This is a genomic window from Streptomyces sp. RLB3-17, assembly GCF_007113425.2.
Taxonomy (GTDB): Bacteria; Actinomycetota; Actinomycetes; order Streptomycetales; family Streptomycetaceae; genus Streptomyces; species Streptomyces mirabilis_D.
Genome location: NZ_CP041610.2, coordinates 10974717 through 11031874, shown reverse-complemented (window position 1 = coordinate 11031874; position 57158 = coordinate 10974717). Strand labels below are relative to the sequence as shown.

General features: G+C 69.4%; 49 protein-coding genes and 5 pseudogenes (2 of these 54 cut by a window edge). 37 read left to right on the top strand and 17 right to left on the bottom strand.

Features of this window, described 5'->3' with window-relative positions:
* The 11 genes and pseudogenes from FNV62_RS49665 to FNV62_RS49620 form a co-directional block, all read left to right on the top strand.
* Nucleotides 1–72, top strand: partial view of an alpha/beta hydrolase gene (locus FNV62_RS49665; protein ID WP_143629975.1) — the final stretch only. Its footprint begins 897 nt before the window's first position; the window shows 72 of its 969 coding nt (coding positions 898–969); its start codon lies beyond the left edge, outside the window; the stop codon is at nucleotides 70–72.
* A gap of 125 nt (nucleotides 73–197) precedes the next feature.
* Nucleotides 198–956, top strand: a complete 759-nt coding sequence (locus FNV62_RS49660; protein ID WP_143629973.1) for an SDR family NAD(P)-dependent oxidoreductase — start codon at nucleotides 198–200, stop codon at nucleotides 954–956.
* Nucleotides 957–1384: 428 nt separating this feature from the next.
* Nucleotides 1385–1884 (top strand): annotated as a pseudogene (locus FNV62_RS58235) (SMI1/KNR4 family protein); the annotation flags it as partial.
* A 316-nt stretch (nucleotides 1885–2200) separates the two neighbouring features.
* On the top strand, nucleotides 2201–3184 hold the full coding sequence (locus FNV62_RS49655) for a Dyp-type peroxidase (protein WP_143604560.1): 984 nt from the start codon (nucleotides 2201–2203) through the stop codon (nucleotides 3182–3184).
* 22 nt (nucleotides 3185–3206) lie between these two features.
* Entirely contained in the window at nucleotides 3207–4004 is a 798-nt protein-coding gene (locus FNV62_RS49650; RefSeq protein WP_143652438.1) for a family 1 encapsulin nanocompartment shell protein, read from the top strand.
* A 228-nt stretch (nucleotides 4005–4232) separates the two neighbouring features.
* Nucleotides 4233–4613, top strand: a complete 381-nt coding sequence (locus FNV62_RS49645) for an NUDIX hydrolase (RefSeq protein WP_060898592.1) — start codon at nucleotides 4233–4235, stop codon at nucleotides 4611–4613.
* Between the two features lie 123 nt (nucleotides 4614–4736).
* Nucleotides 4737–5042, top strand: coding sequence for a hypothetical protein (locus tag FNV62_RS49640; RefSeq protein ID WP_143629971.1), 306 nt, complete (start codon nucleotides 4737–4739; stop codon nucleotides 5040–5042).
* A gap of 30 nt (nucleotides 5043–5072) precedes the next feature.
* Entirely contained in the window at nucleotides 5073–5546 is a 474-nt protein-coding gene (locus FNV62_RS49635) for a DUF3887 domain-containing protein (protein WP_143629969.1), read from the top strand.
* A gap of 128 nt (nucleotides 5547–5674) precedes the next feature.
* Nucleotides 5675–6301 (top strand): DUF1345 domain-containing protein, encoded by a 627-nt coding sequence (locus tag FNV62_RS49630; protein WP_143629967.1) that lies wholly within the window; start codon nucleotides 5675–5677, stop codon nucleotides 6299–6301.
* A 100-nt stretch (nucleotides 6302–6401) separates the two neighbouring features.
* Nucleotides 6402–8126 carry an FUSC family protein gene (locus FNV62_RS49625; RefSeq protein ID WP_143629965.1) on the top strand — a complete coding sequence of 575 codons (1725 nt, stop codon included), beginning with the start codon at nucleotides 6402–6404 and terminating at the stop codon, nucleotides 8124–8126.
* A 135-nt stretch (nucleotides 8127–8261) separates the two neighbouring features.
* A complete protein-coding gene (locus FNV62_RS49620; protein WP_143629962.1) occupies nucleotides 8262–10607 on the top strand; it encodes an FdhF/YdeP family oxidoreductase in 2346 nt (781 codons plus the stop codon).
* A gap of 19 nt (nucleotides 10608–10626) precedes the next feature.
* On the opposite strand, the gene FNV62_RS49615 is transcribed toward FNV62_RS49620, so the two are convergent.
* Complete coding sequence (locus tag FNV62_RS49615) at nucleotides 10627–11559, bottom strand: LysR family transcriptional regulator (protein ID WP_144316253.1); 933 nt, start codon at nucleotides 11557–11559, stop codon at nucleotides 10627–10629.
* 123 nt (nucleotides 11560–11682) lie between these two features.
* Between FNV62_RS49615 and FNV62_RS49610 the strand changes: the two genes are divergently transcribed.
* Together FNV62_RS49610 and FNV62_RS49605 are read left to right on the top strand one after the other, a co-directional pair.
* Nucleotides 11683–12570, top strand: a complete 888-nt coding sequence (locus tag FNV62_RS49610) for an SDR family NAD(P)-dependent oxidoreductase (RefSeq protein ID WP_143629961.1) — start codon at nucleotides 11683–11685, stop codon at nucleotides 12568–12570.
* A 103-nt stretch (nucleotides 12571–12673) separates the two neighbouring features.
* Entirely contained in the window at nucleotides 12674–13606 is a 933-nt protein-coding gene (locus FNV62_RS49605) for an SDR family NAD(P)-dependent oxidoreductase (RefSeq protein WP_143629959.1), read from the top strand.
* Here FNV62_RS49605 and FNV62_RS49600 read toward each other — a convergent pair.
* Nucleotides 13589–14506 (bottom strand): helix-turn-helix transcriptional regulator, encoded by a 918-nt coding sequence (locus FNV62_RS49600; protein WP_143629957.1) that lies wholly within the window; start codon nucleotides 14504–14506, stop codon nucleotides 13589–13591. The two genes, FNV62_RS49605 and FNV62_RS49600, sit on opposite strands and share 18 nt — an antisense overlap.
* 167 nt (nucleotides 14507–14673) lie before the next feature.
* On the opposite strand from FNV62_RS49600, the gene FNV62_RS49595 reads away from it, so the two are divergent.
* From FNV62_RS49595 to FNV62_RS49580, 4 genes are all read left to right on the top strand, one after another.
* The gene (locus tag FNV62_RS49595) at nucleotides 14674–16074 is read left to right on the top strand and encodes an MFS transporter (RefSeq protein WP_225900677.1); all 1401 of its coding nucleotides are present in this window, start codon (nucleotides 14674–14676) and stop codon (nucleotides 16072–16074) included.
* A gap of 93 nt (nucleotides 16075–16167) precedes the next feature.
* Nucleotides 16168–17202 carry an alcohol dehydrogenase catalytic domain-containing protein gene (locus FNV62_RS49590; protein WP_186003182.1) on the top strand — a complete coding sequence of 345 codons (1035 nt, stop codon included), beginning with the start codon at nucleotides 16168–16170 and terminating at the stop codon, nucleotides 17200–17202.
* Nucleotides 17203–17321: 119 nt separating this feature from the next.
* Nucleotides 17322–18170 (top strand): aldo/keto reductase, encoded by an 849-nt coding sequence (locus tag FNV62_RS49585; RefSeq protein ID WP_143629953.1) that lies wholly within the window; start codon nucleotides 17322–17324, stop codon nucleotides 18168–18170.
* A 140-nt stretch (nucleotides 18171–18310) separates the two neighbouring features.
* A complete protein-coding gene (locus tag FNV62_RS49580; RefSeq protein WP_143629951.1) occupies nucleotides 18311–19423 on the top strand; it encodes a serine hydrolase domain-containing protein in 1113 nt (370 codons plus the stop codon).
* A gap of 130 nt (nucleotides 19424–19553) precedes the next feature.
* On the opposite strand, the gene FNV62_RS49575 is transcribed toward FNV62_RS49580, so the two are convergent.
* A complete protein-coding gene (locus FNV62_RS49575; RefSeq protein WP_143629950.1) occupies nucleotides 19554–20474 on the bottom strand; it encodes an NADP-dependent oxidoreductase in 921 nt (306 codons plus the stop codon).
* Nucleotides 20475–20554: 80 nt separating this feature from the next.
* Here FNV62_RS49575 and FNV62_RS49570 point away from each other — a divergent pair, with 80 nt between their 5' ends.
* The 3 genes from FNV62_RS49570 (at nucleotide 20555) to FNV62_RS49560 (ending at nucleotide 24091) form a co-directional block, all read left to right on the top strand.
* Complete coding sequence (locus tag FNV62_RS49570; RefSeq protein ID WP_143656723.1) at nucleotides 20555–21325, top strand: transposase family protein; 771 nt, start codon at nucleotides 20555–20557, stop codon at nucleotides 21323–21325.
* 189 nt (nucleotides 21326–21514) lie between these two features.
* A complete protein-coding gene (locus tag FNV62_RS49565; RefSeq protein ID WP_225900676.1) occupies nucleotides 21515–22804 on the top strand; it encodes a PP2C family protein-serine/threonine phosphatase in 1290 nt (429 codons plus the stop codon).
* 456 nt (nucleotides 22805–23260) lie between these two features.
* The gene (locus FNV62_RS49560) at nucleotides 23261–24091 is read left to right on the top strand and encodes a helix-turn-helix domain-containing protein (RefSeq protein WP_143629945.1); all 831 of its coding nucleotides are present in this window, start codon (nucleotides 23261–23263) and stop codon (nucleotides 24089–24091) included.
* 310 nt (nucleotides 24092–24401) lie between these two features.
* On the opposite strand, the gene FNV62_RS49555 is transcribed toward FNV62_RS49560, so the two are convergent.
* Nucleotides 24402–24971: a TetR/AcrR family transcriptional regulator C-terminal domain-containing protein gene (locus FNV62_RS49555; protein WP_143652434.1), complete on the bottom strand. Its 570-nt coding sequence runs from the start codon at nucleotides 24969–24971 to the stop codon at nucleotides 24402–24404.
* Here FNV62_RS49555 and FNV62_RS49550 point away from each other — a divergent pair.
* The gene (locus FNV62_RS49550; protein WP_225900674.1) at nucleotides 24970–26085 is read left to right on the top strand and encodes an FAD-dependent oxidoreductase; all 1116 of its coding nucleotides are present in this window, start codon (nucleotides 24970–24972) and stop codon (nucleotides 26083–26085) included. The genes FNV62_RS49555 and FNV62_RS49550 overlap by 2 nt on opposite strands.
* A gap of 75 nt (nucleotides 26086–26160) precedes the next feature.
* Nucleotides 26161–26778, top strand: coding sequence for a site-specific integrase (locus tag FNV62_RS49545; RefSeq protein ID WP_143629943.1), 618 nt, complete (start codon nucleotides 26161–26163; stop codon nucleotides 26776–26778).
* A gap of 16 nt (nucleotides 26779–26794) precedes the next feature.
* Here FNV62_RS49545 and FNV62_RS49540 read toward each other — a convergent pair whose 3' ends face one another.
* On the bottom strand, nucleotides 26795–26932 hold the full coding sequence (locus FNV62_RS49540; RefSeq protein ID WP_164331885.1) for a hypothetical protein: 138 nt from the start codon (nucleotides 26930–26932) through the stop codon (nucleotides 26795–26797).
* A 13-nt stretch (nucleotides 26933–26945) separates the two neighbouring features.
* Nucleotides 26946–28085 (bottom strand): PucR family transcriptional regulator, encoded by a 1140-nt coding sequence (locus FNV62_RS49535; RefSeq protein ID WP_143629941.1) that lies wholly within the window; start codon nucleotides 28083–28085, stop codon nucleotides 26946–26948.
* A gap of 87 nt (nucleotides 28086–28172) precedes the next feature.
* Between FNV62_RS49535 and FNV62_RS49530 the strand changes: the two genes are divergently transcribed.
* The 3 genes and pseudogenes from FNV62_RS49530 to FNV62_RS49520 all read left to right on the top strand — a co-directional run.
* Nucleotides 28173–29228 carry a ferredoxin reductase gene (locus tag FNV62_RS49530; RefSeq protein ID WP_143604542.1) on the top strand — a complete coding sequence of 352 codons (1056 nt, stop codon included), beginning with the start codon at nucleotides 28173–28175 and terminating at the stop codon, nucleotides 29226–29228.
* A gap of 7 nt (nucleotides 29229–29235) precedes the next feature.
* The gene (locus tag FNV62_RS49525; protein ID WP_143610612.1) at nucleotides 29236–30354 is read left to right on the top strand and encodes a fatty acid desaturase family protein; all 1119 of its coding nucleotides are present in this window, start codon (nucleotides 29236–29238) and stop codon (nucleotides 30352–30354) included.
* A gap of 432 nt (nucleotides 30355–30786) precedes the next feature.
* Nucleotides 30787–31080: pseudogene (locus tag FNV62_RS49520) on the top strand (ATP-dependent DNA ligase); the annotation flags it as partial.
* A 151-nt stretch (nucleotides 31081–31231) separates the two neighbouring features.
* Here FNV62_RS49520 and FNV62_RS49515 read toward each other — a convergent pair.
* The 3 genes and pseudogenes from FNV62_RS49515 to FNV62_RS49505 form a co-directional block, all read right to left on the bottom strand.
* The gene (locus FNV62_RS49515; protein WP_143604540.1) at nucleotides 31232–31417 is read right to left on the bottom strand and encodes a hypothetical protein; all 186 of its coding nucleotides are present in this window, start codon (nucleotides 31415–31417) and stop codon (nucleotides 31232–31234) included.
* 104 nt (nucleotides 31418–31521) lie between these two features.
* On the bottom strand, nucleotides 31522–32448 hold the full coding sequence (locus FNV62_RS49510) for an immunity 49 family protein (RefSeq protein WP_225900673.1): 927 nt from the start codon (nucleotides 32446–32448) through the stop codon (nucleotides 31522–31524).
* Between the two features lie 415 nt (nucleotides 32449–32863).
* Nucleotides 32864–33274: pseudogene (locus FNV62_RS49505) on the bottom strand (integrase catalytic domain-containing protein); the annotation flags it as partial.
* A 407-nt stretch (nucleotides 33275–33681) separates the two neighbouring features.
* Between FNV62_RS49505 and FNV62_RS49500 the strand changes: the two are divergent.
* Nucleotides 33682–34635, top strand: a complete 954-nt coding sequence (locus FNV62_RS49500; protein ID WP_143629939.1) for a terpene synthase family protein — start codon at nucleotides 33682–33684, stop codon at nucleotides 34633–34635.
* A gap of 1007 nt (nucleotides 34636–35642) precedes the next feature.
* On the opposite strand, the gene FNV62_RS49490 is transcribed toward FNV62_RS49500, so the two are convergent.
* On the bottom strand, nucleotides 35643–36077 hold the full coding sequence (locus FNV62_RS49490; RefSeq protein ID WP_143629937.1) for a GNAT family N-acetyltransferase: 435 nt from the start codon (nucleotides 36075–36077) through the stop codon (nucleotides 35643–35645).
* A gap of 104 nt (nucleotides 36078–36181) precedes the next feature.
* On the opposite strand from FNV62_RS49490, the gene FNV62_RS49485 reads away from it, so the two are divergent.
* Nucleotides 36182–36550 carry a hypothetical protein gene (locus tag FNV62_RS49485; protein ID WP_143610609.1) on the top strand — a complete coding sequence of 123 codons (369 nt, stop codon included), beginning with the start codon at nucleotides 36182–36184 and terminating at the stop codon, nucleotides 36548–36550.
* Nucleotides 36551–36583: 33 nt separating this feature from the next.
* Here FNV62_RS49485 and FNV62_RS49480 read toward each other — a convergent pair.
* A pseudogene (locus tag FNV62_RS49480) lies at nucleotides 36584–37451 on the bottom strand (IS5 family transposase).
* Nucleotides 37452–37549: 98 nt separating this feature from the next.
* On the opposite strand from FNV62_RS49480, the gene FNV62_RS49475 reads away from it, so the two are divergent.
* Entirely contained in the window at nucleotides 37550–38632 is a 1083-nt protein-coding gene (locus FNV62_RS49475) for an IS630 family transposase (RefSeq protein WP_205523262.1), read from the top strand.
* Nucleotides 38633–38770: 138 nt separating this feature from the next.
* On the opposite strand, the pseudogene FNV62_RS49470 reads toward FNV62_RS49475, so the two are convergent.
* A pseudogene (locus FNV62_RS49470) lies at nucleotides 38771–39412 on the bottom strand (hydrolase); the annotation flags it as partial.
* Between the two features lie 290 nt (nucleotides 39413–39702).
* On the opposite strand from FNV62_RS49470, the gene FNV62_RS49465 reads away from it, so the two are divergent.
* From FNV62_RS49465 to FNV62_RS49455, 3 genes are all read left to right on the top strand, one after another.
* A complete protein-coding gene (locus FNV62_RS49465; protein WP_060897788.1) occupies nucleotides 39703–40806 on the top strand; it encodes an LLM class flavin-dependent oxidoreductase in 1104 nt (367 codons plus the stop codon).
* A 137-nt stretch (nucleotides 40807–40943) separates the two neighbouring features.
* Entirely contained in the window at nucleotides 40944–41378 is a 435-nt protein-coding gene (locus tag FNV62_RS49460; protein ID WP_143629934.1) for a tetratricopeptide repeat protein, read from the top strand.
* Nucleotides 41379–41594: 216 nt separating this feature from the next.
* Nucleotides 41595–43583, top strand: a complete 1989-nt coding sequence (locus FNV62_RS49455; protein WP_225900672.1) for a protein kinase domain-containing protein — start codon at nucleotides 41595–41597, stop codon at nucleotides 43581–43583.
* A 27-nt stretch (nucleotides 43584–43610) separates the two neighbouring features.
* Here FNV62_RS49455 and FNV62_RS49450 read toward each other — a convergent pair whose 3' ends face one another.
* Nucleotides 43611–44051 carry a WD40 repeat domain-containing protein gene (locus FNV62_RS49450; protein WP_164331884.1) on the bottom strand — a complete coding sequence of 147 codons (441 nt, stop codon included), beginning with the start codon at nucleotides 44049–44051 and terminating at the stop codon, nucleotides 43611–43613.
* A 177-nt stretch (nucleotides 44052–44228) separates the two neighbouring features.
* On the opposite strand from FNV62_RS49450, the gene FNV62_RS49445 reads away from it, so the two are divergent.
* On the top strand, nucleotides 44229–45158 hold the full coding sequence (locus tag FNV62_RS49445; RefSeq protein WP_164331883.1) for an S-4TM family putative pore-forming effector: 930 nt from the start codon (nucleotides 44229–44231) through the stop codon (nucleotides 45156–45158).
* 42 nt (nucleotides 45159–45200) lie between these two features.
* On the opposite strand, the gene FNV62_RS49440 is transcribed toward FNV62_RS49445, so the two are convergent.
* Nucleotides 45201–46628, bottom strand: coding sequence for an alkaline phosphatase family protein (locus FNV62_RS49440; RefSeq protein ID WP_143629927.1), 1428 nt, complete (start codon nucleotides 46626–46628; stop codon nucleotides 45201–45203).
* Between the two features lie 215 nt (nucleotides 46629–46843).
* Entirely contained in the window at nucleotides 46844–47581 is a 738-nt protein-coding gene (locus tag FNV62_RS49435; RefSeq protein WP_143629925.1) for an SAM-dependent methyltransferase, read from the bottom strand.
* A gap of 234 nt (nucleotides 47582–47815) precedes the next feature.
* Between FNV62_RS49435 and FNV62_RS49430 the strand changes: the two genes are divergently transcribed.
* Together FNV62_RS49430 and FNV62_RS49425 are read left to right on the top strand one after the other, a co-directional pair.
* A complete protein-coding gene (locus FNV62_RS49430) occupies nucleotides 47816–49741 on the top strand; it encodes a glycoside hydrolase family 5 protein (RefSeq protein ID WP_143629923.1) in 1926 nt (641 codons plus the stop codon).
* 107 nt (nucleotides 49742–49848) lie between these two features.
* On the top strand, nucleotides 49849–51063 hold the full coding sequence (locus tag FNV62_RS49425) for an MFS transporter (RefSeq protein ID WP_143629921.1): 1215 nt from the start codon (nucleotides 49849–49851) through the stop codon (nucleotides 51061–51063).
* Between the two features lie 21 nt (nucleotides 51064–51084).
* On the opposite strand, the gene FNV62_RS49420 is transcribed toward FNV62_RS49425, so the two are convergent.
* Nucleotides 51085–52815, bottom strand: a complete 1731-nt coding sequence (locus FNV62_RS49420) for an IclR family transcriptional regulator C-terminal domain-containing protein (protein ID WP_143629919.1) — start codon at nucleotides 52813–52815, stop codon at nucleotides 51085–51087.
* Nucleotides 52816–53097: 282 nt separating this feature from the next.
* Here FNV62_RS49420 and FNV62_RS49415 point away from each other — a divergent pair, with 282 nt between their 5' ends.
* The gene (locus FNV62_RS49415; protein ID WP_164331882.1) at nucleotides 53098–53844 is read left to right on the top strand and encodes an aquaporin; all 747 of its coding nucleotides are present in this window, start codon (nucleotides 53098–53100) and stop codon (nucleotides 53842–53844) included.
* 85 nt (nucleotides 53845–53929) lie between these two features.
* Nucleotides 53930–55399 (top strand): aldehyde dehydrogenase family protein, encoded by a 1470-nt coding sequence (locus tag FNV62_RS49410; RefSeq protein ID WP_143629915.1) that lies wholly within the window; start codon nucleotides 53930–53932, stop codon nucleotides 55397–55399.
* 125 nt (nucleotides 55400–55524) lie between these two features.
* On the opposite strand, the gene FNV62_RS49405 is transcribed toward FNV62_RS49410, so the two are convergent.
* Nucleotides 55525–56697, bottom strand: a complete 1173-nt coding sequence (locus FNV62_RS49405; RefSeq protein ID WP_060898400.1) for an acyltransferase family protein — start codon at nucleotides 56695–56697, stop codon at nucleotides 55525–55527.
* 170 nt (nucleotides 56698–56867) lie between these two features.
* Here FNV62_RS49405 and FNV62_RS49400 point away from each other — a divergent pair, with 170 nt between their 5' ends.
* Nucleotides 56868–57158 carry the 5' portion of a phosphotransferase gene (locus FNV62_RS49400; protein ID WP_144316251.1) on the top strand. The gene runs 708 nt beyond the window's last position, so 291 of the gene's 999 nt are visible here — the first part of the coding sequence; its start codon is at nucleotides 56868–56870; its stop codon lies beyond the right edge, outside the window.

Genomic DNA, 57158 nt, shown 5'->3' with positions numbered 1-57158 from the left:
GTCTCGGCCGAGGCCCGCCGCACACGCAACGACTGGCTCGCCCGAGTCCTGTCCCCAACCTCTGCCGCATAGCGGAGCAGACGACGCCACACCGGCCGACTCCCTGGCCGGTCATGGCATTTCCCGCGTGACACCCGTGTTGCCGAGGCCCGCGCCGGGCCTCGGCGGAACCTCAACCACACCCCAGGAGAACCATCATGAAGGTAGCCATCATCACTGGCGCCAGCTCCGGTATCGGGCGGAGCGCGGCGATCCAGATCGCCAGGCGAGGAACCGGAGTCATTCTGACCTACGGCAACAACTCCCAGGGAGGGTTGGAGACGGCGGCCGCGATCGAGAAGGACGGGGGCACTGCCGTCGCGCTGCCGCTGGACGTCGGTGAGACCGGCGCCTTCCCGGCCTTCCGCAACTCCGTGGCCGACGTGTTGCGCGACACCTGGCAGCGCGACACGTTCGACTACCTGGTCAACAACGCCGGCTTCGCACACACGTCGCTGATCGAGGATACGACCGAGGAGATGTTCGACAGGCTGATGCGGGTTCTCCTCAAGGGCCCGTACTTCCTGACGCAACGCCTGCTGCCGCTGATGGAAGACGGTGGAGCCATCGTCAACACGAGCAGCAACTCGGCGATGGGGTCGGGCCTGGAGCCCGGATACTCGGCCTACGCGTCGATGAAGGGCGGCCTCGACGTGCTGAGCCGCTACATGGCCAAGGAGTTCAGCACGCGAGGCATCCGCGTCAATTCCATTTCGCCGGGCTCGACGCGCACCCGGATCGCCGACGACGCCTTCGAGCGGTTTCCCGAAGTCGTCCCGGCCCTCGCGGCGAAGACCGCTCTCGGCCGGGTCGGCGAACCCGATGACATCGGCATGATGATCGCCGCCCTGCTCTCCGAGGAGAGCCGCTGGGTCACCGCTCAGAACATCGAGGTGTCGGGAGGCTACAACTTGTAGCCATGGGCAGCTCGGCAACGGCCTGCGCCACCGCGCGGTGGCTGTCGCTCTCAGCACACCCCCGCGAGGAGGTCCCGATTCGCTGACTCACCTGAGGAGTGCGGCTCTCCCGGCGACGAGCGGGACCCTTGACAGGTCCCTTCGTCCCAGGTCGGCGGCGCTCCTCGGCTCTTTGAGCAACCATCAGCACCCGCCAGCCGTACTCGCGAAAGCGCGAGGCCGGTTCACCAGAGCGACCGGAGACCGCCGTTGCCCTCATTACATGACTTCGCGACCTGGGAGCCCGTACTGCGGCTTCTGCGAACCGCCGACGCGGAGAGCATCGCCGCACCGGGCGGCTACGTGGCGGAAGATCGGCCGACACGGGTCGAGCCTGCCCCTGCCGCGGCGGCGCCCGCAGCCCGGACGAGCCCTCCAGATCGAGGACACCCGACGAGCTGAAGGTGCTCTACCGCGTGACCCGGGCGCGGTGGGAGGACTGGGGCGACGACTACGAGCGGGCGGAGCGCGTCTCCGATGCGGTCGGCTGCGAGCTCTAGGCGGTCGGCACCCCGTCCGACGCCGCGGTGCAGGGGCTGGTCGGCTCCCCCGGCTGGATCGTCTTCGGCCACAGCGGCGGCGGCGACCGCGTCGCGGTGGACCTGACACCGGGCCCGCACGGACACGCGGACAGATCATCATGCGCGACCATGAGCAGGACGTCGGTGGCGACCTGCTCGCCGACTCCCTCACCGACCTGGTGTCGAACGGACTCGGCGAAGGACGCCGGGGCTCTCGCGGGGACCAGCCACCGGCCGTGGCCCGGGTGAACATCGGAGGCCTGAGCAGTGTCGAGGCCGCCGCCCATCCCGAGCTGGAGGTCCTGTCCATCGGCGTGTGGGAGGGGGAGCCGCTCAGCCTCGCCCCCGTCACCGCCCTCCGATCACTCGGACGACCCTCGAAGGCAACCTCGGCCCCGTGGCGTAGACCGGTTCGCCCCGGCGGGTCTTCGCCTCGAAGTCCTGTCCGCCACAACCCTTTTACGACCCCTATTGCGGATCGCCAGGATTCCCTCGTGAAGAAGGCGCAATGGGTGGGGGCGCCAATCCTCGACCACCAGGGGTCGGGGGCGATTCGCACAGGCAGGCGCCGGTGTACCCGCACCGGTCGACATCACCATGACCCAATCCTAGTATTTATTGTGTTTCCTCACGTTATCCTGCCGTGCGTAGCGCCATAGCCACGACAAGTAGGAGGCAGGCTCCGTGGTTGAGTCGCAGTCCGTGATCGCCCCGCCCGCCAAAGCCGCCCTGTTCCTCGTGTGCACCATGGCACCTGGCGGCGAGCCCGCTGTTCGCGATCTGCTCCAGGATGTGGCCGGGTTGCGACGATCGGTCGGTTTCCGCGCTCCGGACGCGGAGCTGAGTTGCGTCGTCGGCATCGGATCCGCCGCCTGGGACCGGCTCTTCGCAGGACCACGCCCACGCGATCTGCATCCGTTCGTCGCTTTGACGGGCTCCCGGCACCGAGCCCCGTCCACCCCAGGTGACCTGCTCTTCCATCTGCGAGCCCACCACATGGACCTTTGTTTCGAACTGGCCCAGTTGATCGGCGAACGCCTCTACGGAGCGGTCGCCGTGGTGGACGAGGTACACGGTTTCAAGTACTTCGACGAGCGCGACCTCCTCGGCTTCGTCGACGGCAGCGAGAACCCCGAGGGCCGGGTCGCGGCCGACGCGGTGTTCATCGGCGACGAGGACCCCGATTTCGCGGGCGGCAGCTACGTGATCGTGCAGAAGTACGTGCACGACCTTGCCGCCTGGAACGCGTTGCCCACGCAGGAACAGGAAAAGGTCATCGGCCGCACAAAGCTGGCGAACGTCGAAATGCCGGACGACATCAAGCCCGCGGACTCGCATGTCGCACTGAACACCATCACCGACGCGGACGGAAACGAACGGAAGATCGTCCGTGACAACATGCCGTTCGGCAGCATCGGGCAAAGGGAGTTCGGTACCTACTTCATCGGCTATGCGCGCACTCCCGAGGTGACCGAACAGATGCTGAGGAACATGTTCCTCGGTGACCACCCCCATACCCACGACCGAATCCTCGACTTTTCCACGGCGGTCACCGGCTGTCTGTTCCACGTACCGAGCGCCGATTTCCTCGACGACCCACCCGCCGCGCCCACCGGGGCGTCGGCGACCGAGGGCTCCCTGGGGATCGGCAGTCTCAAAGGAGCCTGATCACGTGTCCACGCCCAACGGTATGAACAACCTGCACCGCGAACTGGCGCCGATCACGCCCGAGGCATGGGCACAGATCGAGGAGGAAGCCCGCCGTACCTTCCAGCGCAACGTGGGGGGCCGTCGTGTCGTGGACGTCACCGGACCCGACGGTCCCGCGCTTGCCTCGGTCGGTACCGGCCATCTCACCCGCATCGAAGGGCCCGGACCGGACGTCACTGCTCTCCTGCGCCAAGTACAGCCCCTGGTCGAACTGCGCGTCCCCTTCAAAGTCGGTCGCGATGCGGTGGACGACGTGGAGCGCGGCTCGAACGACTCCGACTGGCAACCGGTCAAGGACGCGGCGCGCGCCATGGCGTTCACCGAGGACCGGGCCGTCTTCGAGGGGTACGAGGCTGCGGGCATCGACGGGCTGCGCAGGCGTGCCTCCCATCCTGTGCACGCTCTGCCCGTGGAGACACGTGCGTACCCGGATGCCGTCAGCCGCGCGCTGACGACCCTGCGCCTGGCCGGAGTCGCCGGCCCGTATTCGCTGCTGCTGGGCGCCGACGCGTACACCCTGGTGAGCGAGACGTCCGACCACGGCTATCCGATCACGGAGCATCTCAGCCGGATGCTGGACGCCCCGCCCATCTGGGCGCCCGCGGTCGACGGCGCCTTTCTGCTGTCCACCCGCGGTGGGGACTTCGAACTGCGGCTCGGTGAGGACCTCGCGATCGGCTACACCGCGCATGACGCGAACGAGATCGAGTTGTACTTCCGCCAGAGCCTGACCTTCCTGGTGTACACCGACGAGGCCGTGGTGGCACTCGGCTCGTGACCGCACGGCGCCCGAGCGGACGGGGATCGCCCTGGGAAACGGCTTCACTGGTCATTCCCGCTCCCGTTGTGCAGGTGGAACAGCTGGGTGACGATGGGCGATTCCGCTGTTTGCGAGCGTGGTCACGAGCTCGCCGTGCCGCGTGAACCGATGTGCCCCGGGTAGGAATTGGGGGCTCGGACGGGGCCGGTCGGCCGGTCGCGCGAGGAGGAAAGGGACGGTTGGGCCATGACGCTGGAGCAGGCTGCCCGGGGCGGGGTGGACGCGGTCGTCGTGTACGACGGGCGTCTGCTGATGGTGGCCGCGCAGGACAGCTGGGGGCTGCCGTCGGGCGCCCCGCAGCCCGCCGAGTCGGCACAGGCCGGCGCGGCGCGCCTGGTGTACGAGCTCACCGGGTACCTGGTCGACGGCACATCGGTCCTCAGGTCGCAGGGGACGGCTGGAGAGGACGCACGGCCCGCCGTGGTGTGCCAGCTGTTGAGCCAGGCCCCCTCGGCGGAGGCGCGACTCGGCCCAGAACAGATCCGCTGGGCTCCGTTCGCCGAAGCCCTCGACGCGGGGCTGCCCGAAGCCGTGCGGGACTACCTGGTGGGCCATTCACCCGTGTAGGGATGCGGGCGCGGCATTTATCAAGATCGGTTCCTGATTTCAAGTCACGCTGTTCCGTGACATGACGCGAAGCCCCTCGGTGAACTTTTCTGGATGCAGAATTTCTCAGGTTAGGAGATTCTCATGCAGATCATCACCGTCACGGCCGCCGTCATCGTCGGGGCATTGTCCAGCACCACCTATGTGCAGTACGCCGCGTCGCGCAGCCCAGGACGACCGATCCCTCTGTTCTCCACCCGGCTCGCGCTTTTTCCCCTATGGGCCGACGTGACGTTCACGACGGGCTGGATCGTCAGCTCATTCACGCTCGTTTTCATGCTGCCGATCTGGGTGGGAGTGGCCGCTTGCTGCGGGGCCACGGTGCTCCCCTTCGAGGTGATGCGCCGCCGTCACAACCGCCAGGTCAGAGGCCGTGTGCTCACTCCGTGAGCCCGCCACGGACACCCAGTCGGAGGATCCATGTTCAACAGGCTCGGCAATTTCGGCGTCGCCGTCACCGTCGCTTCCAGCGCGCTGATGCTGGTCACCGGAACCGTGTCGCACGCGCTGCCGGATACCACCGGCACCGCGGTCGTGGCCCGGCCACCGGTGACGGTCCCCAGCCCGCCCCCGTACAAACAGCTCGCTCTCAAAACCCTCGACCAGGTCGTGAAGGGAAACTTCGTCGCCGTCTCAGCGCGTTTCGACGAGTCGATTCGGCAAGAAGGAAATCCCGTGGTTCTCTCGAACGCCTGGAAGGAATACCAGGACCAGCTCGGTTTCGGTCGCTACCAGTCGCACGGAGCGCCCCGGCAGGTCGTGTCCGGCGATCGGACGGTGGTCGACATACCACTGCGCATGGCCAAGCAGCCCGGAGATTTCCGCGTCGTCTTCGACGGAAAAGGACATATCGAAGGTCTGTGGTTTCTCAAGAAAGGAGTTCCGGTCCCGTAGGAGCTCGTGACACGACCACGACGCGGGGACGTCCCGTACGCCCGGCCGTGGGCGGGATACCGTCACCCCCTGGCCCCGCTCTCGCCGTGCCGAGCAGCCACGAAGCACTACCGTTGTGGCTTGTGAGCGTGAGCATCCGTTTGTCGCTTTCCGCAGTCCCACGGCTCGCCATCTCGGTCGCCGTCGGCGCGGCGGTCGGCGTGGCCGTCGCATTGTCCAGCGACACCCCGCTGGCCATTCTCGCGGGTATCGCCGCGACCCAGACATTCTTCGTGGTGGTCGGCTGGATCGTGCTGTGGCCGATGGACGCCGCCGCGACCCGACGCAACACTCGACGCGAGGACCTGCGCCCCGTCCTCGAGGAAATCGTCGTCGTCACCGTCGCTCTGTGCGGTCTGGTCGGCATCGTGGTATTCCTGCTCGGCAACTCCGACAGTGGCCATGCCGCGACGGCGCTGCTCGGCGTGTTCATGGCCTGGGCGGCACTGCATCTGATGTACGCCACCCGCTACGCGTACCTCTACTACGCGGATTCCGCGGGCGGGATCGATTTCAACTCCGACCAGCCGCCGGCGTACCGGGACTTCTTCTACTTCAGCTACAACCTCGGCATGACCTACCAGGTCTCCGACACCGACGTCTCCAGTGCGGTGATCCGCTCGATGGTGCTCCGGCACACATTGCTGTCGTACGTCTTCGGCACCAGCATTCTGGCTACCGCCATCAACCTCTTCGCAGGAATCCTCGTTCACTGATCAGGAATCCTCGTTCACTGATCTCGAAGAAGTGGGCAGATGTGGCAATTCCACGAGCGGATCGCGCAATTGGCATGGTGTCCCGGACGGTCTCGGTAGTATGTCCCGCCATCACCGCACCACATTGACGCGCGTCCTCTCGCCGCGCGGCGCGCTCACCCTGCACGCGGTGGACGGAGCGCTCCTCTTCGCTCTGCGCGCGGCGCTGGCCATGGCACTGCCCGCGGCGCCGTTGGTGCTCTCCGGACGAACCGCGCTCGCCGTCTTTCCCATGCTGGGCGCTTTCACCACCACGTTCGGGCGCAACCTGCCCTACCGCCGTCGTGCGCGTGTCCTCGCCGTGGCCGCGGTGGCCATGACGATGTGCGTCGGCCTCGGCGCGACGCTCGCGGCACTGATCGATCCGCGGGCGGGAGGCCTCGGCGCCGCCGTGGTGATCGCCGCGATGGCGGTCACGGCGGGCCTGGCGAAGTTCCTCTGCGACGCGACACGACTGAGTGGCCTCGGTGCCGTGCTGATGCTCTTCTCGTTCGCCGTGGCGGCCAACGGCCCGGCCGACGGGCTCACCGACGTGCTCGCCCAGACAGGGCTCGCCGCGACGGGCGCGGCCACGGCCTGGGCACTGGCACTGGTGGGCTGGTTCGTGCACCCGGACCGCCCGCAGCGGCTCGCGGTGGCCGTGGCCCTCCGCGAGCTCGCCGACCTGCTGGAACCAGGCGGAGGAGCCGACGGCACAGGGCACACACGGCACCGGGCAACCGCCGCCGTCCTACGGGCGTACCAGTCGCTCGGTCTGAGCCCCCTGACGACCGATCAGCGGCACGGCGAGCGGACCGGGACATGTGTCTTCCTGACCGACCTCGCCTGGTCGCTCCTGATCACCTCCGCACGCCGACAGACTCCCGACGCCCCGACAGCGCGGTACCTGCGTGTGCAGGCTCGGTACCTGACCGTCAGGCACCGCCGTCCCCCAGCTCCGCTGCCGCACCCGCCGTTCCGGTGCGCCCCGTCCGCCCCGTCCGCAGATACGGCACCCGGCCGTCCGGACGATGCCGGTCCCGCGGCCCGGCGCGCCGCCGAACTGACCGTGGGGACCGGTGCCGGCAGTCCGGGCCATGTCGCGGTCCTCGTCGTCCCCGCGTTCCGGATGGCTCTCGGCACCGGCCTGGCAGGTGGTCTGGCCGCGTTCCTGAGCTTTGGACACGGTTACTGGGCCGCACTCTCCGCTGCCGCCGTCCTGCATTCCGTCAACGTCCGCTCCACCTTGGAGCGTGCCCTCCAACGCACCTTGGGCACGGCGGCCGGACTCTTGATCGCGTTCGGGGTGCTGGCCACCCACCCGGCGCCGACGGCTCTCGTGGCCCTGATCGTGGTCTTCGAATTCCTGCTGGAATACACCGTGGCCCGGAACTACGGCCTCGGCGTCGTCTTCCTCACGCCGCTCGCCCTGCTGATGAGCGACCTGGCGTCCCCGGCACCTGTGGGAACGCTCGTCCACGACCGGACGCTGGGCAGTGTCCTCGGCATCCTCATCGGTCTGGCCTGTGCCCTGCTGGTGGTCCACGGGCGTCCGGCAGCCCGTGTGGAACGGGCGCTGGCCGCGTGCGGCGAAGCATCCGAACGCGCCGAACAAGCACTGGCCGACTCCGCCGCCGTACCGCATCCCGCCGTTCAGACACAGCTGGCCGTGGCAGTGGTGGAACTGCGCGAGGCGGACGACGCCGCCGCCGGCGAGCTGTACGCGGCGGATGTCGACCCCGCCCAACTGGCAGCCGCGGAGCAGCGCGCCTATGTGCTGCTCGAGCGCCTTCATCGGACCACATGAATCCCCCACATACGACCGACGCGGACGAGGGGCGGGCGCCGCATGACGACCGTGGGGTCCGATTGAGAGAGCCACACGATGGTTGTAGCGTTTCCACATAACTCCTTCGGCGGCAGATACGAAGGGTTGACGAGCATGACTACCTACGATGCCGACAAGGCTGTCGCGGAAAACGAGCCGCACGGCGCGGAGACACCGGCCGGGGGCGAGGGCCCCACCACCGAGAAGCAGCCGTCCCAGCGGGCCTACCATCATCCGGCCGCCGGCTGGGGTGCGGCCAAGAGCGTCACGCACGTCCTGCTGCGGGAACACGCGCTGATCGACGGGCCACGCGCCATCTTCAAGATGAACCACGAGAGCGGGGGGTTCGACTGCCCGGGCTGCGCGTGGCCCGACGACACCAAGGGTCTCAAGCTCGACATCTGTGAGAACGGCATCAAGCACGTCACCTGGGAGATGACGCCCAAGCGTGCCGGACGTGAGCTCTTCGCCGCGCACTCCGTCTCGGAGCTGGCGACATGGACCGACTTCGCTCTGGAGGACACGGGCAGGCTGACGGAGCCGCTGGTCTACAACGAGGAGACGGACCACTACGAGCCCATCACCTGGAAGGCCGCGTTCGAGCTCGTCGGAAGCGAGCTGCGGGCCCTCGACGACCCGAACGAAGCCGCCTTCTACACCTCGGGACGCCTCGGCAACGAGGCGACGTTCCTGTACCAGTTGATGGCCCGTGAGTACGGCACCAACAATCTGCCCGACTGCTCCAACATGTGTCACGAGGCGTCCGGACGCGCCCTGCAGGCGTCGCTCGGCACCGGAAAGGGCACCGCCGACCTCGCCGACTGGGAGAGTGCCGACGCCCTGTTCATCATGGGCGTCAACGCGGCCTCCAACGCTCCGCGCATGCTGACCGCGCTCGCCGAGGCATATCGGCGGGGTGCGCAGATCGTGCATGTCAATCCACTCATCGAGGCGGCCGCCACCCGGACCATCGTCCCGCACGAGTTCGTCGACATGGCCCTGTTCAAGTCGACGCGCACGAGCACGCTCAACCTGCAGGTCCGTGCGGGCGGCGACATGGCGCTCCTGCGCGGCATGGCCAAGGCGGTGATCGAGGAGTCGGCCTCGAACCCGAAGTCACTCGACCGCGAGTTCATCGACCGCCACACCCAGGGATTCGAGGAGTACCGAGCCCTGTGCGAGGCGACACCGTGGCAGGAGCTGGAGCGCCAGTCCGGGCTGACGCGCGCGGACATCCTGAAGGCCGCCGACGTGTATTCGCGGTCCGACCGGACCCTGATCAGCTGGTGTCTGGGGGTGTCCCAGCACGAACACGGTGTGGACACCGTTCGGGAGATCGTCAATCTCCTGCTGCTGCGCGGGAACCTGGGGCGCGAGGGCGCCGGGCCGTCACCTGTGCGCGGGCACAGCAACGTGCAGGGGAACCGTACCTGCGGCATCGACCACCGGCCCACACCCGAGTTCCTCGACCGGCTCGCCGACGTCTGCGGCATCGACCCTCCCCGTGCGCACGGGCTGGACACGGTCGGCGTGGTCGAGGGGATGCACCGGGGCACGGTCAAGGTGTTCGTCGGCATGGGCGGCAACTTCGCGATGGCCGCACCCGACACCACGTACACCGCCGAAGGACTTCGGCGCTGCGAACTGACGGTCCAGGTCAGCACGAAGCTCAACCGCAGCCACGTGATCCACGGCAGGAAGGCACTCATCCTGCCGTGTCTCGGCCGGACGGAGAGGGACCACCAGCGCCGTGGGCCGCAGGCCACGTCCGTCGAGGACTCCATGAGCATGGTGCACCTGTCGCTCGGCATGAAGCGCCCGGCGTCGCCACATCTGCTGTCCGAACCCGCCATCATCGCCGGGATGGCGCGGGCGACTCTTCCCGACAGCGCCGTCCCGTGGGAGCAGTACATCGAGGACTACGACCGTATCCGGGACACCATGGCCCAAGTCCTGGACGGCTTCGAGGACTTCAACCGCCGCGTCCGGCTGCCGCTGGGGTTCCGGATCAAGCAACCGGCCCGCGAACTCGTCTTCCTCACCCCGTCCGGCCGGGCCGAGTTCTCCGCCGCCGTACTGCCGGATGTCGTGCCCAAGGACGACATGCTGGTGCTGCAGACGATGCGCTCCCACGACCAGTGGAACACGACCATCTACTCCGACGACGACCGCTACCGGGGTATCGAGAACCTGCGCACGCTCGTCCTCATGAACCGCGCCGACATGCGTTCCCGTGGCATCACCCCCGGCAGCCTGGTCGACATCACTGCCACCTCCAAGGACGGCAGCAAGCGCTCCCTCACCGGGTACCGGGCGTTGAGCTACGACATGCCCCGTGGCTGCGCGGCGGGGTACATGCCCGAGATGAACGCCCTCATCGGCGCGGCCGACTACAGCACGCAGAGCGATCAGCCACTGATGAAGAACGTCAACGTCCGTGTCGTCCCGAGCCGGCGGTGACATGTGGGAAGCGAGATCGTCACGCGTCTGAGCCCGGTGGGTCGCCGTCGAGGGCCGCGGCACGGAGGGCGGCTGCCACACGTGTGACCGGTTCGCTCGGCGGGTGGGGAAGACGGGCCAGGAACAGACGCCGCTGCTCCTGGGGCCCACCGCGCACGGGAAGGATGCGTACTCCCGGTGGTGCCGCCTCGGCGAGTGCGGGCGGCACGGTGGTCAGTCCGCACCCGGCGGCGACGAGGTGAAGCTTGGCCAGCCAGTCGCGGGCGGTGTGGGCGATCTCGGGGCGTTCGTCCAGACCGGGCCACACCCCCATCAGCCGGTCCTCACCGGAGGAGGAGCCGGCGATCCAGCGCTGCCGGCGCAGATCGGCCACGTCGACGAAGTCGCCGCGGGCGAGCGGGTGGGTGGCGGGCAGCGCCAGACACAGCGCGCGTTCGGTGAGCGTGTGCAGAGCCAGTGGAGGCGACTCGGCGTCCGGCGGCCGGAAGGGCGGCGCCGACGCCAGGAGGGCGAGGTCCAGGCTGCCGGCCCGCAGGGCGCGCACGAGCGCCGGAGTGCTGCCTTCGCGGCTGACGACGTGCAGGCCGGGGTCCGTGCGGCGCAGCGCGACCAGGGCTCGGGGCAGCAGGACGGCTCCGGCACTGGGGAACCATCCCAGCCGGACCGTCCCGGTCTGCCCCGGCAGGCCGGACAGTTCGCGTGCGGTCGCGTCGATCTCGTCGAGCACGGTCGTCGCACGGCGCATGACGACGAGACCCGCCGCGGTCAGCCGTACTCCGTCGCGACGCCGCTCCAGCAGCTCCGCTCCCGCCACGCGTTCGATCGCGGCGATCTGCCGGGACACGGCCGACTGGGTGTAGCCCAGCGATGCCGCGGCCGCGGTGAAGGTCCCCTGTTCGGCCACGGCGCGGAAGACGCGCAGCGCGGTCAACGACACATCCGTGAAGTCCATGACGCTTCCAAATCCATGGTCATCGATCACTTGCGCATGCCGCATGCTCCATGCCGATTACGCATACTAGCTGTGCGTGAATCTCGTTGGACTCATGGCCGCCGCGTTTCTAGCGTGGCATGCATGAACGCTTCTCGAATCGCCCTCGTCACGGGCGCCAACCAGGGACTCGGACGTGCGCTCGCCGAAGGGCTGGCGGCCCGTATGGACCCCGAGGACCTCGTGCTGCTCACCGGCCGCAGCCACCAGCGCGTTTCGGACGCCGCCCGCGAAGTGGCGCAACTGCCGGGCACACGCAGCCATGTCCGGGGCCAGGTCCTGGACGTCACCGACACCGACGACATCGCCCGACTCGCCGACGAACTCCGGGCACGGCACGGCGGCGTCGATGTCGTGCTCTCCAACGCCGTCACCCGACTGCTGCCCGAGGAGTCCCAGGCCGAGCGCGCCGACGAGTTAATCGACGTCTCCAACACCGCCACCCATGCGATCCTGCGCTCGTTCGGCCCCGTCCTGCGTCCGGGCGGCCGACTGATCGTCGTGGCCAGCAGCCTGGGCACGCTCGGCCACCTCGATCCGCGGCTGCACCACTTGTTCGAGGGGGCGAGCCTCGACCAGGTCGAGTACGCCGTCGAGTCCTGGCGCAGCGCCATCCACAACAGGACCGCCGAGGAGGCGGGCTGGCCACGCTGGCTGAACGTGCCCTCGAAGGTGGCCCAGGTCGCCGCCGTCCGCGCGGTCGCGGCCGAACGCCGCGAGCGCGACCTAGCCGACGGCACCCTGATCGCCTCCGTGTGCCCCGGCATGGTCGACACCGCCACCTCCCGGCCCTGGTTCAGCGACTTCAGCCAGGCCCAGTCGCCTTCCGAGGCCGCCCGTGCGGTGCTCGACCTGGTCTTCACCGAGCACGTCGATCCCGCCCTCTACGGCGAGTTGATCCGTTTCGGCAAGGCCCTGCCCTGGCACGACGGGACTCCGCCGGTGGAACAGGACCGACTGCTCAGGCCCTGACCGCGGAAGATCGCGCGCGGACCGGCACACAGCGACTTCAGAAGCCGTTCAGCCCGCGGCGAGTTCAGCACAGCAACCCCAGCTCACAGCAAGGAGTTCATCCGTGAGTGCCATCACGACCCCGTTCGGTTTCTCCAGCACGGCCACCGAGGTCGCGCAGGGAATCGACCTCACCGGTCGCCGCGCCGTGGTCACCGGCGCCTCCTCCGGCCTCGGGGCGGCGACGGCCCACGCGCTCGCCGGCACCGGTGCGGAAGTGACCCTCGCCGTCCGGGACATGACGGAGGGCGAACGTGTCGCCAAGGACATCACCGGGTCGACCGGCAACCAGGAGGTGCGTGTCGCGCACCTGGACCTGGCCGACCCCGCGTCCGTCACCGCCTTCACCACCGCCTGGGAGGGCCCACTGCATGTGCTGGTGAACAACGCGGGCGTCATGGCCTGCCCCGAGCAGTACACCGAACAGGGCTGGGAGTGGCAGTTCGCCACCAACCATCTCGGCCACTTCGCTCTCACCACTGGCCTGCACGGCGCGTTGGCCGCCGACGGCGCCGCTCGCGTCGTCGTGGTCAGCTCCACCGGTCATCAGCAGTCCCCGGTGGTGTTCGACGACGTCAACTTCGCTTTCCGCCCCTACGATCCATGGCTCGCCTACGGTCAGTCCAAGACCGCGGGTGTCCTCTTCGCGGTGGAGGCGACCCGTCGCTGGGCCGGCGACAACATCACCGCCAACGCGCTGATGCCGGGCGCGATCTACACCAACCTGCAGCGCCACACCGGAGGCCGCGGGAGCGGAAGGGTTCCCGCCCACCTCATCAAGACCGTCGAGCAGGGCGCGGCCACCTCGGTGCTCCTCGCCACCTCCCCCCTCCTCGAAGGCGTCGGCGGCCGCTACTTCGTCGACTGCAACGAGACCGAGGTCATCGACCGTCGCTCCGGCACGCTGCACGGAGTCGCCCGCTACGCCGTCGATCCGGACAACGCGCGACGGCTGTGGACCCTGTCGGAACAGTTGAGGTCAAGGTCGGGGCTGTGAGTGCGGTTGCTGTTCCCGCTTCATGTCCCGGTGCCTGGCGGGCTCGGGGGCGATCGCGTCCAGCAGGAGCATGGCGTCGTGGTCGGGGGTGCCGGGTTCGGCGGTGTAGACGCCGAGGCGTTGGCCCGGGGTGCCTTCGAGGTTCATGCTCTGACCGCTGAGGGTGAGGACGCCGACCTGGGGGTGGTGGAAGGTCTTCTGGATCCTCTTGCGTCCGACGACGTCGTAACGCTCCCACAGTTTGGCGAAGTCGGGGCTCTTGAGGAGGAGTTCACCCACGAGGTGGGTGAGGTCGGGGGCGTCAGGGGCGGTGCCGGCCAGGCTGCGCAAACGGGCGACGCAGCCGCGGACCAGCTCGTCCCAGTCGGGGAAGAGGGTGCGCGCGGTGGGGTGGAGGAAGATGTAGCGGGCCAGGTTGCGCTGTGTGGCGGGCCAGTCCGCGAGGCCCGCGTACAGGGCGAGGCCGCCGGGGTTCCAGGCGAGCAGATCCATGCTGCGGCTGATGATGTAGGCGGGGTTCGGCCGCAGCGTCTCCAGGACCAGCTTCAGGTGCGGGCGCACGGTCCTGCTGGGCGGCGGCGGGGGTTCGGGGGCGTAGCGGGCGGCCCGGGCGGCGAGCTCGCGCAGGTGCTGGTGCTCGGCGTCGTCGAGGTGCAGGGCGCGGGCGAGGGCGTCGAGCACGGCGGGGCTGGGGCGGGTCTCCTTGCCGCGCTCCATGCGGACGTAGTAGTCGATGCTCATGCCGGCGAGCGTGGCCAGTTCCTCGCGGCGCAGGCCGGGGGTGCGGCGCAGACCGGGGCCCACGGTGAGGCCGACCTGGTCGGGGCGGGTCTGGGTGCGGCGCGCGCGCAGGAACTGGCCCAGCTCCGTACCGCCGCCGCTGCTCTGCGCGGATGCCATACGGTCAGTGTCACACCGCGCTGACCTGTGTGGCAGGCGTGTGGGGGGCCCTGTCATTACCCCCGAACGCCGATCCCCTGCACAGCCCGGCCTGCCACTGTCGCCGCGAAGGCGCGAGGCTCGATTTCCGTCAGCACCTCGCCCGTCCCAGTGCAGGAGATCGTCCGGTGTCCACGCCCGCCTCGCCCGCCCCTTTCCAGGCCACCGCTGTCGGCCTGCCGCCGCACAGCAGGTCCGGTGGGCGCCCGGCGCTGGCCGCCGTGCTGCTCGGCTTCTTCACGATCATGGTCGACGCGATGATCGTGAACGTCGCGCTGCCCTCGATCGGGCGTGGCTTCGACAGCGGGATGACAGGGCTGCAGTGGGTGGTCGACGGCTACACCCTCGCCTTCGCCGCGTTCCTGCTGTCCGCGGGCGCGATCAGTGACCGTGTCGGGGCCCGCCAGGCGTTCGCCGGGGGCCTGGGCCTGTTCGTCGTGGCGTCCGCGGTGTGCGGGATGGCGCCGAACCTGGGCGTTCTGGTGGCGGCGCGGCTGGTGCAGGGAGTCGGGGCCGCGATGGTCGTACCGTCCTCCCTCGCCCTGCTGCGGGAGGTCTTCCCCGACCCGGCGGCGCGGGCGCGGGCCATCGCCCTGTGGGGGGTGAGCGGCTCCGTCGGCTCGGCGGCCGGGCCCGTGGCAGGCGGTCTGCTCACCGTGATCGACTGGCGGATGATCTTCTTCGTCAATCTGCCCGTCGGCGCGGTGGCCCTCGCGCTCCTCAAGCGCGCCCAGCCCTCCCCGCGCCGGTCGGTGCCCTTCGACTGGACCGGTCAGGTCGCCGCCGTCGCCGCCCTGGGCGGCCTGACGTACGCGGCCATCGAGGCCGGTGCCGACGGGTTCGGCACCGCGCGGGTCCTGGTCGCCTGCGCCGTGGCGGTCGTGGCAGGCGTCGGCTACGTCATCGCGCAGGCCCGCGGCCGGCATCCGATGACGCCGCTGCCGCTGCTGCGCTCGCGCACGATGTCACTCTCCGTCGCCATCGGGTTCGCCCTGAACATCGGCTTCTACGGGATGATCTTCCTGTTGGGGCTGTACCTCCAGCAGGTGCACGGGCTGAGCGCGCTCGCCACCGGCGTGGCCTTCCTGCCGATGACCGTGCTCACCTCGTTCATCAGCCCGGTGGCCGCCCGCCTGTCGACGCGGTTCGGTGCGCGGATGCCGGTGATCAGCGGTCAGTTGCTGATGGTCGCGGGCCTGCTGGCCATGGTGGCCGTGCCCGCCAGTGCGCCGGTGTGGCTGTCGGTGGTCCTGATGATGCCGGTCGGCGCCGGCGGCGCGATGGCCGTGACCGCGCTGGTGGCGCTGCTGCTGGACAGCGTGCCCGCCGAGCGGGCCGGCGTCGCCGGCGGTGTGCTGAACGCCGCCCGGCAGCTCGGCGGCGCCCTGGCAGTCGCCGCCTTCGGAGCGTTGGTCGCCGACCGGGCCGGGTTCGTCGACGGGCTGCACGCCAGTCTGCTGATCGCCGCGGCGACGGTGGGGGTGACTGTCCTGGCCACTCTGAGCCTGCGACCCGCTCCTCGTACGTGACCGGCCTCCGTGCGGCGCGGGCCCGACCGACCGACGACACACCCAGCCACAACACACCCCAGCTACGACACACCCAGTAAGGACAGATCCCTCATGCGAGCAACCTTCATGTACGGCGCGGGCGATGTGCGCGTGGAGAACGCGCCCGACCCGGTCATTCAGCAGCCCACCGACGCCGTCGTACGAGTCGTCCTGTCCTGCGTCTGTGGCAGTGACCTGTGGCCGTACAAGTCCATGCCCGCCGGCGAACAGGGGCGGCCCATGGGCCATGAGTTCCTCGGCGTCGTCGAGGAGACCGGCGCCGACGTGACCGGGGTCAAGCGCGGTGACATGGTGGTCGCCCCGTTCACGTACTGTGACAACACCTGCGACTACTGCCGCAAGGGCCTGCACTCCTCGTGCCGCAACGGCGGCCGCTACGGCTGGGACGGCGTCGACGGCGGGCAGGGCGAAGCCGTCCGCGTGCCCCAGGCCACCGGGACGCTGGTCAAGCTGCCCGTCGGCGAGGACTCCGAGTTGCTGCCCTCCCTGCTGTCCCTTTCCGATGTGCTGGGCACCGGCCATCACGGCGCGGTCACCGCAGGTGTCACCCGCGGTGACTCCGTTCTGGTGATCGGCGACGGAGCCGTCGGACTGTCGGCGGTGCTGGCCGCGAAGCGGCTGGGCGCCGAGCAGATCGTCCTGATGGGCCGGCACACCGCCCGCACCGACCTGGGACGGGACTTCGGTGCCACGGACGTCGTGGCCGAACGCGGTGAGGAAGGCATCGCGCGCGTTCGTGACCTGACCGACAGCCGCGGAGCCGATCGCGTCATCGAAGCCGTCGGCACCGAGCAGGCCCTGCAGGCGGCCTTCGGCTCCGTCACCGACGGCGGGGCCATCAGCCGCCTCGGCGTACCCCAGTACGAACTGGGCCCCATCGGCCCGGCCGTGATCATGCGGAACATCACCCTGACCGGCGGTGTCTCCCCGGCCCGCGCGTACATCGAGGAACTCCTGCCTGACGTCCTCGACGGCACACTCGCCCCCGGGCGCCTCTTCGACCGCGCCGTCGGCCTCGACGAAGTCCCCGACGGCTACCGCGCCATGGCCGATCGAGAGGCCCTGAAGGTCCTCATCCGCCCCTGAACCGCACCGTGCCCGCTTCGGCGCGGGGCTGGAGACGGCCACCACGCCGGAGCGGCCGGTCCACGGACGGCCGCAGCCGTTCCCGACGACGGCCTAAGCCGTTCCCGAAAGGAAATCCCATGCAGACCGTGATCCTCAACAACGGCGTCGACATGCCGATCCTCGGTTTCGGCGTCTTCCAGATCCCGCCGGAGCAGACCGAGCAGGCGGTCACCGACGCCCTCGCCGCCGGCTACCGACTGCTCGACACCGCCGCCGCCTACCTCAACGAGGAGGCCGTGGGCCGAGCCATCAAGAACAGCGGCATCCCGCGCGAGGAACTGTTCGTCACCACCAAGGTGTGGATCCAGGACGCCGGTGAGGAGAACACCAAGCGCGCCTTCGAGACATCGCTGGGCAAGCTCGGCCTCGACCACCTCGACCTGTACCTGATCCACCAGCCCTTCGGCGACGTCCACGGCTCCTGGCGTGCCATGGAGAACCTGCACCGCGAAGGCCGCATCAGGGCGATCGGCGTCGCCAACTTCCACCCCGACCGGCTCGTCGACCTCATCGTCAACAACGACGTCACGCCCGCGGTCAACCAGATCGAGACCCACCCGTTCTTCCAGCGCGCCACCGACCAAGAGGTCATGCGCGAGCACGGGGTCCAGATCCAGTCGTGGGGCGGGTTCGCCGAAGGCCGCAACAACCTGTTCACTCACCCGGTCCTGAGCGAGATCGCCGACAAGCACGGCAAGTCCGTGGCACAGGTCGTGCTCCGCTGGCTCTCCCAGCGAGACATCGTCGCGATCCCCAAGTCGGTGCGCGCCGACCGCATGGCGGAGAACATCGACGTCTTCGACTTCGAGCTCACGGACGATCAGATGGCGTCCATCGCCGGCCTGGACACCGGCAGGTCTCTCTTCTTCGACCACCGTGACCCGGCCATGGTCAGCCGGCTCGCCGGCCTCCGCATCCACGACTGATCCGGAGAAGCGGGTCCTGGCGAATCGGCGTTCTCCGGGGGAACTGAGCGACGTCGTCCGGGAGAAGCCCACATCAAGGCGCGGCGTCCTAGCGGATATTCGGTTGACCGCGGTGGTGCGGTGCGGGCTAAGTTCCGCGCATGGCCGAGATTCAGGGTTCGTACGACGATCTCTTCTCCGCGGTACCCGGCGCACTCGCCGAGTTGCTCGACGCCGGAGACGTGGGCGCCTCGGTGGCGGTCTTCGTGGACGGTGAGCCGGTGGTGGACGTCTGGGCCGGATTCACCGACACGGACCGCACGGTCCCGTGGCAGCGCGACACGATCGCGGGCGTCTGGTCGGTCACCAAGACGATGACGGCGCTGTGTGCCCTCGTCCTGGCCGACCGCGGCGAGCTCGACCTGACCGCGCCGGTCGCCCGGTACTGGCCGGAGTTCGCCGCGGCGGGCAAGGACGGGGTGCTGGTGCGGCACCTGCTCGCGCACACCGCGGGCCTGCCCGACTGGGACGGGCCGACGACGGCCGAGGATCTCTACGACTGGCCGTCCGCCACGGCGCGGCTCGCCGCGCAGGCGCCGCGGTGGGAGCCGGGCACCGCGGCCGGATACCACTCGCTCACCCAGGGGTTCCTCGTCGGCGAGGTCGTGCGCCGGATCACCGGCCGCACCCTGGGCGAGTTCTTCGCCGACGAGGTGGCCGGGCCGCTGGACGCGGACTTCCACATCGGGTTGTCCGCCGAGCACGACCACCGGGTCGCGCTCGCGATCCCGCCGCTGTCGCGCGACGAGGACTACGTCTCGAGCGCGCCCGGCAAGACCGCATCCCCTACCGCCGGAGGTGGGATACGGGTCCGTGACGGGAACAGCGTCGCCTGGCGGCGCGCGGAGATCCCCGCGGCGAGCGGATTCGGCAACGCCCGCTCGGTCGCGCTCGTGCAGTCGGTGATGGCGTGCGGCGGAACGGTGCGTGGGGTGCGGCTGCTGTCGCCGGCGGGCTGTGCCCGTGCGTGGGAGGAACAGTTCCGTGGCGAGGACCGCCTCCTGGGCATGCCGATGCGCTACGGCATGGGGTACGGCCTGTTCGGCAACACGTACGGCTGGAGCGGCTGGGGCGGCGCGACGGTCATGATCGAACCCGACGCCCGTATGGCGGTGTCGTACGTGCCGAACCAGATGCGCGAGCCCGGGGACGACTACCGAGGCCTCGAGGTCGTGATGGCGGCCTACGACGGGCTCAAGGGCCTGCGCGCCTGAGTGCCGTCGGGCGCGCATCAGAATCCGGCGGGGCCGATCTGTTCGCAGGAGGGGCTCGGGTACGTGGCCGGGGTGAGCGTCGGGTTCTGGGTGCCTGCGCCGGGGAGCGTTCCCCCTGAGCCGGAAGCAGCTATGCGGGAAGCAGCACGATCTTGCCGCCCAGATGCCCCGCCTGGCTGACCTGCAGCGCGTCCGCCGCCTCCGCCAAGGGGAAGGTACGCCAGATCGGAACCCGTAGCCGTCCCTTCTCCATGAGGCTCAGAATGTCCCGAAGGGCTTGGGCGCCGCTCTCTCCCGGCACGCTCATGTGGACCTGGATGCCGGTGTCCGCGGCGTCGAACGCCACGAGGGTGAGGACGCGCGCCGGGCCGCCCGCGAGTTCGATCGAGTCCGGGATCTCACCGCGGCCCGAGGCGTCGAGGACCGCGTCGACGCCCTGGGGAGCGATGGCCCGTACGCGGTCGACCAGCCCCTCGCCATACGTGACGGGTTCCGCGCCGAGCGAGCGCAACTGTTCGTGGTTGGACTCGCTCGCGGTGCCGATCACCCGCGCGCCACGGGCCACTGCAAGCTGCACGGCGAACGTGCCCACCCCGCCGGCGGCGGCATGCACCAGCAGCGTCTCCCCCTTGGCGATCTTGAGCTTGTTGAGCACCTCCCAGGCGGTGATGCCCGGGCCTGCCAGGCTCCCCGCCACCTCCCAGGGGACGGACGCCGGCTTGGCGACCAGCACGGCGGGGTCGGCGAGCGCGGACTGGGCGTAGGAAGGGGTGATGGACGCCCCCAGCACCTCGTCACCCACCTCGAAAGCGGTCACCCCTTCTCCGACCTGGTCGACCACGCCGGCCACGTCGGACCCGAGACCCGCCGGAAGATCGAGCGGCATCACCTGGCTCATATAGCCACGCAGGATCTTCCAGTCGATCGGATTGACACCCGCGGCCCGCACCGCGAGCCGCACCTGCCCGGGGCCCGGGGTGGGCGGCGGTACATCCACGACACTCAGCACATCGGTGCTGCCGTATACGGAGAACTGCACTGTGAGAGACATCTGCCTGGGCTCCAAGCTGTCAGGGACGACTAAAGCGTGTTGCAGAAGGCCGAAGGCCGTGATCAGGGCATTTTCCTTGTGTGGCTGGGGTGTTGAGGGCTGGTCCGTTGTGGGTGGAGACGTTCATCGGGCTGCGGATGAAGCAGTTTGGGCGGTTGCTGAAGGTGGTGCGGGAGCGGGGTGGCGACGGGCCGCGCATCGGGCGGCCGTGGTGTCTGCCGCTTGCGGACCGGGTGCTGGTGGTGGCTGTCTATTATCGGACGCACCTCACGATGCGGCAGCTCGCGCCGCTGTTCGGGGTGTCGCCGGCCACGGTGTGCAGGGTCATTCACCGGTTGCGGCCCCTCCTCGCGCTCGAGCCGGCCTCACGTCCCGTCGATGCCGCGGACCGGCTGTGGATCGTGGACGGCACACTTGCCCCGGTCCGCGACCGCAAGGTCGGTGCCTCGAGCCGCAACTACCGGTTCTCCGCAAACGTGCAGGTCATCATCGACGCCGACACCCGCCTGGTCGTGGCAACCGCCCGTCCCGCCCCGGGCACCAGGGCCGACGCCCACGTGTGGCGCGACTCCGGCCTGCCGCAACACTGCCAGGGCGTCACCGTGCTCAGTGACGGCGCCTCCATCAACACCGGCCTGGTCGTCCCGCACCGCAAACGACCCGACCCGCCCCTGCCGGCCGGCGAGGAAGCCGACAACGCGGAGCACCGCCGGGTCCGTGCGCGAGTCGAGCATGCGATCGGCCGGCTGAAGAACTACAAGATCCTGCACGACTGCCGGCAGCACGGCGACGGCCTCCACCATGCGGTCCGAGCCGTCACGCACATGCACAACCTCGCCCTCGCCGCCTGATCAGGGAGCCGTAGTCGGGCCCTGACCTGCAAAATCACGGCCTTCTGCAACACGCTTTAGAACCACAGGGGAGATATTCTCCGCATATCGGGGCAACATTCTTCGATCGGTGATGGATGTGCCGTCTCAAGCGGTCCTGGCCGGGGACCGGTCGACTGGTCGACTGAGGTCGCCGAGGAGGTGCGCCGCGTGGCAGATGACCGGGCGTGGTTGGGCGAGTTGTTGACATCAGTGGAGTCGGCACCCCCGGAGATGGCCGTCTCCGTGCTGGCCCGGCTGCTGGCGATCAAACTTGCCGCGACCGAGGTGTCCTTTCTGATCACGGACCACGGCGGCAAGGCCGTCGTACGGCTGACCGGGGCCGCTGCGGAGGGCGGGCCGGAGCATCCGCGACCGATCCAGCTGCGGGGCTCCGATTACGAGCAAGTGGTCCGCTCCCAGCAAGTCCACGTGACGAGCGGCGAGCGGGAGGGAAAAGGCGGACTGGGCCTGGTCCAGGTCATCGCGCCGGTGTCCGACCGCGGGGATGCGATTGGTCTGCTGGAGCTGACGGTGCCCGTCCGCCCCGACCGCCAGACGATGCAACTCATTGTCGAAGCCACCCATGTGCTCGCCTACGTCGTGATCACCAACCGGCGCTTCACCGATCTGTACGAATGGGGCCGGCGCACCACACGTCTGTCGCTGGCCGCCGAGATCCAGCACCGCCTGCTTCCCGACTCCTTCACCTGCGAGACCGGCCGGTTCATCGTCGCGGGAGCACTGGAACCAGCTGCCGACATCGGCGGGGACACGTTCGACTACACACTCGACCGTCATGCCCTGCACCTGTCTCTCACCGACGCCATGGGGCACGACGTACAGGCGGCGCTGGTGGCGACCATGGTGGTGGGAGCCCTGCGCAATGCTCGCCGGGCGGGCGGCAGCCTCCTCGACCAGGCCCAGGATGCCCACCAGGCCGTCGCGGACTACTCAGACCGAGCGCACCAGGCGTTCGCTGACCAATCGGAACGGGTACGCCGGGCCATCATCCGGCACGGTGCCCAGGTCATGGCGACCGGCCAACTGCTGCGCGTCAGTCTCGACACCGGCCAGACAACCTTCGTCAACGCCGGCCACGTCTGCCCGTTGCGTCTGCGCGACGGGCAGGTCAAGGAGATCACTCCCCTGGCCGACCTGCCTTTCGGCGTCACCCCGAACCCGGGCTACCGCCTACAGAGCCTCGACCTGCGCCAAGGCGACCGGCTGATCCTGCTCACCGACGGCATGCTGGAGCCCCACGGAAGCGAAGCCGGCCTGAGCGACCTGATCCAGCAGACCAGCGACTGGCACCCACGCGACGCCGTACGCCTCTTCACCGAAACCGTCCTGGAACTCTCGAACAACGACCCACGCGACGACGCCACCGTTCTGTGCCTGGACTGGCCTGCCCCCAACTCCCCCTACACAGGCCACTGCCAAATTTACTCAGGCAGATAAACGCAGCGATAAGTCAGGGTGAAGCCAGTCAAGGCGCCCGGGTGAGCGAGCTGCCTTCGCTTCACGCTGACGCGGAACGATTCGTCGGTGGACCCGTCATGCGACCCGTCGGACAGGCCCTAGTCGCTGCTGCATTCTCCATCCCTATCTTCCCGGGCCCGGTTCCGCCGTCTCCGTCTGGCTGTGGTGAAACCGGTCGTGGTCAGGGCCACAAGAAGCGCGGACGGTAGCTGGGTAAGCAAGCCACGACCGATCTCGGCAGCGATCTCGTACAGCGACATGTCGGCCTCCGTGTTCATCGGCGGGTGATGACACGTTTGTAGGCTGGTGCTGCCCGCAGGTGGAGCGAAGTGATCGACGTCGGACGAGGTTGCGGCCACGTGTGGCAAAAGCCCTGATGGGAAGGCACCGCAACTTCTACGATCTGCGGAAAATGCGGAGTATCGAGGGGGAGTTATGGCCGACCCGGATGGGGCGCGCACGCCGGAAGAGTTCACCCAGGCGCTGCGGCAATTGGTCTCCGAGACCGGCAAGAGCCACGAGGACATCGCCAACAAGGCTGGCCTCACGGGGAATACGGTGCGCGGCATCACGGCGGGGAAGAACTGGCCGCAGCAGCGCACCCTGGAACAGCTGGGCCGCGCCTGCGACCAAGACCCCCGGCCCTGGGTAAATGCGTGGTCACCGCTCAGCGACGCCCGTCCCCGGGCGGAACGGGGCAACGCCAAGAACCTGCAGGAGCAGATCGATGCGCTCGGGGCCGAAATGGACAGAGTCCACAGCCAGGTGCGTTCGCTCCAGGACTCGCTGGAGCAGGGAGAGACAGGAGACCGGCGCCGTGAACGCCGCATGACGGACGCCTACTTCGACTTCCTGGCCCAGATGCCGACCCCCGACTTCCGGCGGGCCGAGTTAGAGTCGGCCGGAGCGGAGATGATGGCCCCCTCGCCCCTGCTCACCTACTCGGAGCCCGCCTACGAGGCCACCGACGTGAACTCCTTCCTCGCCAGAGTGAACGTGCTTGCCACCGCGGAGGGGCTTCCCCAGATGGCCCTCTATCTGGCCACCAGCCCGTCATTCCGAGCGATCAGCACCGTCCCTGCCTATGAGCTTCCGGACAGCAACGCGATCTACGGCTACGTCAAGAGCGACGTGGACGCATACCTCGCCAAGCTCCGGGCTGGTGTTCACCAGTACCTGCGCGACTGCACGGATGGCCAGACGCCTACGCAGCCTGGCGGCGGCGCAGTTCCTCGGACCAGTCCCGCAGCGGTTCGGCGTGGGTGAGGTTGTCCCCGCGGGCCACCGTCTGGAGCAGCTGGGCGCACACGGTCGCTTCGGCGGCGAGGCCGGCCGGGCTTCCCAGCACAGGGAAGGCGGCGCGGACGCGGGTGGCGGTGTCCGGCTGGAGCAGCGAGTAGGCGTAGCGAGTGGCGGCGTCGAAGCCCTCCGGACCGCCGCTTATCTAGATCTCGTGCTGATACACGCAGGTCAGACGGTTGCGGCTGGCTGAGGGACGTGAGGTCAGTATCGTCAGTGCAAGCGGTCATCCGTGAGCGGTCTGCCTTCAGGCGGGCCATCGCCGATGCAATTGGGGTCAGCGGACGCGCCGGTCGATGAGTGCGGCCAAGCCGTCCAGGATGCGCTGTAGGCCGAACTCCCATGCCTGGTCCTGCCCGTGAGATTGGGCTGCCGAAGTGAGGGCCGCGGTGAGGGCGGGAAATCGCTCGCCATGTGCTTGCATCAGGTTGCCGAGAAGGGCGCCCAGTTGGGCCTCGGGGTTGCCCGCGGGGCCTGTAGCGCGGGCCTGCTGGGTGATACCGCGTACGTAACCGACCAGTAGGGCAGCCGCGTCCATCCGTTCGGCGCCGCTCAGCCCTGTGCCATCCAGGGCGGAGACGGCACGCTCCAGCCAGGACAGTTCCGCGGGTCCCATGATCCTCGGCCCGACGGTGGCGTCCAGCGCCCAAGGGTGCTGGCGAAAGACGTCGAACAGCTGGCCGGCCCATTCCTCCAGTTGCTCCCGCCAGCCACCGTGTCTCACCTTCACCGGCGGGTAGGGGCCGATCGCGGCTTCCACCATCAGAGCGACCAGCTCGGCCTTACCCGGCACGTACCGGTACAGCGCCATCTTGGTCACGCCCAGTTGCGCGGCGACTCGGTGCATGGACACCGCCGCCAATCCGGCCCCAGCTCTGCGCGGTGGTGGTCAGGCCGTCGACTTCCGTGGCGAAACGCACCGGACCGTGCTGCATCGCATGGGCCTGACTCCCGAACTGCGTCGCGTCGAGACAGGCGGCAGCCCGATGCGCTTCGTCGACGAACGCGGCCGGACACTGCTGCACCTGCCGGCCGAGTTCGCCGGCGGCGAGATAGAGGTGCTCCGCGGGGATCTGGCCCAGGTGCTGTACGAGCACAGCCGCCCCCACACCAAGTACATCTTCGGCGACTCGATCACCCGCCTCACTGAGACGCCCTCCGGCGTGCGGGTCGACTTCCAGCAGGGAGTCTCACGGGACTTCGACCTGGTCATCGGCGCGGACGGATTGCACTCCAACGTCCGTCGCCTCGCCTTCGGCCCAGAGGAGGACTATGTGAGCCACCTCGGCTACTACGCCGCCACCTGGCAGCTGCGCAATGACCTGGGCGTGCGAAAGGGGTCGGTGGGATACAACGTGCCGGGGCGTTTCGCTTCCGTGGGAGCCGACCACCGGGACCCTGCACAGGCGGGGGCGTTCGTCGTCTTCGCCGCGCCTGAACTGTCGTACGACCGCCATGATCCCGAACAGCAGAAACGCCTGATCGACAACGCGTTCGCCGGTCTCGGCTGGGAGGTGCCCAGCCTGCTCGCCTCACTGCGGCAGGCCCCCGACCTGTACTTCGACTCGATCAGCCGCGCAGACGTAGATACCTGGTCCACAGGGCGCGTATGCCTCGTCGGTGCTGCCGCCTGCGGGGCCACCATCGGCGGCATGGGGACGGGAACCGCGGTGGTCGCCGCCTACGTGCTGGCCGGCGAACTCGCGCGAGCCCAGGGCGATTACCGGGCGGCCTTCACCCGGTACGAAGGCAGGGTTCGGAAGTACGCCCAGACCTGCCAGGCAGGCGGCGACCGCACCGGTAGGTTCCTCGCCCCCGGCACCGCCACCCGCATACGTCTCCGCAACACCCTGCTGTCCCGCCCCTTGTTCCTGAACGGAATGCTCAAGCTGGGGGAGAAGATCAGCAGCACTGTGGACCTGCCCGACTATCCGGTTGCCACCAGCCGCGTCGTGCGATGACTTGATCACGGCGGACGCCCGAAAGCCGTCGGTTCTCCGGACGCGAGCCGAGCATCGAGGTTTGCGCTTGGTGGAATGGCCCAGCCGAACCGGCACCTCGCCCTACTGCGTGCCGCTTGCCGGGAGTGCCAACTCGGGCGACTGCTGCGAAGCGCACGCTGGAAGGCCGACGAGGTGCGCGACGAAGTGCATTCCTACGTGCTGGACCGCCTCGACGACCCCCGCGACCGCCTCATGGTCGCCCTCGTCGCCATCTACGCCCTCCTCCCCGGACAAATCGCCCACCTCAGGCGAACCGACCTCGACCGCAGCAAGGGCCGCCTGCGCCCGCGCAGGGTGGGACGCCTGGACCACGTCATCTACCTCGACGCCTTCACCCTGCGGCTGGCCACAGCGTGGGAACTCCAGCGCCACCGTCGCTGGCCCGATGGCTCCAACCCCCACTTCTTCGTCACCCGCAACACCGCCGTCGACGACTCCGGCCCGCCCATCAGCGCCGGCGTGGTCCAGCACCTCTTCCAACGAGTCGGCCTGCCAGCCGGCCGCCTACGCGTGGACCGAATCGTCGACGAGGCGCGCAACAGCGCCGACCCCGTCCGGCTGATGCAGCTCTTTGGCCTGTCCAACCTCTCCGCCACCCGCCACGTCCTGTCGGCACACCCAGACAAGAAGAACGGCCCCATCGCCCCGTGAGGCCCGCCCGGTCCGATCAGCTGCGCAGGGGACCGTCGCTGAACAAGCACTCGGAGAGGACCAGCTTGAAGTCGTCGACGCGGTAGAGGAGTTCGGCCGGGCGGCCTTGTCGGCCCGGCGACGCGCGCGGCCCTGCCGTCGCGCGCGAGGACACCCGAGGCACCGCGTCAGCTGACCCGAAGACCGACCGCCAGCGTCAGTTCAAGGACCCGGTGTGGCGATGCGAGATCCGGAAACAGCTCCCGCAGCTGCGACATCCGGTACCGGACCGTCTGGGGATGGACGAACAACGCCGCCGCCACCTCGTCCCGCCTGCCCTGGTGCAGCAGCCACGCCCGCAACGTCTCCTCCAGCCGCTGTGCGGTCGCGACAGGCAAGGTCCGCAACGGTGCGAGGGCTCGGGCACGCAGGTCTGCGAACGCGTCCACGTCGGCGCTCAGCACCAGCTCGGGCAGGTGGTCCTCGGTGTCGCGAATATCAGAGGAGAGGGAGCGCGCGCGTACGGCTCGTGCGTACGAGGCGGACACACGAGTCCATGGCCGAGCCGGGCCGACCACGGCAGTGCGGTCGGTCAGCTGCCGCAAGAGATGTGATCGGTCGGCATCGGGGACGAGCAGCACACCGGTGGCGTCCGGCAGATCGTCGAGGACGAGGGTGCTCGGGTCGAGCGCGCGGTAGGCAGGCCGGGCCTGGGCGGCGGGCAGCAGAACCGCGGTCAGCGAAACCGGAGGCTGCCACCCGGCCCGTTGACCAGAGGCCAGCAGCACGTCCAGGCTCGCGCCGGCGAGGAGGTCGCGGGCCAGGTGTTCCAGGTGGCGCTCGTGGGCCCTGCCCCGGGCGACCAGTTCGTCGGCGTGGCCCGCGGCGCTCGCGGCGGAGAGCTCGTCGATGTAGGCGAAGGTCAGCTCGGCGAACTTGGCGACTTCGGCGGCGGGCAGACCTGCGGGTACGGCACCCGCTGCCAGGCATCGCCAGGCCACGCGGGCGCCGACGCGGTAGGCGCTGAGTAGGGCGTCCATCGAACGGCCGTCGCGCACCTCGCCGCGGCCCAGCTCGTAGGCTGCGTCACCGGCGTCGCCGCCTGTGGCGTTCCCGCTCGCGAGGTCCAGGTAGTGCCCCAGGGCGGTGCGGACGGCTCGGCGGATGGTGCCGCCCATGCGGCCCGAAAGGGCGTTGGCGTAGGGAGGGACCTCGTCGATGATCGCCTGGACGACCTCGTCGGCGGTGGTCTTCAGCGCGGCCCGAAGTGCGGTGACCGTCGTCTCATCGAGGGCCAGTTCGCTGGCCCTCCGGATTGCATGGCTCACGTTTTTGTTCCCTGCGAACAATTCAGCCGACCAGATTTACGTCCTGCGGTCAGGACTTTACGCCTTGAGGCGCAGCAAGCTGGTGTCATGACGAGTGCAGCCCTCCGCAGCAGGGCGTGGAAACTGCTGGAGATGGTCACGACGCCGCTGTTGCCGTCGGACTACCTCGACCTGGTCAGCCCGCTGCGTGCGGGCGCTGACCTGCGTGGGCGCATCGAGGCCGTGCACCCCGAGACGGGTGACGCCGCGACCATCGTGATCAGGCCGGGACGGGGCTGGCGCGGCCACACAGCCGGTCAGTACGTGCGGATCGGGGTCGACGTCGACGGGGTGCGCCTGTGGCGTGCCTACTCCATCACCTCGCCGACAAAACGCCAGGACGGCCGCGTCACGATCACCGTGAAGGCGATCCCGGACGGCAAGGTCAGCAACCACCTGGTCCGCAGGGCGAAACCGGGCACGCTGATCCAGCTCGACCAGCCGACCGGTGACTTCGTGCTGCCGCAGGCCAAGCCCGCCAAGGTGCTCTACCTGACGGCCGGCAGCGGCATCACGCCCGTGATGGGCATGCTGCGCGACATCGAGTTCGACGACGTCGTCATGGTCCACTGCGCGCCACAGCCGCAAGACGTGATCTTCCGCAACGAACTGCACGACCTGGTCGCGGACAAGAAGCTGCGGCTCACCGAGGTGCACACCGACACGGACGGCATGCTCGACATCGCCCGTCTCGACGAACTCGTGCCCGACTGGGCCGAGCGCGAGACCTGGGCTTGCGGGCCCGCGGGCCTGCTCGACGCCGCCGAAGAGCACTGGACCGAGCACGGCGTACAAGAACGCCTGCACACCGAACGCTTCCGCCCCAGCATCGTCGTCGCCGGCGACGGCGGCGAGGTCACGTTCAGCGCCACCGGCAAGACCGTCGACGCGGACGGCGCCACGCCGTTGCTGGACATCGGCGAGGAGGCCGGCGTGCTCATGCCCTCCGGGTGCCGCATGGGCATCTGCTTCGGCTGCGTCACGCCGCTCAAGGCGGGCGCCGTCCGCGACCTGCGCACCGGCGAGATCACCGAGGCCGAGCCGGGCGTCCTCATCCAGACCTGCGTGTCCGCCGCGGCGGGCCCCTGCGACATCGAACGGTAGGAGCACCTTGACCGCCATCGACCCCACCGCCCACCTGACCGCGGAGCAGATCGAGGAGCTTGGCCGCGAGCTGGACGCGATCCGCGACGAGGTGATCGCCGGCCGCGGCGAGAGAGACGCCGCCTACATCCGCAAGGTCATCTCGGCACAGCGCAAGCTCGAGCTGGTCAGCAGGGGCGTGCTGCTGTTCTCGATCTTCCCGCCCGCGTGGCTGCTCGGCACCGCCGGTCTGTCCGTGGCGAAGATCATGGACAACATGGAGATCGGCCACAACATCCTGCACGGCCAGTGGGACTGGATGCGGGACCCGAAGATCCACTCCACCACCTGGGAGTGGGATCACGTCTCGCCGTCCGAGCAGTGGAAGCACTCGCACAACGAGCTGCACCACACGTACACCAACGTGATCGGCAAGGACAACGACCTCGGCTACGGCATCATGCGCGTCGACGAGGACCAGAAGTGGCACCCGTTCCACCTCGGCCAGCCGCTGTGGAACTTCCTCAACGCCTGCTTCTTCGAGTACGGCATCGCCGCGTACGACCTGGAGCTCGGCAAGAACCTGCAGAAGCGCCGCCGCAAGGACCCGGAGTTCCGCGCGCGGGCCAGGGCCGTGGGCCGCAAGATCCGCAAGCAGGTGCTCAAGGACTACGTGATCCACCCGCTGCTGTCGGGCCCGTCTTTCCTCACCACGCTCGCCGCCACGTTCACCGCGAACCTGGTCCGCAATCTCTGGACCCACTCGGTGATCATGTGCGGGCACTTCCCCGAGGGCGTGCAGGTCTTCGAGCGCCGGTCGATCCAGGGCGAGACACGCGGCCAGTGGTACCTGCGCCAGATGATGGGCTCGGCGAACATCAGCGGCAGCAGGGCCATGCACTTCATGACCGGCAACCTGTCGCACCAGATCGAGCACCACCTGTTCCCGGACCTGCCAAGCAACCGGTACGCCGAGGTCGCGGTGAAGGTGCGCGCGCTGTTCGAAAAGTACGAGCTGGAGTACGTCACCGGGCCGCTGCCCAAGCAGGTGTTCTCCGCGTGGCGCAAGGTCTTCCGGCTCTCGCTGCCGAACAAGAAGCCCAAGGTCAAGACGCCGGACCGCGAGCAGGAGCTCGTCGCGGCCTGATTCCCGGTATTGGTTCAGATCTTTCGGCCGTACCGGCGGCACCGCCGGGTTCGGTGAGATCCGTTGCGGACGGTGGGCGGCCGCGACATCAGACCGTACGACACGGGATCCGGGCAGCCCGGTGTCCGGCTGCGCTGCCTGGACGTGCGCCAGGAGCTCAGCACACAGCCCCCGGCGAGGCGTTGTAGTGCGCTGACCTGTCGTGGTCGGGCCGGTGGTCGGGTGCGTACGCGCACTCGGTTTGCCGACGGGCGGGCTGGGTGGAAGGCATGGGCTGTGACGTGGACACCGCCGGAACCGATGCTCGCAGCCCCTGTGTCCGACCCTGCGCTGCTGCCGGGGTGGGCGGGTGAGCCGAAGTAAGACAGGTGGCAGGCCCTCGTCTCTATCGACGCGGGGCGGGTGGTACTGCGCTCGAGGCGCGGCACCGAGATGGGGCCGGCCTTCCCCGAGGTAGTCGCCGGGACTGCGCAGCTGCCGGACGCGACAGCGCTGGACGGCGAGCTGGTCGTATGGGACGCCGCGGGCCGCCCCGCGTTCGAGCGGTTACAGAACCGGCTTGCCCGGCGCGGTGCCGGAGCCGCCCGGGCAGCGGAGGAGTGGCCGGCTCACTTCGTCGCGTTCGATCTGCTGAGGCTGTCCGGGCCGGACACGACCGGATGGCCGTACCGGCGGCGCCGGGCCGCGCTGGAGTCCGTGTTCACCGCCCGCCAGCTGTCGACGCCGTGGGCACCGTGCCCGTCGACCACCGAGGCCGACGTCGTGCGCGAGTGGCTGACGTGGTCGTCGGTCGGGATGGAGGGGTGGTCTTCAAGAGGCTGGACGGAAGCCCGGGGCCTCGTGCCGCCGGCACTGCGCCGTGCAGCATCCCCGGCCGCTACCGGCGGCGCGGGGCGGTGGCCCGGATCTCCGCCAGGACAACGCCGGTGGCTGGGTCATGGTGCACCGGCAGATACAGGCCCCGGTCGGCGTCGCCAGCGGTGAGCCAGTCCCCGTCCCACGCCCCCAGGGTCGTCGACAGTTCACGGCCGCCGAGCGGGCCGCCCACGAGTCGCACGATCACAGCAGTACCTCCTCCGGCGGGGCTCTCCCGCCTCACCCCTTAGAGGGGCTCAGCGCCTGTGAACAAGCCCCCGTCGTCTGCCCGTAGGGGCAGGCGGGGGTTGTTCAGGTGACGGCTGTGGCGGAGGCGTTCAATAGCGAGGCAGGCAGATAGCCGGACTTGATCCGCAGGTTCCAGCCGTGCACCTGCACGGCGAGCGCGGCCAGGGCGATTGCACCCAGCGGCATCAGGCTCCGGGGCGCGGGATCCTCGCCGACGCCGACGCGGTACTCCACCAGGCGTTGGTGCAGCGCGTACTCGAAGGCGGCCTGGTCGTCCCGGAGCAGGATGCGCAGCAGCCGCTGGTCGGGGCTCGTCGCGCCGGCGGCGTCCAGAGCCAGCGCCGCGTCCAGCCGCTCGTCGATGGATGGCTTGCACAGCGTCACCTGCGGCCAGTCCCGGGGCAGATGGCCCGGGGACGGGGTCAGGTAGCCGCACAGGGCGTCCATGTGCGCGAGGTCGGCCGGATCGGAGATCGAGTCCCGCTGCGCGTAGGGCAAGTTCTTATGCAGCATTGGGGCGTATTCCTGTCGGAGTAGCAGCCCGAACACCCGCTCCCAGTCCCTCACCAGGCCGCTGGCCACACAGATGTCAAACGCTTCGACCCAGGTGCGGGCGGTGACCGTGTCGGTCGCGTCCCGCATCTCGTCGAAGTCCTTCTCCTCGCTGCTGAAGCGCGTGTGGGTCAGCGGGAAAGGGATCTCCCAGTCGCCGCCCGGGCAGCAGCCCAGCTCCAGTACGCCGAAGAGGGATTCGGCCGCCGTGGTCAGGGCGAGCCGGGTGCGTTCGTCCTGCAGGTCGGGATCGTGCACGCTGCGTGCGGCGACATGGTCGAGCAGCTCGTAGCCGAGCTCCGACAGCATCTCCCGCAGCGGGTACTCGTGGTAGTAGACGTCCTCGAAACGGCGCTGAACACGGTCCGCTTTGTCGCCGAGGGCCTGCTCCAAGCGCTGCTGGCTCACCGGATGGCGCGGCATGTCGTTGATCCCCATCCGTTCATCCTGTCAGTCGCCACCGACAACCCGGCCCTCAGAACCTGTGAACAGACCCCCGGCTGCGTCGTGGTGTGTGTGGTGGTGGAAGTCGGCGTCGCCCGCGACGCTGCCGGTCAGTGGCGCCACCCCGCACCGACCTCTCCCCCGCCGACGTCCCGCACCACGATGCCCGCGTGATCGATACGCAAGCAGCCCCGGCCGGGGCTGTCGACGTGCGTGGTCGTGAAGGGCGGTCGCCTACGCGGCGAAAGACGGCTTCCTCTCCCGCGACATGGTCGGCCTGGGCATCACCCACGTCGAGACGGCCATCGTCAGCCGCGCCACCAAACGCACCCCCGCGCCAGTCCAGCCGGTACCGGATGGCCAGGGCAGCGTGAACGCAGCGTCGAAGACCTTCAACTGACAACGGCCCGTAGCCGGGCAGCGCGGTCAGGAACATGCTCTCCACCGCCCGGTTCAGGCCCTCCACGGTGCCCTTGAGGTGAGGGGTGTAGGCGGGCAGGTCCTCCACCGTCACGTCCAGGAGACCGAACGCGGCAGTGACCGTCCTGGACAGGAAGTCCTTGCCACGGTCCACCCGTACCTTCTCCGGCAGACCGCCGAACGGACCGTAGGGGTCCTCGCGCAGGACCGCAGAGCGCAGCGCCGCCAGCACCGACTCCCGCGACGGATCTCCCGGCATGACGGCCACCCCCGTGATCGCGTTCGTCGCGCCGTCGGTGAACCAGGTGATCCACGGCCTGCGGGCCTCGCCATCGACATCGACCAGCACCGGGGCCTGGACGTGATCGGTCTCCCACACCTGGTTGCGCCAGCCGCGCGGCCACACCACCCCCGGAACCAGCAACTTCAGGGTGAAACGGGCTCACTGACCTCAACACGACCGTTGCCGTGCCCGGTTGCGATCGCAGCGAAGCACTCTCCTACGTCCCCGCCGCCCCACGACCCGGGCAGCTCCTCCACGCGCCGCCCGTACCGGGACTGTCCGGGTCGTCATGCGCAGGCCTTCGCGGCCAATGCCTCGACTCTCCGGGGAGATTCCGGGCGTCCGGTCGCGGCTGGGTGGGTAAGAGGCGGTCGGCGGGGATGGCCGACCAGACATGGTCCTTGCCCGGGTGGTCATCGGGCCGGGAGGGGGTTCCCGTGGGAGAAACGCCTGCCAGCGCAAGTAACGGGACCGGGGCGCGGGCCGTCCGCGCCGATACCGTGCAAGGATTTGCTGCCCCTGCCGTGCAGATCTCCGGGCCCTCGCTGCTCAATCCGGGCCTGCCGCAGGTGGAGCCGCACGTCACCGCCTGGGCGCAGGAGTCGGGGCTGCTGTCCGCGGAGGCGGCCGAGCAGGCCCGCAGGGAGTGCCATACCGCCTTCGCCGGACGAGTTTGGCCATGGGCACCACCGGAACGGCTGGCCGAGCTGTCCCGCCTGGTCCTGTGGATGTTCGTCGTCGACGACCGGAGCGACGCCCACCGGGCCGCATCCGGAACGGTCGACGCGGAGCTGGAGGCCATGGTCTGCGCCGTCACCGGCGGGAAGCGCGCCGTGCCCGAACCGGCGCCGGCGACCGTACGCGTCCTGGCGGAGGTGGTGCCGCGGGTGGCCGGCTGCATGGGCCCCGCATGGCGCGCTCGATTCATTCGGCATCTGGCGGAATGGATAGGCACCAACCGGGACATGATCCAGCGCCGTGCGGACCGCAGCGTGCCGGCGCCGCAGGCCTATATCTGCTGGCGGCGGGTGTCCGGAGCGGTGGGCTGGTGCTTTGACCTCATCGAGTACGCGCAGGACGCGGAGCTGGCCGAGCCGGTGTGGTCCTCGCCGGCCTGTCGCCGGCTGCGGGATACCGCCGCGGATGTCATCTGCTGGACCAACGATCTGTTCTCTGTGCGTAAGGAGCTGCTCAGCGGCGAAACGAGCAACCTGGTGGTGGTATTGCAGCATCATCGCTGTCTGGCGCTGCAGGAGGCTGTGGACGAGGCGCACCGGTGGCTGTCCTGGCGTATCGCCGAACTGCCTGTCGCGACGGGCAATCTGCAGGCTGCCGCCTTGACCATGGGCCTGGCGCCGGATGAGCAGGCGGCGGTCGGCCGGTATGTGGAGGGCATCGGTGCGTGGGCTCGTGGTTTTCTCGACTTCTGCGAGGAGTCTGCGCGGTATGCCGAGGCCGGTCGCCCGGGGTCCGGGTAGCAGGCCGCTGCCCGGGGCATTTCGCTGGCAGGGCCTGAGGGCGTCCTCCCCGGCCAGCCGCTGTCGTTCTGAGACGGCGACCGTTGCCATGTGGGGCTTCAACAGACTCGAAGCCCGCTCGTTGACCCAGCGGCGCAGGGTGCTGGCGGAGATGCTGTTGCCGTCGGCCATATCGCAAAGCCACTGGTCGTGACGGAGGACGGCCAGGACGATGACCGCGATCCGGCCGGCCGACAGCTTCCGCCACCGCGACCCGATCTTCTTGAGGTGGGCGCGGATCAGGCGGTTGACGGTGGAGATGGTGGCCGTGGACAGCGGGAGGCGGACTTGGTAGACAGGGGCCCCAGCTGGCGCTTCTTCTCCCTCAAGGAGATCCCCGACACGCTGATCGCACCGGAACAGCCCATCCTGGCGGAGTACGCCAAGGTGGCACGGTGACAGGCCCTGCCTCCATGCCTCGACCACCGGAAGATCACACGCCCAGGAATTCCGTTCGCACCGCCAAGCCCTCCCCGAGCGCCTCCGCGCGGTCGGCTCCGAGCGGGCTCCTGTCCCTGTCCCCCGCGTATTTGCCCTGGCTACCGGCCGGTTAGTTGTCCCCTGATGTGGCACATCAGCCGGAGGAATCCGGCGCCACGTCGTCCGTGCGGCCAGTCCCGAGGCCTCGTCACGGGCTCGGCGGCGCTGCGGGGTGGGCTCCAAGGACTCCGCGGGCTCGCAACTCGCCGAGGTCTGGCAGACGGACGCCGGGCAGTGCGTCGAGCAGGTCGGCCTGGGCGGCGCGGATACTCTGCGCGGGAGCCTCGAGGCCGGTGCCAAGAATGCGGCGGGCGGTCACGGTGATCATCGTAGGGGCGGCCCTTGACCGCTAAATGCCGTTCCCCGAAACCGGAAACGACACGGAGGCGGTTACCTCGACGCGGGGTTGGCCGCCTTCGTGCCCGCCGGGGCCGGGGCACTCCGCCTGGACGAAAGACGGCCCGGATCCCGGTTGCCTGCTCTGCGTGTCAGTGGCGCTCGAACCGGGGCACCGGGTGGCGGTAGCCGGCAGATCCGATGTGGCCGCAGACGGGCTCTCGCTGGGCGAAGGCGGCCCCGGTCTCGCGGGCGAGGGCGGGGAAGAACCGCTGGGCATCGGGCGACTGGCCGGTCGTCGTCCAGTGGTAGTCCTGAGCGTCCCTCATCGCGCGCAGGATCAGCCGCCGCCCCAGGCCCTGGCGCTGCCAGTGGTCCGCGATGGAGATCTTCGCGATGTGGCCGCGGCGGCATACGGAGCAGGTGTGCCACGACAGCACTGCCGCATCCCACCCGGTCCGGTCGCACACGCGCAGCACCTCGAAGTCCCCCTCTCGGTGCGCCGGGTAGTACAGCCACAGCTGCTGCCGTAAAGGGTGCCGCAGCAGTATCCACTTCCATTGCCGGTCGGTTAATCCCTCAGGCATTTGTCGTGTCTCCTAGAACGAAACGTCGAAATAGTCGATGTCATTGATGGCGACGCGGCCGCCCGCTGATGTCCGCAGCATGATCGGCCAGTACAGTCGCCCTCATGGCAACACCGGTACTGCGGGCGATCGAGTGGGACGGGACGTCATGGGACGACCCGTCTGACGAACAGCTGCACGATCTGCTGGCCGACATGAGCCTGACCTGGCGATTTGTAGTTGTCCAGCGGCTCGACCTCGAACCTGTCGGCCAGCACTACATGCAGGTCTTTCTCAACGACGACCTCAGCTACCGGGTTGAATACCGCGAGGGTGGCCCAGACAGGCACTTCCAGGCCCGGGTGCCGCGCGAGCACGAGGTGTTCGCCGTGGAACCTGTAGCCGAAGTGCTTCAGGACTGGGCCCGGGGGCGGCCGGGCTGGCGTAAAGCTCTTCCCTGGGCCCCGTGGTCACCGGTGGAAGCAGCGCGATGAACCTCGTGCGGCGCGATGCGCGCCGTTCGGCCCTCACAGCCACTCGTTGATCGCCGCGATGACCACGGTGGCTTCGTAGCGGACGGCGAGGTTGTCGTATCGAGTCGCGACGGCCCGGTGCCTCTTGAGGCGGTTGATTCCGCATTCGCCAGCGTGGCGTTCGCGACCGTCGGCCTTGTTCGGTGGCCTGCCGCCGCGCATGCCACGCTTCTTTCGGTTGCGGATCTGGTCGGTCTTCTCCGGGATGGTGCGGCGGACGCCGCGTCTGCGCAGGTAGGCACGGTTCGAGCGAGAGCCGTACGCCCTATCCGCGCGGACCTTGTGGGGCTTGGTGCGCGGGCGTCCCGGACCGATGCGCGGGACACTGACGCGGTCGAGCACATTCTGGAACTGCGGGCTGTCATGGCGGTGGCCAGCGGTGATGACCAGGGACAGCGGTTTCTGCCCTTGTTCGACCGCGAGATGGAGCTTGGTCGTCAGTCCGCCCCGGGAGCGTCCGAGTCCATGGTTGGCCGGTTCGGTGTCGACGCCGCCGGGCGGTTCTCGTTGGAGAGCCCCCTTTTTCGGGCGCCGGCGGCATGCTGGTGTGCGCGGGCGATGGTGGAGTCGACGCTGACGTCCCAGGTGATCAGCCCGTCGGCGTCGGCCCGGGCCTGGAGCTGTTTGAGGATTCGCTTCCAGGTCCCATCGCGCTGCCAGCGCCGGAACAACCCTAGACGGTTTCCCACGCGCCGTACCTGATCGGCACGTCCCGCCACGGCGCACCCGTCTGTGTCCGTCACCGAATGCCGTCAATCAGCTGCCGCTCGGACCAGACTGGAGGCCGTCCCGGCTTCTTCCCCACCGGCAACACCGGCTCCAGCCTGGCCCACTGCGCGCTCGTCAGATCTCCACGTCCCACGCGGTGATCATTACAGAGCTTGATCGACTTCTAAAACGCACCCTAGTCTTCTGAGTCTGGAATTCTGTTCAGATGTATAGGCTTGCTCTATGGCACGGATGGGGCGGCCGAAGGCCGAGTTGACGCTGTCGGACGAGGAACGGGCCGCACTCGAGGGGTGGGTGCGGCGACATTCCACGCCGCAGGCGTGGGCATTGCGGTGTCGGATCATCCTGGCCTGCGCCGAGGGTGCGTCCAACAAGGACGTGGCTGCTGAACTCGGCTCCACACCTCATGCGGTGGGTCGCTGGCGGGCCCGGTTCGTGCAGTACCGGATCGCCGGTCTAGGCGACATGCCACGTTCCGGTGGCCCCAGGACGGTGACGGACGAACAGGTCGCCGCGGTGGTCGCCAGGACACTGGAATCCACTCCGAAGAACGCGACGCACTGGTCGACGCGGTCGATGGCGAAAGAGATGGGCCTCTCACGGTCGTCGGTGTCACGGATCTGGCGGGCCTTCGGCCTGCAGCCGCACCGATCGGAGACCTTCAAGCTGTCGACCGATCCGTACTTCGTCGACAAGGTCCACGATGTCGTCGGCCTCTACCTGGACCCGCCCGAGCGGGCATTGGTGTTCTGTGTCGACGAGAAGTCGCAGATCCAGGCCCTGGACCGGTCCCAGCCGGTGCTGCCGATGATGCCGGGGGTTCCCGAAAGGGCGACTCACGACTATGTGCGCGCCGGCACCACCACCTTGTTCGCAGCCCTTGAGGTCGCGACCGGCAAAGTGATCGGCTCTCTGCACCGCAGGCATCGGGCCGAGGAGTTCAAGAAGTTCCTGATCAAGCTCGACAAAGAGGTACCTGACGGCCTGGATGTCCACCTCATCTGCGACAACTACGCCACCCACAAGACTCCTGCCATCAAGAAGTGGCTGCTGTCCCACCCCCGCTTCCACCTGCACTTCACACCGACCGGCTCGTCCTGGCTGAACCTCGTCGAGCGATGGTTCGCCGAACTGACCAACAAACAGATACGGCGAGGCGTCCACAGGTCCGTCCAGGCCCTGGAGAAGGACATCCGCAACTGGATCGCCGCATGGAACACCGACCCGAAGCCCTACGTCTGGACGAAGACCGCAGACGAGATCCTCGAACGCCTCGCCAGCTATCTGAACAGGATTCCTGACTCAGGAGACTAGTTGTGCGGGGCGGGCACGGCGGCATCACCCACCGCGCAGCCCCGAGTGATCGCGGTACGACTGGTAGCCGCTTCGCCCGCTGGCGCACAGGATCGCCCTGGTCTCGGCGCGCGGGCCTTCCGCGGTGTCCGTAATGTCAGTTCCCGCGCGGCAGGCGAGAAGCTGCGTCTCCCCGCCGAAGGCGACACCGCCGTACTCCGCCTGGTCCTGGGCCACCACCGGCACGGATTCCTCTTCCCGGGCCCCGTCGCACTGGAGCTCATCCATCAGGGCCGACCAGGTGATCGCAACAACGCCCGCCTGAGCCATGCGCCGGACGGCCCTGTCGTGGGCCTCCTTCGACACACCGCCCGAAGCGTCGGTGACGACGTACACCTCGAAACCCTCACCCGCGGCCTGTATCGCCGACATCGCCACACAGATCTCGGTCCAGAGGCCCGCGATGATCAGCTTCCTGCGCCCGGTCTCCTTGACGGCCTCCACCACACGATCATCCCGCCAGGCGTTGATGAACGTCCTGTCGATCGGCTTCCGCTCCGGGAACACGTCCTGCACTCCCTGGACGAGACAGCCGCCGCGCTCCTCCACCAGGGTCGTCAGAATGGTCGGGACACCGAATGACTTGGCGGTCTCGGCAAGACCGATGACATTGTTGACGATCAGCGTCGGCTCATGGCTGTTCACATGGGCGAAATGGAACGGCTGATGATCGATCAGTACAAGAACGCTCTCCTCAGAGGCCGGCACAGCCCGAGGACCGGTCCTGGCTACCGTGCTCATGGGCTCCCTCTCCGAGTGCGCCGGGAATGCGGTCAGCAGTGGCCCGTCCCGCATGCGCGTGGTGTTCGGCCGACCACGCCCGGCTACGGTCCAGCGAGGTCAGTTAGGTGATGCATCACCTACACTAACCCCGACGCTTGATGTGTCAACCAGATGCCGGAGCCCCTCCGCCACCGAGCAGGGCGTTCATCGTCGCCACCCCGGCCGATCGCCAGACCGATACGGAATACCGGGGCCCGGCGTCATGTTCACCGTGCAGTTGATACATCAACCGTATGGAGATGGGCGCGATGCAGTTCGGGATCTTCACCGTCGGTGACGTGACCACCGATCCGACCACCGGCCGGACACCGACCGAGCAGGAGCGGATCAAGGCGATGGTGACCATCGCGCAGAAGGCCGAGGAGGTGGGCCTCGACGTCTTCGCGACCGGCGAGCACCACAACCGGCCGTTCGTGCCCTCCTCCCCCACCACCATGCTCGGCTGGATCGCGGCACGCACCCACCGCATCATCCTCTCCACGGCCACCACACTGATCACCACCAACGACCCGGTGAAGATCGCCGAGGACTACGCGATGCTCCAGCATCTCGCCGACGGACGCGTCGACCTCATGATGGGCCGCGGCAACACCGGCCCCGTCTACCCCTGGTTCGGCAAGGACATCCGCCAGGGCATCCCGCTCGCCATCGAGAACTACGCCCTCCTCCACCAGCTCTGGCGCCAGGAAACCGTCGACTGGGAAGGCAGATTCCGCACACCCCTGCAGTCCTTCACCTCCACCCCCCGCCCACTGGACGACGTACCCCCCTTCGTCTGGCACGGCTCCATCCGCTCCCCCGAAATCGCCGAACAAGCCGCCTACTACGGCGACGGCTTCTTCGCCAACAACATCTTCTGGCCCAAGGAACACTTCCAAAAGCTCATCAACCTCTACCGCGAGCGCTACGCCCATTACGGCCACGGCACCCCCGAACAGGCCATCGTCGGCGTCGGCGGCCACATCTACATGCACCACAACTCCCAGAACGCCCTACGCGAGTTCCGCCCCTACTTCGACCACTCCCCCCAGATGGGCGGCGGTCCGTCGCTGGAGCAGTACATGGACCAGACGCCACTGACCGTCGGCTCGCCGCAGCAGGTCATCGAGAAGACACTCACCTTCCGCGAGCACTTCGGCCACTACCAACGCCAGCTGTTCAACGTGGACGGCATCGGCATCCCCCTCAAAACCGTGCTGGAACAACTCGACCTCCTCGGCGAAGAAGTCATCCCCGTCCTCCGCGAGGAATTCGCCAAGAACCGACCAGCCGACGTACCCGACGCCCCGACACACACCTCACTGGTCGCCGCCCGCGACGCCGAGCGCATGTCCGCGGGATCGACCGGCTGAGTCCTCGAACCGGGCGAGAGCCCGCTCGTGATGAACACCAGGCCGAAGTCCCGCGGCCGTCGAGAACTTCAGCAGCGGCTGTCCGGCTACGAGAGCGCCGGACAGCCGCCCCACACGACTCCAGGAAGGGAAACGTCGTGATCGACAACCTCAACGACTACCAGCCGAACGGCGACGTCGCGGCCGACCGCTGGGCAACTGCCCGGCATCTCTTCGACAATGGGGTCGGTGTCCCCCACGAGGAGACCACCGTCGAGCGCTGGGAGCGGGCCCAAGCTCGCTTCGAGGCCAAGGACTACGCCGGGGCCGCCAAGCTGCTCGCCGCCGTCGTCGAGGAAGCCCCCGAGCAGACCGGCCCCCGACTGCTGCTGGCCCGCGCGTACTACCACTCCGCCCAACTGCGGCGAGCCGAGGAGCAGTTGCGCGAGATCATCGACCGCGACCCGGTCGAGCACTACGCCCACCTGATGCTCGGACGCACTCTGGAACGCCAGGCACGCCACGACGAGGCCGCCCCCTGGCTCCGCATGGCCGCCGCCTTCACGGGCGAATTCCCGGCCGACACCGTCTGACCGAAGTACGTCTCACCTCCTGCCCGCAGCGACACCTGCGGCTCGAAGCGGCCGGCCCGCCTTGCGTCGGGTGAAATCGACCAACGCTGGGCGGCCGCCGCCGTCCCATCCACACATGCCCTCGGCGCCGCGCGGGATCCGGCCAACTCGCCTGTCGTACAAGTGTGCTGCGCTAATCTCGCGCTCACACGCGTCACGCGAGAGACCAGGAACCCCATGCCAGTGCAGCACCGCAGCCGGTCCGAAATATTGGCCTACGCGGCGGTGGGTATGGAACCGCCGCCCGTGATCCCGCTGCGGAAGAGCGACCCGAGGCAGGCGGGCCCGTACCGGTTGGAGACGGTGCTCGGCAGCGGTGGCATGGGCCGGGTCTATCTCGGGCGGGACACCACCGGCGGTGCAGGTCTGGCCGCGGTCAAGGTGATCCGGCCCGAATACGCGGAAGACCCGCTGTTCCGGAAGCGTTTCGAGCGGGAGGTCGGCGCGTTGGACCGCGTCAAGGGGGCGCACATCGTGCGGCTGATGGGCAGCGGCTGCGATGAGGACCTGGTCTGGGTCGCCACCGAGTACATACCGGGGCCCACTCTCTCGGACGTCGTCACCGAGCGCGGTCCGATCGACGCGGCGGCGGCCTGGCGGCTGCTGGCGGATGTGGGGCGTGCGATCGAGGCCATATGGCGTGCGGGGCTCGTTCACCGCGACCTCAAGCCGTCCAATGTGATCCTGGGGGCCGACGGTGCCCGCGTCATCGACTTCGGCGTCGTCCAGGCCGGCGACGGTACCTCCCTCACCGCCACAGGCCAGAACGTGGGGACCCCCGCCTACATGTCCCCGGAACAGACCAGAGGCCTGGAGGTGACCGCCGCCTCCGACGTCTTCTCCCTGGCCTCCACCCTCACCTACGCCGTCGCGGGGCAGGCGCCGTTCGGCGAGGGCACGGGTGTCGACGTCCTGCACCGGGTGGCCTTCGATGCGCCGCGGGAAGAAGTCCTCGACAAGGTGGCGGACGTCGATGCCGAACTGGCCGCGTTCATCTGGACCTGCCTGGACAAGGACCCCGAGCAACGTCCGTTACCGGAGACGGTGTTCAGGACCGCCATCGGGCACCAGTTGTCGGCGTCGACCGGCGGCCTCTCACATGCCGCACGCAAACGTCCCCCCCAGCGTGCGCCCTTCCAGGGCGAGCGGTCCGAGGCGCTTCCCGCCGCCGCGCCCACCGAATCCCCCGCCCACGGTGCGAAAGCCGCCCCTGCCGCGTCCAGGAAGCGCGGACGGTTCATTGTGGGGGCCGCAACGGCGGCCGTCCTGGTCGCCGCGGGCGTCACCGTGACGCTGCTGCACCAAGGTGACGGCCGGACGTCGGCGGCCACCCGGCCGGAGACATCCCCGGCCGTGTCCGGAAACCCGACCCCGACGCCCAGCACCTCCAAGAGCGCGCCCCCCTCCGCAGCGCCGACGACGGACCGGGCGGCGGGCAAACAGTCGAGTCCGGCCGACGCGCGGAATCCCGCGACCCTGGACCTTCGGTCCGCCGCGTGCGCCGCCGAGATCGCCTCGGGAGCGCATGGCGACTGCGTCAAGGCCCTGCAACTGCTGCTCGCAGGCTACGGACTGCACGTCACGGTCGACGGGCAGTTCGGGAAGGCGACGGTCACCGCGCTCAAGGCCTTCCAGTCCGAGGCCGGGATCGCCGTGAACGGGAAGGCCGACGCGGAGACCAAGAAGCTGCTGTACGGCATGGCGCGCGGGCCGGTGCAGGTCGGTTCGCTGACCGTGACCGAGAGCGTCGACGGCGCCTCGGTCGCCAGGTGTCTCGACGCCCACACCACGGCCGCGGGCGAGGACGGTCCGGACGTCCAGGTGTGGACGTGCAACGGCACAACTGTCCAGAAGTGGGCTCTGCATCGCGTGCCCGGTCAGAGCTCCCAGTACCTCGTCGTCAATCAGGGCAACCACCGCTGCCTGGACGCCGACCTCGGCGCCGTCGGCCAGAACGGCCAGAGGATCCGCGCCGTGAACTGCGACGGGCTGAGCGCCCAGCGGTGGCACCTCGGCGCCTCCGGTCCGTCCGGCGGCCGGACGCTGGTCAGCGTCCCGGACGGCTTCTGTCTGGACGCGGAGGCCACCTCTTCCGGGAAGGACGGTCAACCGGTCCAGGGTTTCGGCTGCGCGGGCAGCACCAACCAGGTGTGGAACTGGTCCTGATACACCGTCAGGAACGGGGGCCCGTGCTCACCGGTCGTCCACCGCATCGGGGGAGATCTCACACGCGTACAGGCCCGCCGAGCCTCCGAGGACGACGCGATGCCCGTACGGGTGGAAGGAACAGGCGGACAGATGGCCGTCCACCCTCAGCCGGCACACCTCGACCGCCGTCCCGATGTCCCACAGATGCGCCGCTCCGTCCATGGTGACGGCCACGAGACTCGTTCCGTCCCGTGACACGGCCACGGACCACATCGCGGATCCGTCGCCCTCCAGGACATGGCGTGGCCGACCCGTGGTGGGACCCCACAGGAGCACCTGTCCGTCGTAACCGGCGGTGGCCAGATGCCTCCAGCGGGGTTCGGCCAGGTCGACCTCACGGTTCCGGGAGCTCGCCGCGGCGCGCAGCACCTCGGACGCCTCGGTCCCGAGCACCACCGTGAGGCGGCGCGTCGCTTCAACCCCCATCCGGCCGACTGTCTTGCAAGCCGTGCTCGCCTGCGGGGTCGTCGGGATCTCTCCCGCCGCGCCGGTGCGATCCCTGCCACCGGTTGCCCGAAGGCATACGCCGGACGGCTCCTGGGCATGTCCCCGGAGTCCGGCCGCATCGGACATTACGGATCTTCTGACTGTCAGGGGGACAGCATGAGTCCACGGACGCTGCTGCCGATCGTCGAGCACCAGAACGATCCGGAGATGCTGCGGCTCCTGCGCGCCGCATCCGCCTCGCACGCACGCGCCCAGCGGCTCGCCTCCGGCCATGTCGTGGTGTCCACGGCGCTGGCGGTCGGCGCGGTGGTCGGCGTCTTCGTGCCCGTGTCGCTGACTCCGCTCAGCCTCGTCGGTCTGGTGTGGGCGGTCGTCTACGCCGTGGGGGCGAGCGCCTGGACGAAGAACGAGTTCCGCAGGGCGGCCCTGCTCCAGGAGACCTTCGACACCAGGTTGTTCGGGCTTCCCTGGAACCACGTGCTCGTCGGCCGTGAGCCGTCCGCCGACGAGATCAGCCGGTTGGCGCGTCACTACCGTGGATCGCCCGCGAGGCTGCGCGACTACTACGAGATCCAGGACCTGCCCCGCCCCTTCGACATCGTCGCCTGTCAGTTGCAGAACCTCGGCTGGGGCTCACGCATCCGCCGTCGCTACGCCGGCTTCGTACGGACGGGTCTCGTCCTGTGGTGCGCGGCGGGAGTGCTGGCCGGTGTGCTGAACCGGATGTCGCTGACCGACGTGCTCATGGACTGGTACGTCCCCTCCCTGGGGCTCCTGCTGCTGGGCGTCGACACCTACCAGGCGCAGCAGGACACGGTGGCCGCGCGGGAGCACGCGCGGAAGACTTTGCTGACGCGGACCGAGCAGTACGCGCGGGCCGGAGCTCTCGAGGCGCAGGCCGTCGGAATGCTGTCGCTGGCGCGGCAGGTGCAGGACGTACTGCTGCAGACCCGGCTGACACAGGCGCGGGTGCCCAACTGGTTCTTCAACCGCTTCCTGGACACCGACCGCGCGGACTTCGCAGCCGCCATGGACGAACTCGGCCGCCTGGTCACCACGCCGACCACCGCCTCCGGACAGGGCTGACCCCGGAGCCGCTGCCCCCGGAGCCCGCGCACCGCGCGGCGGTCAGACGTGTGGCCGATCTCCCGTCTCCTGGTGCGGGAACGACTGGTCGGCGCCCGGAAGGGTGGGTGCGGGAAGTGTCGCCACTCGCGTCTTCGCCTTCTCCAGTTGCTGCACCGTGTCGTCGGGCAGGGGGGGCGGCAGCGGCTGTGGCTGCGTGAAGCGGAAGGCCGAGGTGAAGTCGCCGAAGGCCGCGCGGCGCCAGGCGCTGATGTTCGGTTCCTGGACGCCGGTGAACTGTTCCAGAAACCGCAGTGCCGAGGTGTGGTCGAAGGCCTCCGAGGCCACCCACCCGCCCACCGTCCAGGGCGAGACGATGATCGCGGGGACTCGGAAGCCGCCTCCGATGGGCAGTCCCTGGACGAACTCGTCGGCGGTTCCGGCCGGAGGTGTAGGTGGCGGCACATGGTCGAACAGGCCGTCGTTCTCGTCGTAGTTCAGGATGAAGGCGGTCTTGCTCCAGACCTTGGGGTTGGAGGCGATCGCCTCGATCTTCGACGCGACGAAATCGGCGCCCGCGGCGGGCAGGTAGTCCGGGTGCTCGGACTGAAAGCTCGTCGGCATGATCCAGGAGACGGCCGGCAGCCGGTCGTTCCGCGCGTCGTCCTCGAACGTGCCCTCCGGCTGCGGGCGTACCCCACGCTCGTACAGGTCGGACCCCGGCGCCGCCGCGCGGAAGCTCGCGAACTGCTCCAGCATGTTGCAGTCGTAGTCGTCGTCCTGCTGGTACACCTTCCAGCTGATCCCGGCCGCCTGCAGCCGTTCCGCGTACGTCGTCCACCGGTACGGCGTCGGGGCCGTCTTCGCGATGATCGGCCCGCCCTGTGTGCCACCCGGGTCGATCGTGCCGGTCATCCAGTACAGCCGGTTGGGCCAGGTCGGCCCGAACACCGAGCAGAAGTAGTGGTCGCAGATGGTGAACGTCTCGGCGAGGGCGAACTGGAAGGGGATGTCGTCGCGGGTGTAGTAGCCCATCACGTACGGCCCGTCGACGCCGTCCGCCTTGCGGTGGGCCGGCAGCCAGCGGTCCATCTTCCCGCCGTTCCACGCGTCGTGCTGCACCGACCAGGCGTGGCTGGTGGAGGGGATCGCCTGGGCGCTGGACGTGTGGGTGTCGAGGTGGAAGGGGAGCAGATAGCCCTTCGGGTTCACGGCGTCGGGCTGGTAGAACACCGACCGCCCGGTGTCGAGCTTCAGCGCGTGCGGGTCGGCGAAGCCGCGTACGCCGGACAGGGTGCCGAAGTAGTGGTCGAAGGACCGGTTCTCCTGCATCAGCATGACGACGTGCTCGATGTCGCGGAGCGAGCCGTGTTTCGGCGGCCCGGCCGCGACGGCCTTCTGGACGCTGGGTGGGAGGAGGGAGAGTGCCGCGGCGCCGCCCAGTACACCGGCGGCCGAACCCAGGAGTCTGCGGCGGGTCAACCCTGTCATGAACACCCCTTCTTGAGGTTGCGTCAGCTCTCCGGCGTGCAGGTCGGTCCGCACGCGGACCGACCTGCTGGATCACTCTGCTCGGAGGTACCGGCGCTGGGGTGGAGGCGCACGGTGATCATGACGACATCGTGCGGTGAGGGGTTGGCCGAGCGATGACCGGCATGGACGCTGTCGCAGGGAGACAGGGGGTCGCCGGACCGGCGCGGGCGGCTTCAGTCGGACGTCGGGCGCAGGATCAGGCACACGAAGCCGAAGGCGTCCCGGTAGACACTCAGCCATTCGGTGCGGTGGGTGGTGGCTGCCGCCAGCGCCTGCGAACTGTCCGGATCGTCGGGATGGTCCAAGGCCCATGAGGCGAGTGACCCCGTCCAGGCCCATTCGTAGTCGTCGAGCTCCCGGCTCGTGCTGATGTGCCCATAGACGGGTGTCCAACCGCCGGAGATGACGCGGTCCACGGTGGTCGGCAGGTCGGCGAGGTCGCCGAGCATCTCCACGGCGTCGGGGGAAGGCTCCTGTGACCAGAATCCGTCACCGACCAGGACGCGGCCGCCGGGAGCCAGGTGCTTGCGCGCCGTCTCGAGGGTGGCGAGCAGGCCGCCGAAGGCATGCGTGGCGCCGACACTGATCACCAGGTCGAACAAGTGTGGGGCAGCGAAGTCCGCGGCGTCCTCCTGGTGCAGGACGAGGCGCTCTTGCAGTCCGAGGGTGCGAGCGGCGCTCCGCGCACGTGCCAGCGCGCTCTCGGAGATGTCGACGCCCTCGGCCCGCAGTTGGGGATGCGCGGCCAGGGCGCGCAGGAGCCACTCCCCGCCACCGCAGCCGAGGTCGAGTACCCGCGCGCCATCTCGCGGGATGCCGCGTTCCAGCAGTCGGCGCACCGAGTCGTCGTCGAGCGGGGCCGCAATCGGATGATCCGCATGGGCAAGCGTGGAGATCTGTTCACGATTCACCGGCGGAGCCTGGCACGGACACAGGCCGCACGCACCTGCTTTTCCCGAGGCCGCAACAACCGAGCCGTCCGCCCATAGGCCGCCGGCCGCTGACAATTGTAGGCTGGCGGCCGCCACCAAGACCGGTGAGCAGGGCCGGCCTTGATGTCACCCCGGAAGGGCGCCACTCACCGGCGCTCTCCCCTCGCGACACCGACTCGTCAGCTTGACCCCAGCGCTCCCACAGAGGACCGGATGCCGACCACACGTAGACTTGTCAAGTACCTGACATCAGCGACGGCGGTTCTCGCGCTGTTGACCACGGCACCGACGGCGATGGCCACCGTCCCGGAGCCCGTCGCCACCAAGGCCCTCCCCCAGGCCACCGCCGCGGCGACCGACACCTGGCAGCCGCCGCTGTCGACCCAGGGCCGGTACATCGTCGACGCCCGGGGAAACCGGTTCAGGCTGAAGTCGGCCAACTGGGACGGCGCACAGGGCTCATGGACCGGAAGCGGCAGCATCACCGACCCCGCCAACCACCACGCCGGCCAGAACTCCTACGGCATCCCCCTCGGCCTCGACCGTGCCCCGCTGCCCGAACTGCTCGCCGACTTCCACGAACTCGGCATCAACAGCATCCGGCTGCCGTTCTCCAACGAGATGATCCACGCGACAGCAACCGTGCCGGACGTGGCCGTCGCCGCCAATCCACAACTGCGCGGCAGGACGCCCCTGCAGATCTACGACGCCGTCGTGGCCGCCCTCACCCAGGACGGGTTCGCGGTCATCCTCAACAACCATACGAACACCTCCCGTTGGTGCTGCGGCATCGACGGCAACGAACGGTGGAACAGCAGCCAGTCCACCCAGCAGTGGACGGACGACTGGGTCTTCATGGCCCGCCGATACGCCACCGACTCCCGCGTCGTGGGCGCCGACCTCTACAACGAGGTACGCCGCGACGTACTGGACGACCCCAACTGGGGCATGGGCGACGCCCACGACTGGTACGCGGCCGCCCAGCAAGCCGCCGACCGCATCCTCACCGAGGCCAACCCCAACCTCCTCATCGTCGTCGAGGGCATCAACTGGACCGGCGTACCCGTCGACGGGCTGCCGCACGACCGACCCACCCTCGCCCCCGTGCGCACGCTCTCGCACACCCTCGTGGACGCCCACAAGCTGGTCTACTCCGCCCACTTCTACGGCTACACCGGCCCCCACCACAGCGGCGCCACCGGAATCGGCGAGACCCACGACGCCCGCTACCAGGACCTGACCCGCGACCAGCTGTACCAGGTCCTCGCCGACCAGGCCTTCTTCGTCACCACGGAGGGGCAGCACTACACCGCGCCGGTGTGGATCAGCGAATTCGGCATAGGCGCCAATGAGACGGGCACCGCGGCCCGCACCTGGTTCGGCAACATCACCGACTACTTCGCCGACCACGACGCCGACTTCGCCTACTGGCCCCTGGTCGGCTGGGAGGGCCACGACGACTGGGCCCTGCTGCGCTACGACACCGCCGGGCGACGGTACGGCATCCTCGACCAGGGCGACTGGCGCGCCACCGCCTGGAGCCACCTCATGACCGCTCCCACACGAACCGGGGCCATCCCACCGGTCCCTGTCTGGCACATGCTCACCACCGACCACGGCGACCAAGTACAGTCTGTCCGGGTACGGGCGGGCGGCGACTGGGATTCGGGGGCCTACAAGGCGGCCTGCCCCGACGGCCTGCGGCTGATCGGCCTCAGCCACACCTCCGGCCGTGGCCTGTGCACCGACACCACCGCCGGCGACCTGCGGGCCGCGGGCAACGCCCAGACGGTCGTCACCGACGAACGTTTCGTCCCCGCGGGCGGCGACTGGGCCAGTGGCTACACCAAACTCCAGTGCCCCGCCGGGCAGTTCCTCATCGGCTACAGCCGCCGCGGTGACCGCGTGTCGGCGGCCCTGTGCGCGCCCGGCCGCGCCCCGCTGGGGGCCATCGGGCGGACTGTCTGGTTCGACCGCTCCGACACCCGGCCCGCCGACATGGCGGGCGGCGACTTCGCCTCCGGCGCGTACAAGGGCCAGTGTTCCGCCGACGAGTACGCGGCCGGTATCGCCTTCACCACCCGCGTGGGCAGCACCGCGGGACCCGCCGCCCTGCTGTGCACTCCACTGAAGCCCTGAGCCCCTCACCGCCCTTCACCTCCGAATCGCCTCAGGTGGGTGTTTCAGACGCGCCGCGGCCGCGGCCCGACCGGGCCGGGGCCGTGTGCGGGGTTACCGTCGGCGGCATGGACGGTGATCGCCGAGGGTGGCGCCAGTGTTTGCTCAGCGGGGCGGTGTTCGTCGTATGCATGGCGGGCACCACGCTGCCGACTCCCCTCTACGGCCTCTATCAGGAGAAGTTCGGGTTCTCCGAGCTGACGGTCACCGTCGTGTACGCCGTGTACGCCTTCGGGGTCATCAGCGTGCTGCTGCTGACGGGGAACGCCTCGGACGCCGTGGGCAGACGCCCGGTACTGCTGTGGGGCCTGGGATTCTCCGCGGCGAGCGCCGTCTGTTTCCTGTGCGCCACGGGGCTGGGCTGGCTGTACGCGGGGCGGCTGCTCTCGGGACTGTCCGCCGGTCTGTTCACCGGGGCCGCCACGGCGTACGTGATGGAGTTGGCACCGTACGACGGCGCCTCCCGGGCCACGTTCGTGGCGACGGCCGCCAACATGGGCGGCCTCGGCTGCGGCCCGCTGCTCTCCGGAGTGCTCGCGCAGTACGCCGCCTGGCCGCTGTACCTCCCGTTCGCCGTGCATCTCGCCCTGGTGGCCTGCTCGGCCGTCGTCCTGCTCCGGCTTCCGGAGACCGTGCGGGAGCGGCGGCCGCTGAGCACCGTACGGCCGCAACGGCCCGGCCTGCCCGCACAGGTGCGGGCGGTGTTCGGGCCCGCGGCGATCGCCTCGTTCGTGGGGTTCGCGCTGTTCGGGGTGTTCACGTCCGTCAGCCCGGCGTTCCTCGCACAGTCGCTGAACGTGCGCAACCACGCCGTCAGCGGCCTGGTCGTCGCGCTGGCCTTCTTCGCCTCGACCGCCGGGCAGCTCGCCGCCGGCCGGGTCGGGATGGGGCGATCGCTGCCCCTGGGCAGCGCGGCACTCCTCGCCGGGCTGGCGCTGCTCGCGGGCGCGCTGCGGTGGGACCTGCTGGCGCTGGTGGTGCTGAGCGCGCTCGTCGGCGGGGGCGGGCAGGGGCTGGCGTTTCGCGGGGCGCTGTCCGCGGTGGCCGAGGCGTCTCCCGCGGACCGGCGCGCGGCGGTGATCTCCACACTGTTCGTGGTGGCCTACGCGGGTATCTCGGTGCCGGTGATCGGTGTGGGGCTGCTGGCGGGTCCCCTCGGCCTGGAGGGCGCGGGGCTGGTGTTCATCGCGTGCATGGCCGTCCTGGTCGCGACCGCGGCCGTGTACCTGCTGCGGCGCCCGGTACCGGCGAGGACGTCAGCGCATACGGACACGGGTACGTGACCTGTTCCTGTCTCCGGAGTGTCAACCCGTCTCCACAGGAACGTGGGCACTGGCGAGCGCCAGGTCCGCTTCGACACGGGCGGCGCACGCGCGCAGGGCGGACAGCATGCTGTCCCGGGTCTGCTCGGGTGACTCCGGGCCGGCGTGCATCGCTACGTTCAGCGCCGCGACGGCGCGCCCGCTGCGGTCCCTGACGGGTACGGCCAGTGAGCGCAGCCCCGCCTCCAACTCCTGCTCGACCAGGGCGAATCCGTCGTGGGCAGCTTGGTCGAAGGCCGCGGTGAGCGCCTCGGGCGAGGTGAGCGTGTGCGGGGTCAGGGCCTGCGGGCGGAGGGATCGGATGCGCTCCGGCCACTGTGCCCGCGGCAGGTCCGCGAGCAGGACGCGCCCCATGGAGGTGGCGTAGGCGGGCAGTCGGGTGCCGGGGGTGATGCGGGCGCTGGTGATCTGCCCGGTGGCCACTCGTGCGACGTAGCGCACCTCGGCGCCGTCGAGCACCGCGAGCGAGGCGGACTCCCGCACCCGCGCCACCAGATCGGCCAGATGCGGCCGGGCGATGTCGGCGAGGGTGAGTGTGGACAGTCGCGCGTATCCGAGCTCCAGGACGCGCGGGCCCGGGAGGAATCGGCGCTCGTGCTGTTCCACGTAGGAGAGTTCACTCAGCGTCAGAAGATTGCGCCGGGCGCTCTGATACGAGAGTCCGGCGGCCTCCGCGGCCTCGGCGAGGGTGAGTCCGCCGCGCTGTCCCCCCAGCGCGGTCAGTACGGCCAGGCCCCTGGCCAGCGCCTGCAGGAAGGACGGCCCCAGTTCGGGCTTGGCGTCGGTGTATGCGGGGGCGGCGATGGGCGGCGGCGCGGCGGGCAGGGGGTGCGAGGTGCCGTACAGCGCGTCGGCGATGTCCTGGGCGGCCCGGTTCATCTCGGTCAGGGCGTGGGCGCGGAGGTCGTCGGCGCTGTGGCGGCTGGTGTGCGCGAGCACGCTGATCGCGCACACGGGGCGGCCGTCGGGGTCGCGGACGGGGACCGCCAGCGCGACCAGCCCCGGGGCGACCAGTTGGTCGTCCAACGCCCAGCCGTTCGCGGCCGCCGCCGTGGTCCAGGACGCGAAGTCGGCTTCCGTCCGCTCGGGGCGGGGAGCCGTGGGGCGGGTGGGGACGGCCGGGAAACCGGCGTCCAGGGGGTCGGCCGCGCGCCGGGCCCGCCAGGCCTCGCGCGTCGGCGGGTCCCAGCCGGTGGCGAGTACGGCTCCGGCGGCGCAGCGCTCGGAGGGCAGCAGGTCGCCGACGCGGAAGCCCAGAGGGATCACCCGGCCGGGCGGGACGGCCGTGCCGACGATGCGCGCGTCGCAGCCGTCGAGGACGATCGCCGAGACCGACTCGTCCAGGGTCCGGGTCAGCCGCTCCAGGCTCGGGCGCAGCGCGCGGGACAGGCCGCTCGCGTCGAGGTAGGCGTTGCCGAACTCCATGAGGCGCGGGGCGAGCACGAGATCGCGGCCCTCGGCGCGCAGGTACCCGAGGTGAACCAAGGTGGCGGCGATCCGGTCGACGGCGGAACGGGCCAGGCCGGTGGCGCGGACCAGGTCACCCGGCCGTACCGCCTCCGCGGAATCGGCCATGACGCGCAGGACGTCCAGACCTCGTTCCAGGGGGCCGACGGCTTCCCCGCGGCCGGCTTCAGGTCCGGCGGTCTGCGGCGCGGTGCCCGTGGGCCGCTTCGACGCCCCGGCCTGCGCCCCCGCGACGCCCCGTGCCATGGCCTCTCCTCCCGCGCTTCCCCGCTCGTCGGCGCATGCGGCCGGACCCGTGCGGAGAACGCTACCGGTTCGCGGGCCATTGACAGCCGTCACCCGATCCCGCAGACTCACCGCACTCAGTAAATGAACAGAAGTTCACTCAGCGAAAATACAGCAGCGACACGAGCACAGGTCGCCTGCCGGGCGCATCGCGGGACGTTCCGCACCCGGCCCCGGCCTCCCCGCGGCACGGCCGGAGCCGAGCCGCGCCCCATGACCCCCTCCCTTGCCCCGAGGACTCCCATGAGCACTTCCGCCCAGAGCCGCGCGGACCTGATCCGGCACAGCGCGTACGAGTTCGCGCTGACCACGGTGCTTCTCTTCGCCGTGGTCAGCCTGGTCCGCTGGCTGGCCTTCCCCGGCTCGTCCCTGGCGATCGGTGACCCGGACACGCTGTTCGTCGTCGCGGGAACCGTCGTGGCCGCGCTGATCGCGGCGCTGATGTACTCACCGCCCGGCCGCGCGTCCGGCGGCCATCTCCACCCCGGCGTCACCGTCTTCCTGTGGACGTGCGGGCTCTTCCCGGGCCGCGCCGTCCTGCCGTACGTCGCCGCACAGCTCACCGGGTCCCTGGCCGGGACCGCGCTGGCCCGGGTGGTGTGGGGCGAGGTGGTCGGCCAGGTCGGGTACGGCGCCGTGCATCCCGCGCCCGGTACCGGCGCCGTCGAGCTGTTCGTCGTCGAGGGCGCCGCGCTCGCCGCGGTGTTCGTCGCGGTCGCGCTGGTGATGTCCCGACCCGCCCTGCGCGGACTGATCCCCGCGGTCATCGGGCTCGGCGTGGGCGTGGTCATCGCCACTCTGGGCACCGTGACCGGCGCGAGCATCAATCCGGCGCGCGCCTTCGGCCCGGCGCTGCTGTCCGGCCAGTACGACCACTTCTGGAACTACATGATCGCGCCGCTGGTCGCCCCGGCCCTCGTGGGCCTCACGCACCGCGCCCTGCGCACCCGCCGGGACCGGTCCGCACCGACCGCGCCGGCAGCGGCGTGACCCGGCGGTCACCGGCCGCCCCGGCCCTCGCTCCCCCTCCTCCCTCCCACTCGCTCTCCCCTTTCCACTCACCCTGGAGGACCCCATGTCCACCGTCCGAGGCCTGATCATCAACGGCCAGGAGGTCCCCGCCTCCTCCGGCCGCACGGCATCCGACATCAATCCCTCGACCGGCGCCGTCTGCGCCGAGGTCGCCGCCGGAACCCCCGAGGACATACGCCGAGCCGTGGACGCCGCCGACGCCGCGTTCGAGGCGTGGGCCGCGACCAGGCCCGCCGAGCGGCGTCGGATCTTCCTGCGCGCCGCGCAACTGATGGAGGAGCGTGTCGAGGAGGTCGTCCGGCTGATGGCGGCGGAGGTCGGGGGTGTCGCGTCCTGGGCCGGCTTCAACGCCAAGCTGGCCGCCGACATCCTCCTGGAGGCTGCGGCCGCCGTGAGCGGGCCCACCGGGCAGACGCTCGCCACCAACTCCGAGGGCGTCCACTCGGCGCAGGTACGGGTCCCCAAGGGCGTGATCGCCGCGATCTCGCCGTGGAACGCGCCCGTCATCCTCGGCATGCGCGCGGTCGCGATGCCGATCGCGATGGGCAACACCGTGGTGATGAAGCCCAGCGAGGACGCACCGATCGCCTGCGGTCTGCTGATCTCGGACGTCCTGCACGAGGCCGGGCTGCCCGCGGGCGTGCTCAACGTCGTCACCAACGACCGCGCCGATGCCGCCGAGGTGGTGTCCGCGCTGATCGCCGACGACCGGGTACGGATGGTCAACTTCACCGGTTCCACGGAGGTCGGACGCGTCATCGGCGTCCAGGCCGCGCAGCACCTCAAGCCCGCCGTTCTCGAACTCGGCGGCAAGAACGCCCTGCTCGTCCTGGAGGACGCGGACATCGACCACGCGGTGGACGCCGCCGTCTTCGGCTCCTTCATGAACGCCGGGCAGATCTGCATGTGCGTGGACCGGGTCATCGTGCACCGCGCGGTCGCCGAGGAGTTCACGGCCGGGTTCGCCGCCCGCGTCCGGGCCCTGCCGTACGGGGATCCGGCCGACCCGGGCACGGCGGTCGGCCCCGTGGTCAACCCCGGTGCGGCCCAACGGGTCGCCGCTCTCGTCGCGGACGCCGTGGCCCAGGGAGCACGGCTGGCCGCGGGCACCGGGCAGGTCGAGGAGCCCGGCACGCTCATCCGTCCGGTCGTACTCACCGGCGTCACCAAGGAGATGAGGATCTACTACGACGAGATCTTCGGTCCGGCGACCGTGATCCACGTGGTCGACAGCGTCGACGAGGCCGTGACGCTGGCCAACGACACACCGTACGGCCTGACCGCCGGCGTGATCACCGAGAACCTGGCGACCGGTCTGGAGGTCGCCCGCCGTCTGCGTACCGGCATCGTTCACATCAACGACCAGTCGATCGCGGACGAGCCGCAGGCTCCGTTCGGCGGCGTGAAGAGTTCAGGTTACGGGCGCTTCGGCGGGCAGGCGGGCGCCGAGGCCTTCACCGACACCCGCTGGATCACCGCCCAGACCTCCGGCCACGCCCACTACCCGATCTGACATCCGCCGGACGAACCGAAGTCCGGGCTCACGGGCCCTACCAACTCCGGCCCCTTCGACACCCACATGTCGAAGGGGCCAGAAGTACTTCCCGAAGTGTCTACAGCCGTCCGGACTAGGAGAGCTCAGGCGCGGCGGCGTGATCGGCTGAACCGGCGCACGAGTGGGGCCTCGACCAGGGCGTAGAGCGCCCAGGACAGCAGGACCGTGACGGCGGCCGTGCCGACCAGCATCGCCACGCCTGTCGCGGTGGAGTACATCTGATGGGTGCCGAGGGCCTTGCGGAGCGTGGACAGCGCTGTGTAGTGCAGGAGGTAGAAGGCGAAGGAGATCTCGCCCAGCCAGACCATCGTGCGGCTGCGGAACAAGGTGAAGCGGCCCTCGATGTCCGCGGTGGCCGCGGCCGCGATCAGCAGCGCGATCGGCAGGATCATCGCGGCGCGCTGACCGTAGAGATAGGGCACGTGGAAGGTCAGCACGTACCCCCCGACCAGCAGCAGGCTCGACCAGAACATGCCGATGTTCCGCCAGCGCCCGTGCTTCACCGCGAGCGCCACCAGGATGCCGAGGGCGAAGTCGACCATACGGACCGGGGGCAGCACATAGCTGAACCAGTACTGCGAGACCGAGAGGTCCTGGCCGCTGGGCACCCGTGGGGTCTTCGGGAACAGGGCGTACGCCAGCGCGGGGGTGGCCCACACCGCGGCGATCGCTCCGGTGATCCAGTACTTGAGATGACGGGCGTCGATACGCCGGAAGACACTCAGCAGCAGGGGAAAACTCAGGTAGAAGACGGCTTCCACGGCCAGCGACCAACTCGGCGAGTCCACACTGAAGTTGGTGAAGTAGCTGGGCACCCACACCTGGACCATGAACAGGTTGGCGAGGGAGACATGGGTGGAGGTGTAGGAACTGGCGAACAGCAGCATGGCGAGCGCCCAGGCGACCACGTAGTTCGGGTAGATCTTGACGAACCTGCGCCGCCAGAACCCCGTGGTGGTGTCGCCGCGCCGTGCCGACCAGGTCAGTACGAAACCGCTGAGCACGAAGAAGAACGACACGCCGAGGCCGCCGGCCTGCGAGGTCCAGTCGGCCAGGCGGTACTCCGTACGGTCGTCGGACAGCAGCCGCAGCGGGGGTATCGGAAGGAAGGCGTGGTGGGCGAAGACAGCCAGCGCGGCGGGGAACCGCAGGCCGGTCAGGGAGGGCAGCCGGGAGACGCGGGGGCGCTTGGGCTCGGCGGCTTCGCCGCTCTCGTCGGCCGGCGCGGAGCCGGTCAGTACTTGCTCGGTGGCCACGGGATTTCCTTTCTCGAGTGTCGTCCTGCAGCGGCCCGCTCTTTGTACAGTCGCGTGCTCGTGGCCCACTCAAAAGTTGCTGTTGGATTGAGCTCGTTCGGGCTGTGGTGAGGTCGACCCAACCGGCCCGACCACGAAGCCTGGTCGTCAGCGTCCGGAGAGGTTCCTGAATGCACTTCACAGCCGACCACATAGCGGAGACCTACCGACTCGGCGCCGGGCCATGGGCGTTGGCGCCCGTCACCCGTGGCGCGTTGGGCCAGATCTGGAGGTTCTCCGGTAACGGCTCCTCATGGGCGGTGAAGGAGCTTCTCTTCGGCTGCGACGAGGAGCAGGTCCGCCGGGAGGCCGGATTACGGCAGGCCGCGGAGGACCTGGGCATCGTGTCACCGCGGCTCTTTCCCAATCGCCACGGTGCGTACGTCTCACACGTCACCGCTTCTTCGGGTTCCTCGGGTTCC

Coding starts and splice junctions, on each gene's coding strand:
- FNV62_RS49545 (WP_143629943.1), top strand. CDS start 26,161: ATGGCCCAGCCGAACCGGCACCTCGCCCTACTGCGTGCCGCTTGCCGG.
- FNV62_RS49645 (WP_060898592.1), top strand. CDS start 4,233: ATGACGCTGGAGCAGGCTGCCCGGGGCGGGGTGGACGCGGTCGTCGTG.
- FNV62_RS49620 (WP_143629962.1), top strand. CDS start 8,262: ATGACTACCTACGATGCCGACAAGGCTGTCGCGGAAAACGAGCCGCAC.
- FNV62_RS49585 (WP_143629953.1), top strand. CDS start 17,322: ATGCAGACCGTGATCCTCAACAACGGCGTCGACATGCCGATCCTCGGT.
- FNV62_RS49440 (WP_143629927.1), bottom strand. CDS start 46,628: ATGACAGGGTTGACCCGCCGCAGACTCCTGGGTTCGGCCGCCGGTGTA.
- FNV62_RS49640 (WP_143629971.1), top strand. CDS start 4,737: ATGCAGATCATCACCGTCACGGCCGCCGTCATCGTCGGGGCATTGTCC.
- FNV62_RS49485 (WP_143610609.1), top strand. CDS start 36,182: ATGGCAACACCGGTACTGCGGGCGATCGAGTGGGACGGGACGTCATGG.
- FNV62_RS49600 (WP_143629957.1), bottom strand. CDS start 14,506: ATGGCATCCGCGCAGAGCAGCGGCGGCGGTACGGAGCTGGGCCAGTTC.
- FNV62_RS49660 (WP_143629973.1), top strand. CDS start 198: ATGAAGGTAGCCATCATCACTGGCGCCAGCTCCGGTATCGGGCGGAGC.
- FNV62_RS49445 (WP_164331883.1), top strand. CDS start 44,229: ATGAGTCCACGGACGCTGCTGCCGATCGTCGAGCACCAGAACGATCCG.
- FNV62_RS49610 (WP_143629961.1), top strand. CDS start 11,683: ATGAACGCTTCTCGAATCGCCCTCGTCACGGGCGCCAACCAGGGACTC.
- FNV62_RS49410 (WP_143629915.1), top strand. CDS start 53,930: ATGTCCACCGTCCGAGGCCTGATCATCAACGGCCAGGAGGTCCCCGCC.
- FNV62_RS49635 (WP_143629969.1), top strand. CDS start 5,073: ATGTTCAACAGGCTCGGCAATTTCGGCGTCGCCGTCACCGTCGCTTCC.
- FNV62_RS49425 (WP_143629921.1), top strand. CDS start 49,849: ATGGACGGTGATCGCCGAGGGTGGCGCCAGTGTTTGCTCAGCGGGGCG.
- FNV62_RS49465 (WP_060897788.1), top strand. CDS start 39,703: ATGCAGTTCGGGATCTTCACCGTCGGTGACGTGACCACCGATCCGACC.
- FNV62_RS49415 (WP_164331882.1), top strand. CDS start 53,098: ATGAGCACTTCCGCCCAGAGCCGCGCGGACCTGATCCGGCACAGCGCG.
- FNV62_RS49625 (WP_143629965.1), top strand. CDS start 6,402: ATGTCCCGCCATCACCGCACCACATTGACGCGCGTCCTCTCGCCGCGC.
- FNV62_RS49550 (WP_225900674.1), top strand. CDS start 24,970: ATGGACACCGCCGCCAATCCGGCCCCAGCTCTGCGCGGTGGTGGTCAG.
- FNV62_RS49430 (WP_143629923.1), top strand. CDS start 47,816: ATGCCGACCACACGTAGACTTGTCAAGTACCTGACATCAGCGACGGCG.
- FNV62_RS49590 (WP_186003182.1), top strand. CDS start 16,168: ATGCGAGCAACCTTCATGTACGGCGCGGGCGATGTGCGCGTGGAGAAC.
- FNV62_RS49455 (WP_225900672.1), top strand. CDS start 41,595: ATGCCAGTGCAGCACCGCAGCCGGTCCGAAATATTGGCCTACGCGGCG.
- FNV62_RS49420 (WP_143629919.1), bottom strand. CDS start 52,815: ATGGCACGGGGCGTCGCGGGGGCGCAGGCCGGGGCGTCGAAGCGGCCC.
- FNV62_RS49560 (WP_143629945.1), top strand. CDS start 23,261: ATGGCCGACCCGGATGGGGCGCGCACGCCGGAAGAGTTCACCCAGGCG.
- FNV62_RS49510 (WP_225900673.1), bottom strand. CDS start 32,448: ATGGGGATCAACGACATGCCGCGCCATCCGGTGAGCCAGCAGCGCTTG.
- FNV62_RS49555 (WP_143652434.1), bottom strand. CDS start 24,971: ATGCACCGAGTCGCCGCGCAACTGGGCGTGACCAAGATGGCGCTGTAC.
- FNV62_RS49575 (WP_143629950.1), bottom strand. CDS start 20,474: ATGTCTCTCACAGTGCAGTTCTCCGTATACGGCAGCACCGATGTGCTG.
- FNV62_RS49475 (WP_205523262.1), top strand. CDS start 37,550: ATGGGGCGGCCGAAGGCCGAGTTGACGCTGTCGGACGAGGAACGGGCC.
- FNV62_RS49450 (WP_164331884.1), bottom strand. CDS start 44,051: ATGGGGGTTGAAGCGACGCGCCGCCTCACGGTGGTGCTCGGGACCGAG.
- FNV62_RS49650 (WP_143652438.1), top strand. CDS start 3,207: ATGAACAACCTGCACCGCGAACTGGCGCCGATCACGCCCGAGGCATGG.
- FNV62_RS49580 (WP_143629951.1), top strand. CDS start 18,311: ATGGCCGAGATTCAGGGTTCGTACGACGATCTCTTCTCCGCGGTACCC.
- FNV62_RS49490 (WP_143629937.1), bottom strand. CDS start 36,077: ATGCCTGAGGGATTAACCGACCGGCAATGGAAGTGGATACTGCTGCGG.
- FNV62_RS49615 (WP_144316253.1), bottom strand. CDS start 11,559: ATGGACTTCACGGATGTGTCGTTGACCGCGCTGCGCGTCTTCCGCGCC.
- FNV62_RS49530 (WP_143604542.1), top strand. CDS start 28,173: ATGACGAGTGCAGCCCTCCGCAGCAGGGCGTGGAAACTGCTGGAGATG.